Here is a 56,365-nt window from a genome sequence, read left to right as displayed (position 1 = left end):
CATCATCCGGGCCGCCCAGATGCTGTCCCGGCCGAAGAGCGTGAGGTACCACGGCACGCCGGCGCCGAGGAACGTGTCGCCGTCGTCGATCGCGGTGGTCAGGCGCAGCGCGGCCAGGTCGTCGAGGGACTGCGCGACGAGCCGCTCGAGCCGCCGGTCGCGGGCGGTGACCCCGGGCACCGCGAACGAACCGCGCGGGCCGGGGAGCATCACCGCGTCGGGGTCGTCGACCGTCGCCGACCAGTGCAGCGTCGTCGACTGGCCGGGGGCGAGCGTCACCTCCCAGGTGCGGAACGGGTCGACCCGGACGATGACGTTGCCCGGGTCCGACGACGCGGCGCGGCCGGACCGGACCGCCTCGATCGGGGCGAAGTCGCTCGCGGTCTCGACGGTGACCGTGGTGGTGACCGGGACCGTCGCGGTGGAGGCGACCTCGATCTCCTCCTCGACCGCGCCCGGCCGCACGCGGCGGGTGCGGACGACCCGGACGGTCGGGTCGGCGATCTCGTCGCCCAGCCAGCGGGCCACCGACACGAACCGGGTGGCGCCCGGGCCGGCCGGGGCCCACCCGATCGGCTCCGCCTCGCGGTCGTCGAGGCGCAGCACGGCCGCGGAGAGCACCCGTCTGTCGGCGTGGAAGACGCCCTGCACCCCGGCCGGACGGATCTGCCCGTCGGCGCCGGACAACGCCGTGGTGGGCGCCGCGATCGTGGGGACCAGGTCGTGCAGGAGGGGCTGGAGAGACCTCACGCGAACTCCTTGACAGGTCGTCCGAAGGGGTGCAATCTACGAAAACATTCCGGCAACTTGAACGATCCAATGATGCCGGATCGAAATTTGATCGTTCAACCCTAATAAAAAGGAAACCAGCGTGGAAAAGGTCACGATCGCTACGGTCGCGGTGCGGGCGGGGGTATCCCGCCAGACCGTTTCGAACGTGATCAACACCCCCGAGGTCGTACGCCCCGAGACCCGCGAACGGGTGCGCGAGGCGATCGCGTCGCTCGGCTACCGGGTCAACCAGGCCGCCCGCCAGATGCGTACCGGGCGGTCGAAGCTCCTCGCGGTGCGCATCGAGCCGGCCCGCGACGGCATCAACGGCTCGGTGCTCGACCGCTTCCTGCACGGGCTCACTGACGCCGCGACGGTGGCGGGCTATCGCGTGATGCTCTACACGGCGTCCGGCGACGACGGCGAGATCGCCACCTACGAGGAACTGCTCACCGAGTACGACCTGGACGGCTTCGTGCTGACCAGCACCCATCACGGCGACCCGCGCACCTCCTGGCTGGCCGAGCGCGACGTGCCGTTCGTGACCTTCGGCCGGCCGTGGGGCGCCCCGGACACCCACTCCTGGGTCGACGTCGACAACGCGGCCGGTACCGCGGCCGCCACCCGGCACCTGCTCGCGACCGGGCACACCCGGATCGGCTTCCTCGGCTGGCCGGCCGGCTCCGGCGTCGGCGATGCCCGGCGCGAGGGCTGGGCGTCCACCATGGCCGAGGCCGGACTGCCCACCGAAGACGTTGTCGCTGTCGACGGCGTGGACTCCGGCGCGTCGGCCGCGGAGCGCCTCACGAACGCCACCGCGGTGGTCTGCGCCAGCGACTCGCTGGCGCTGGGCGCGATGCGCGCGCTCCCCGGCCGCGCGATCGTCGGCTTCGACGACACCGCGGTCGCCCGGGCCGTCGGCCTCACCAGCGTGAGCCAGCCGCTCGCCGAGGCCGCCGGCCGCTGCATGGACCTGCTCGCCGAGCTCCTCGACGGCCGAGCCCCCACCACCCCCACCCACCTGTTGCTCCCGCCGTCCCTGGTGGTGCGCCGGACGGCCTGAAAGGAGATAGGGATGACCACGAGACTCCTCCTCGCCGCGGTCACCGCCGGCACCCTCGTCGCCGCCAGTGCCTGTGGCAGCGGCTTCGACGACAACTCCAAGACCCAGCAGAGCAGTGGCCCGGCCAGCATCCAAATCATGATCGCGTCGTCCGGCGACGCCGAGACCAAGTCCGTGCAGGACGCGGCGGCCGCCTGGGCCAAGTCCAGCGGGAACACCGCGACCGTCACCCCGGCGCAGGACATCGTGCAGCAGCTCGGGCAGGCGCTGGCCGGCAACACCCCGCCCGACGTCTTCTACGTCGACGCCGCCCGGTTCGCCGACTACGCGAGCGTCGGCGCGCTCGAGCCGTACGCGCAGGACATGGGCGGCGCGTTCCTGCCGGCGCTCAACCAGTCGTTCACCGACGGCGGCAAGCTGTACTGCGTCCCCAAGGACGTCTCCACGCTCGCCCTGGAGATCAATACGGACCTGTGGAAGAAGGCCGGGCTCACCGACGCCGACTATCCGACCACCTGGGACCAGCTGACCGCGGTCGCGCAGAAGCTCAAGATGCCCGGCGTGACGCCGCTGGCGATCGGGGACACCCGCGACCGGATCGGCGCGTTCCTCGTGCAGGCCGGCGGCTGGTGGGTGAGCAAGGACGGCAAGCAGCCGACCGCCGACACCCCGCAGAACGAGCAGGCCCTCGCCTACGTGCAGTCGCTGCTCAAGAACGGGCTCGCGAAGTACCCGAAGGCGCTGGACGCGGGCTGGGCCGGTGAGGCGTTCGGCAAGGGCAAGGCCGCCATGACCATCGAGGGCAACTGGATCAAGGGCGCGCTCACCAGCGACTTCCCGAACCTCAAGTACGTGGTGAAGGAGCTGCCGGCCGGCCCCGCGGGCAAGGGCACGCTCTCGTTCACCCAGTGCTGGGGCATCGCCGCCAAGAGCCAGCACAAGCAGCAGGCCGTCTCGTTCGTGCAGGCGGCGACCACGGCCGAGCAGCAGGCCGCGTTCACCAAGGCGTTCGGCGTGATGCCCTCGCGCACCGACGCGCAGTCCGCCTACCAGCAGCAGTACCCCGAGGACGCGCCGTTCGTGGCCGGCGCGCAGTACGCGCAGGGCCCGGTGAACGCCCCCAAGATGGACAGCGTGCTGGCCGACCTCGACGCCCAGCTCCAGGGCCTGCAGACCGGCAACCCCAAGGCGATCCTGCAGCGCTTCGACAAGAACGCCAAGACGGCCCTCGGCGGCTGAGCGTGGCGACTGGCATTCGCGGGAACGAGCGCGGCGCGGGGTGGCTGTTCATCGCCCCCGCCGCGATCGTCCTCGGCCTCTTCATGGCGCTGCCCATCCTCATGGCGCTCTGGGTGAGCCTCACCTCGTGGAACGGGCAGGGCAGCCCGTTCACGTCCGATGTGCCGTTCGCCGGGCTCGACAACTACACGAAGCTGTTCGCCGAGGACGGCCTGGCCCGCCAGGACTTCATGACCAGCGTCCGGAACAACGGCTACTACGTGCTGTTCGTGGTGCCGATCCAGACCGTGCTCGCGCTGGGGCTCGCCCTCGTGGTCAACAACCGCATGCTCAAGAACAAGGGCTTCTTCCGTACGGCGTTCTACTTCCCGTCGGTGACCAGCTCGGTCGCGATCAGCGTCGTCTTCCTGTTCATGTTCGCGAACACCGGCGCGATCAACGCGGTTCTCGGCGTCTTCGGCATCGACGGGCCGCAGTGGTTCGCCGACCCGCGCGGGGTGCTGCACCTGCTGCTGGGCTGGACCGGGCTGGTCGACGTCAACGCGCCGCCGGCCGCGCTCGCCGACCACGGCGTCCTCGGCCTGACCTGGTGGGACTGGATCTCCGGGCCGAGCGTGGCGATGTGCGCGATCATCACGCTCGTGGTGTGGACGACCTCCGGGACGTTCATGTTGATGTTCCTGGCCGCGCTGCAGAACCTGCCGGTCCAGCTGGACGAGGCCGGGCTGATCGACGGGGCGAACCGCTGGCAGCGGTTCCGGCACATCACGCTCCCGCAGCTGCGGCCCACGCTGTTCCTGGTGCTCACGCTGGGGCTGATCGCCACCTGGCAGGTCTTCGACCAGATCTACGTGATGAGCCAGGGCAATCCGGCCAAGACCACGCTGACCCCCGCGTTCCTCTCCTACCGGACGGCGTTCCGGGACTTCGACTACGGCTCGGGCGCGGCGATCTCGTTCGTGCTCTTCGTCTTGATCGTGGTGCTCACGCTGTTCCAGCGGTGGGTCATGCGGGAGCGTCGATGACCACTCGTGCGCTGGCCTCGCGTTTCGCGGGATACGCGATCCTGATCTTCTTCTCCCTCGTCTTCCTGTACCCGTTCGTGATCCAGATCTCGAACTCGTTCAAGACCGAGGCGGACGCGTCGGCGAACCCGCTGTCGCCGGTGCCGCACCCGTTCACGACCGACGCGTTCGACCGCATCTTCGGCAGCACCGCGTTCCCCACCTGGCTCGGCAACTCGGTGCTGGTCACGATCATCGTCACGCTCGGCCGTGTGCTGTTCGGCTCGATGGCCGGGTACGCCCTGGCCCGGCTGCGCTTCCCCGGCCGGCCGGTGCTGTTCGCGCTGGTCCTCGGCATGATGGCGGTGCCGCCGGTGGTGCTGCTGATCCCGAAGTTCCTGGTGCTCAACCAGCTGGGGATGTACAACAGCTATCCCGCGCTGATCGTCCCGCTGCTCGCCGACGCCACCGGGATCTTCATCATGAAGCAGTTCTTCGAGTCGGTGCCGGTCAGCGTCGAGGAGGCGGCCCGCATCGACGGCGCCGGGGTGTTCCGGATGTTCTGGTCGGTGGTCCTGCCGACGGCCAAGCCGGCCCTGATCACGCTGACGATCCTGTCCTTCCAGGGCTCGTGGAACGAGTTCCCGCACACGCTGGTCTCGGTGCAGGACCCGGGGCTGTTCACGCTGCCGCGAGGGCTGGCCGACCTGGTCAGCGGCTCGCTCGGGGCGGGCACGCAGTACCCGCTCAAGCTCGGCGCGGCCCTGCTCGCCACCATCCCGGTGGCGATCATCTTCGTCACGTTCCAGCGCTACTTCGTGCGCGATGCCAACGAGGGCGCCGAACGCGGATGATTGCGGGTTGTAGGTTGGCTCGCGATGAAAGACCTTTCTGCTCGCGGCCGGTGGATCCGGGTCGCGGCCACCGTGATCTGCGGGGTGCTGCTGCTGGGCGGCACGCTCTACGGCGGCGATGACGACTTCCCGTTCGGGCCGTTCCGGATGTACGCGACCGGGCCCGACCCGAACGGGGACGCCAAGGACACCCGGGTCGAGGGCACCGACGTCGACGGCCGGACGGTGCAGCTCACCGAGGGCAACAGCGGCATCCGCCGGGCCGAGATCGAGGGGCAGGAGGGCGCGTACGTGTCGACGCCGTCCCGCCTCGCCGAGGTCGCCGACGCCTACGCGTCGCACACGCCGGGAGCGCCGCCGCTGCGGTCGGTGCGGATCGTGGTGCGCTGGCACGGCATCGAGCACGCCCGGCCCACGGGCACCTACCACGACCAGGTCATCGCCCAGTGGACGCGGCCATGAGGTGGCTGTTCTCGCCGGTGCCGCTGGGCCGGATCGCGGCGTTCCGCACGCTCGTCTACCTGTTCGTCGTCGCCGACCTCGTGGTGTTCACGCCGTGGGTGCGGGCACACGCGAGCACGCCGGGGGAGCTCTACCAGCCGCTGCTGGCCGGCCGCCTGCTGCACCTGCCGACGCCGACCCCGCTGATCGTGCACTCGATCTTCTGGGCGCTGATCGTGCTCGGGCTCGCCGCGGCCACCGGGCGGGCGCCGCGGCTGCTGGGCTGGGCGGTGTTCGCGCTCTACTTCGAGTGGATGATCATCGCGATGAGCTACGGGAAGGTTGACCACGACCGGTTCGGCTTCCTGGTGGCGCTGGCGGTGCTGCCGACCGTCGGGCGGGCGCGGCACGGTGACCGGACGCTGTCGGCGGCCGGTGGATGGGCGCTGCGGGTCACCCAGATCGCGGTCATCTGCACGTACTTCCTGGCGGCGTGGGCGAAGCTGCGTTTCGGCGGGCTCGACTGGCCGACCAGCGCCGTGCTGGCCCAGGCGATCATCCGCCGGGGCACGTGGCTGGCCGACCACATCGCCGTCGTGCCCGGCCTGCTGATCGTGGCCCAGTTCGGCATCGTGGCGTTCGAGCTGCTGAGCCCGCTGATCTTCGTCGTGCCGCAGCGGTGGCGGTGGGCGGTGGTCGCGTACTTCTACTCGTTCCACCTGATGACGTTCGCGACCATCACGATCTCCTTCGCCCCGCACCTGGTGGCGATGACCAGCTTCCTGGCGCTGGAGAAGGTGCGCCCGATCGTGTGGGCGCGGCGCCGGCTGGGGCGCGACGTCACCGCGGAGGCGGTGCCGGAAGGCACCGCAGCCATGCAGCACAGCCCGGAAGCCGCGCGAGGAGCGTGAGTGGGCACCCAGCGACGCCTGTGACGCCGGGACTTTTCGTGACCTCGTACGTTATGAGCTTTTTCCGAAGAGTGCGTCGCGCTGAGCTTGAGGTAGCGAACAAGCCGCGGTGCCGCCAGGAAGAAGGTGGCGGTGGTCGGCGACCCAGCGGTAGGCCGGCCATGCGGCGAGCCGGACCGGGCCGAACTCGATGAAACCACCGGCGACCTGCCAGAAACGGCCGGCGTCGCGGAGCAGCAGCGCGATCGCGTCCGGGCCCGAGCCCCGCGCGGAATCGGAGACCCACTGGACGGCTTCCTCGCACTCCTCCGTCGTGAGGCCCAGCTCGTCGAGGTCGGCGAACTGCCAGGGGACGATGCGGGCCCGCGTCGGGATGCGGCGCTCGATGAACTCGGCGCAGGTGGTGCAGAAGGAGCAGTCGCCGTCATAGACGAAGGTGGGTGTCACGCTGGTCATTCTGCGCTCAGGTCGACGTGCAGCCGCAGCTGGGGGACGAGCATGTCGTCGACGTCGAGCGCGCGGCCGGCGCCGTCGGGGGACCAGCCGGCCGAGGTCAGGAATTTCTGGGTCGCGAGGTCCTGCTCGTAGGCCCAGGCCACGGCGTGCGTGAAGTCGTCCTCGCGCCACAGGTCGACGGTCGCGGAGAGCAGGCGGCTGCCGTGACCGCGGCGGCCCCAGCGCGGCTCGACCAGCAGGTCGGTGAACGCGGCCCAGCCGTCCGGCAGCGGCGGCTCCTCGGGGGCCTGGGCCTGCTCGTCGGCGGGACCGGCGGCGGCGAAACCGACCACCTCGGTCGACGACTCGCCCTGCTCGACCGCGATCAGGATGCGGTGCCGCGGCGACGGGGTCTGCTCGATCGCCTCGAGCCAGGTGCGGGCCAGGAACGCCTCGTCGAGGCTCGCGAGGACGTGTGCCGGGAACATCCGCCGGTACGCCGTGCGCCACGTGGAGAGCTGGATGCGGGCGATCTCCGGAGCATCCTCGGGACGCGCGGGACGGACGAAACCGAGTGCCATGACGCGAGCCTACAGAGCGGTGGCGTAGCGCAATTCGGGCAGCTCCACCTCGGTGCCGCGCGGGGTCCAGGTCTGGGCGGCGCCGTCGGGGGTCAGGCCCAGATGCTCGTAGAAACTGCGGGCCTCGGCGTTCCCGGTGAGCACCCAGAGGCGCATCTCGGGGAAGTTCGATGCGGCCAGCCCGTCCCGCGCGGCCGTGAGGAGGAGTCTTCCGGCGCCGCCTCCCCAGTGGCCGGGGTCCACGTAGATCGCGTAGAGCTCGCCGGCGCTGGGGTCGTCGCGGTCGGGTCCATAAGTGACAAATCCAATTATATTGGTGTCTTTTACGGCGACCAGCGTCTGCGAGCCGGGGGTCCTCGGCCTGGTGCGCCAGTCGCGGGCCCGGACGGCGGGGTCGAGGCGGCTCAGGAAATCGTCGGGGACGATTCCGGCATAGGCCGCCTGCCAGGTGCGGACGTGGACGGCGGCCACGGCGTCGATGTCGGCGTCGGTGAGCGGGCGGATCAGGGTCACGCCGGAATTTTGTCGTACCCCTGCTCTAACGTGCAGATCGATGGCACCCGAATCGCTCTCCGTCGCCCAGGCCCGCCGCGTCACGCTGGCCGCCCAGGGCTTCACCGACCGCCGCCCGGGTGGCGCGACCGACCTGCGCCACGTGCGCCGTGTGCTGCGCCGGCTGCACCTGATCCAGATGGACTCGGTAAATGTGCTGCAGCGCGCCCACTTCATGCCGCTCTACAGCCGCCTCGGCCCCTACCCGGTCGACCTGCTCGAGCGGGCCGCCTATCGCAAGCCCCGGGAACTGTTCGAGTTCTGGGGTCACGAGGCCTCGCTGATCACGACCGAGTTGCAGCCGCTGTTCCGCTGGCGCATGGCCCGCGCGGCCGACTTCGCCTGGGGCAGCGTGCGGCGCATCGTCACCGAGCAGCCCGAGCTGGTCGCCTGGGTGCTCGACGAGGTGCGCGGCCGCGGCCCGATCACCGCCGCCGAGATCGAGCACGACGCCCCCCGCCGCAAGGACAACTGGGGGTGGAACTGGTCGGTGGTGAAACAGGCGCTCGAGTGGCTGTTCTACTCCGGCCAGGTGACCGCGGCCGACCGCACGACCTCCTTCGCCCGGCGATATGACCTTCCCTCGCGCGTGCTGCCCGCCGCCGTGCTCGACGCGCCGACCCCCGCCTACCCCGACGCGATCCGGGCGCTGGTCGAGCTGTCCGCCCGGGCGCTGGGGGTGGCCGCCGAGCCGGAGATCCGCGACTACTTCCGCCTGCCGGTCGAGGGCTTCAAGCAGGCGGTCAACGAGCTGATCGACGACAAGGTGCTCATACCGGTGACGGTCGGCGGCTGGAAAAACACCGCCTACCTGCATCACGAGGCCAAGATCCCGCGGTGGGTGCGGGCCGCGACCCTGGTCAGCCCCTTCGATCCGTTGATCTGGGAGCGCGGCCGGACCGAGCGATTGTTCGATTTGTCGTATCGCATCGAGATATATGTGCCGGCGCCGCAGCGGCTCTACGGCTACTACGTGCTCCCGTTTCTGCTGGGCGACCGCTTCGCGGCCCGGGTCGATCTGAAGGCCGACCGCAAGACCGGCGTGCTGCAGATCCCGGCCGCCTGGCTCGAGCCCGCCGCCGACCAGGAGGAGACCGCCGTCGCGCTCGCGCTGGAGCTGCACCGGCTGGCCGGCTGGCTCGACCTCGACACGATCGCCGCCCCGGTCAAGGGCGACTTCGCGGGCCCGCTGGCCGCTGCGCTCGCGGGTGTACCGTGACGGCCATGACCCTGGCTGATGAGCCCGTGCAGGGTCCGGCCCTGCCCCCGGGGTGGTATGCGCCGTCCCGCCCCGACGTGGTCACCCGGTTCGTCGAGCGGGTCTGGACGAAATCGCCGGTCTGGGCCGCCCCGGCCGCGATGCTCGTCTGCATGTCCGGCGCCGTGGGCTACACGCTGGCCACCCACCCGGCCGACGCCGGCGCCGGCGACGCACCGACCTGCCTGCTGAAATACACGACCGGGTTCGTCTGCCCGGGCTGCGGCGGCACCCGCGCCGCGTGGTACCTGTTGCACGGCGACGTCCCGGCCGCCGCCCGGCACCACGCGATCTTCACGTTCGCGGTGCCTTTCCTGCTTTACATGTACGTCGCCTGGGCCGGAAAGCGCCTGTTCAACTGGAAGCTGCCGCAGCTCACCATCGGTCCGCGCACGATGATCGCATTCGTGGCGGTCTGGGGCGTCTGGAGCGTGCTGCGTAACCTGCCCTGGGCCCCGTTCACCGCTTTCTACGTCTGACCCGACCGTCCGATAGGTTGTCGGTATGACGCACGACCCGCGACCCTTCGGACGGCTGTTGACCGCCATGGTCACCCCGTTCGCCCCGGACGGCTCCCTCGACGTCGAGGGCGCGGCGAAACTGGCCTCCTACCTTGTCGACGAGCAGCGCAACGACGCGCTCGTCATCAGCGGGACCACCGGCGAGTCCCCCACCACGACCGACGCGGAAAAGGAGACGCTGCTGCGCGCGGTCATCGAGGCGGTCGGCGACCGCGCCCGGGTGGTGGCCGGCGTCGGCACCAACAACACGGCACACACGGTCCAGCTGGCCCACGCCGCGCAGAAAGCGGGCGCACACGGCCTGCTCGTCGTGACGCCGTACTACAACAAGCCCCCGCAGGCCGGCGTCGCCAAGCACTTCCTGACCGTGGCCGACTCCGTCGACGTGCCGATCATGGTCTACGACATCCCGCACCGGGCCGGCACGGCGATCGCCACCGAGACCATGTGCCGGCTGGCCGAGCACGACCGGATCGTCGCGGTGAAGGACGCCAAGGGCGATTTCACCGCCTCCTCCTGGGTGTTGAGCCGAACCGACCTCGCGTACTACTCGGGCGATGACGCGGCCACCCTGCCGCTGCTGTCGATCGGCGGGGTCGGCCTGGTCGGCACCTCCACCCATCTCACCGGCGCCATCGCCAAGGACATGATCGAGGCATACGAGCGCGGCGATGTCGCCACCGCCCTGGCCCTGCACCGGCGGCTGCTGCCGCTGTTCACGGGCATCTTCCGGTCGCCGGGCACCATGCTGGTGAAAGCCGGGCTGCACGCCCTCGGCCTGCCGGCGGGGCCGGTCCGGTCGCCGCTGGTGGATGCGGGCGACGAAGAACTGAACCAGTTGCGCGAGGACGCGGCCAAGGCCGGAATCGTCCTCTGATAAAGAAAGACGCGAATGAGTCAAGCTCACGCGGAGCTGGATCCGCCGCCGCCGCTGCCGGAGGGCGCCCTGCGCGTCACCCCGCTCGGCGGCCTCGGGGCCATCGGCCGCAACATGACCGTGCTGGAATTCGACGGCAAACTGCTGATCATCGACTGCGGGGTGCTCTTCCCCGACGTCGAGCAGCCCGGCGTCGACCTGATCCTGCCCGACTTCAACCCGATCCTCGACCGCCTCGACGACGTCCAGGCGATCGTGCTCACCCACGGCCACGAGGACCACATCGGCGCCGTGCCCTACCTGCTGGCCCACAAGGCGGACATTCCGCTGGTCGGCTCCGAATTCACGCTCGCGCTGGTCGAGGCCAAGCTGGCCGAGCGGCGCCTGGACCCGTACACGCTGACCGTGCGCGAGGGTCAGACCGAGCGGCTCGGCCCGTTCGAGTGCGAGTTCTTCGCGGTCAACCACTCCATCCCCGACGCGCTGGCGGTCGCCGTGCGCACACCGGCCGGTCTCGTGCTGCACACCGGCGACTTCAAGATGGACCAGGTGCCGCTCGACGGCCGCATCACCGACCTGGCCGGCTTCGCCCGGCTCGGCGCCGAGGGCGTCGACCTGCTGCTGTCCGACTCGACAAACGCCGAGGTGCCCGGCTTCGTGGCGCCCGAGCGGGACATCGGCCCGGTGCTCAGCGCGATCTTCAGCAAGGCCCGCGGCCGCATCATCGTGGCCAGCTTCGCCTCGCACGTGCATCGCGTCCAGCAGGTCATGGACGCCGCCTGGGAGTACGACCGCAAGGTCGCCCTGATCGGCCGCTCGATGGTGCGCAACATGGGCATCGCCCGCGACCTCGGCCTGCTGCACATCCCGGAGGGCCTGCTGGTCAGCCTGGACGAGGCGACGAACCTGCCGGGCGACGAGATCGTCTTCATGTCGACCGGCTCGCAGGGTGAGCCGATGAGCGCGCTGGGCCGCATGTCCACCGGCGACCACCGGCACATCTCGATCGCCTCCGGCGACACGGTCGTGCTGGCCAGTTCGCTGGTGCCGGGCAACGAGACCTCGGTCTACCGGGTGATCAACCAGCTGTCCCGGGCCGGCGCCACCGTCATCCACAAGGAGACGGCGAAGGTCCATGTCTCCGGCCACGCCCCGGCCGGCGAGCTGCTGTTCCTGCTCAACGTGGTGCGCCCGAGCAACCTCATGCCGGTGCACGGCGAGTGGCGGCACCTGCGCGCGCACGCCCAGCTGGGCATCGAGTCGGGGGTGGCGGCCGACCGGGTGGTCCTCTGCGAGGACGGCGACGTCGTCGACCTGGTCGAGGGGCACGCCCGGCACGTCGGCCGGGTGGAGAACCGCTACGTGTACGTGGACGGCCTCGCGGTCGGCGACGTCAGCGAGTCGCTGCTCACCGAGCGGCGGATCCTCGGCGACGGCGGCTTCATCTCGGCCACCGTCGTGATCGACTCGGTGACCGGCAAGGTGGTCGGCGAGCCGAGCGTCTCGGCCAAGGGCTTCTCCGAGGACCCCGAGGCATTCAGCCCGGTCATCCCGTTGCTCACCGCCGCGCTGCACCGCTCGGCCGAGGACGGCATCACCGACACCCATCAATTGCAGCAGGTGGTACGCCGTACGGTGGGCCGCTGGGTCAACGACGCCTATCGACGGCGGCCGATGATTGTGCCAACGGTCGTCGAAGTCTGAGGTCTTTTTAAACCTTTCGCGCAGCGACTGCGTACCTCTGGTCACGGTGCCGCCCCCACGGCACCCGTGGCGAGGGGAGTTCCTCAGATGCAGCGCAGACGGATCGCCGTGGCGGCGGCGGTCGTGGCGGCGGTCGGAGCGGCGGTGGCCTTCACGCTGCCGTCGATGGCCGGCACCACGTCGTCGGCAAGCAAGCCTGCCTCCAAGAAGTCCGGTGTGGCACCGCAGATCCTGGCGGCCATGCAGCGGGACCTCGGGCTGGACGGCGATCAGGCGACGGCCCGCCTTCAACGAGCCCGCTGGGCGAGCAGGGTCTCGTCCACGCTCGCGGCCAAGACCGGCTCGGACTTCGGCGGGGCCTGGCTCGCGACCGACGGCACCACGCTGAAGATCGCCGTGACCGACCCGGGCGCGGCCGCCGCCGTACGCGCGGCCGGCGCGGTGCCCGTGCTGGTCAAGCGCAGCGAGCAGACGCTCGACGCGGCGAAGGAGAAGCTCGACGCGGTGCGTGCCGACGCGGCCGGGGTGACCGGCTGGTACGTCGACGTGCAGACCAACAAGGTCGTCGTGGTGGCCAAGCCGGGCCGGACCACGGCCGCGAAGACGCTGGCCAAGGAGGCCGGGGTCGCCGGTGACGCGGTCGCCGTGCTGACCAGTTCGGCCACGCCGAAGCCACTGGCCGCCATCGATCTGCACGGGGCGGACCCGTACTTCATCTCGCTGGCCGACGGCACCGCGCGGTGCTCGATCGGCTTCGCGGTGCAGGGCGGCTTCGTGACCGCCGGGCACTGCGGCAGCCCCGGCGACCCGACGCTCGACCAGCAGCAGCAGCCGATGGGCGCGGTCAAGGCGTCGATCTTCCCCGGCGACAACGACGAGGGCTTCGTGCAGGTGACCAACGGCGACACGCTGCAGCCGTTCGTCAACGACTTCGACGGCAACCTGCTGCCGGTGGCCGGCAGCACCGAGGCGCCGGTCGGCGCCGCGATCTGCCGATCGGGCTCGACCACGGGCACGCACTGCGGCACGATCCTGGCCAAGAACCAGACCGTCGTGTACCCGGAGGGCGCGGTCACCGGCCTGACCCGGACCAACGTGTGCGCCGAGGGCGGCGACTCCGGCGGGCCGTGGCTCTCCGGCGACCAGGCCCAGGGCGTCACGTCGGGCGGCTCGGGCGACTGCACGGTCGGCGGCGAGACGTTCTTCCAGCCGGTCAACGAGATCCTCGCGATCAACAACCTGACCCTGCTCACGACCGGGGGCGGCGGCGCCACCACGCCGCCGTCGGAGGCGGCCACGACGCCGCCGGCCGAGTCCACGAACGCCTGCGCCGACCTTCCGGTGCAGCGTCAGGGCTCGCTGTCGCGGGCCGGGCAGGCGCAGGCCACGCCGGGCAACGGCGCCTTCCGGGCCAACGCCGGGCGGCAGGTCGCCTGCCTCGACGCCCCCGACGGCGCCGACTTCGACCTGTTCCTGCAGCGGCTCACCGGCAACGGGTTCCGCACCGTGGCCAAGGCCACCGGGGACGGTGACAAGACCCTCAGCGCGAACCTGCGCTCGGGCGTCTACCGGTACGTCGTCCTGGCCGACTCGGGCAGCGGCGCGTACACGCTGGGGTTCGCGACCCCGTAACGGCCGAAGCGGGGCGCCGCTCCACCTGCCGAGGGTGGCGCCCCGCTTTACCGTGAGAGACGTGTTCTTCGAAGCCGTCGCGTACGTCGCCGTGGGCCTACACTTCGCGTTCCTGGCCCTGGGACTGCTCGGCGGCTTCGCCGCGTGGCGGTGGCCGCGGCTGATCTGGTTCCAGGTCGCCGCGGCCACCTGGCTCGCGCTCGTCGTCGTGGCGAGCCTGCCGTGCCCGCTGACCTGGGTGGAGGACCAGGCCCGCGCCCGCGCCGGGCTGCCGCCGCATCACGGCGGTTTTCTCGACACGTGGGTGGCCGGGGTTTTCTATCCCCGGGGGCACGAGCGGGCCGCTCAGCTGGTGGCCGTGCTCGTGGTGCTCAGCTCGTGGGCCGGTCTTGCCGTAGCTCGGCGACGGCGTCGGCCAGCTGGCAGCCCGTCGCGATCCCGCAGACCATCACCTGATCCAGCTGCTCGAGGGTGACGCCCTTCTCCCAGTCGGCCAGCACCTCGCCGATCACGTTCACCACGCCGTCGTCCTGGACGTGCACGTACGCCTTCGGCCAGAGCCGGTCGTGGTTCCACGCGTTGCAGAACTCGTAGAGCCGCAGCACGTCCTCCATCCCGAACACGTGCTGCACCATGGCGCGCACCTGGAGCATCTCGCCCTGCTCGCCGATCTGGAAGAAATAGACCAGGTTGCCCTGGAAGTTCCCGAGGACGTCGCCGTCCTCGTCCACCATGTAGGTGTACTCGCGCGCCTCGAGAACCTGCTTGATCATTTCGTGGGTCAAAGCCTGCACCGGTCGAGATTAGCGCCCGTATTGATGTGGGGGCCGGAGCTGGGCCACGCCGCAGCCCGTCTCCCACATCAATACGGGCGCTGGGCCCGCGGTGCGCCTTCGCGTTCCGCGAGTGCATCGACGCTACGGTGTAGTTCATGGCGGGCCGAACTCCTCCGGCGAGCCGGGGCCGCGCCACGTCGACGCGTGGCGCCGCGACGACGCGTGCCCGAAAAGCGGCCCCCCGCAAGACCACCGCCGCGCGCCGCCGTCCGTCCGCGAGCCGTGCCCGCCCGTCCGTGGGCGCCGCCGTCGCCGGTGGCCTCGGCCGCGGCGTGGGCGCGCTGTGGATGGGCGTGGCGCACAGCGTCGGCTGGGTGGCCCGCGGCGTCGGCCGGCAAGCGGCCACGGCCAAGGAGATCGACCCCGAGCACCGCCGCGACGGCGCCGGCCTGCTCCTGCTGGGCCTCTCGATCCTGATCGGCGTCGCGGTCTGGGCGGGCAGCGCCGGCCCGGTCGGCAAGTGGCTGGCCGACACGGTCCGGCTGTTCTTCGGCGGGCTCGCGGTGCTGCTGCCGCTGCTGCTGCTCTACGGCGCGATCCGGCTGATGCGCCGGCCGGCCGACCCCGAGCACCAGGGTCGCGGCGTGGTCGGCTGGACGGCGATCATCCTGTCCGTCGCGGCGCTGCTGCACATCGCCCAGCACCCGGCCGACGACGTGGCCATGGACAAGGCCGGCGGCCTGCTCGGCTACGGCATCGGCGGGCTGCTGGAGAGCGCGGTGACCGCCTGGGTGGCGGTGCCGCTGCTGGTGCTGCTGTTCATCTTCGGCCTGCTGGTGATCACCGCCACCCCGATCAACAAGATCCCGGAGCGGGTGCTGCTGCTGGTCGACGTGCTGCTGGGCCGCGACACCGCGCGTGCCCCGCTGCCGGAACCGGACATCGACCTCGACCTTCTCGACGGCGAGGAAGGCGGCGAGGAGCACGAGGAACCGGTCAAGACCCGTCGCCCGGCCCGGCGCCGGCAGGGGTCACTGGCCGACATCGGTCTGGCCCCGCCCGAGGACGACGATCAGATTCTTCACGACGTCGTCCCCGTCCCGAAAATCCCGGCAAGCCGGAAAAAGGCGGCGCCGCCCGAGCATTCGCCGCTGCCGACCCGCGCCGAGCAGCTGGAGATCACCGCGCTCGAGGGCGACTACCACCTGCCGCCGCCGTCACTGCTGGCGACCGGCGCGCCGGCCAAGGCCCGCAGCCGCGCCAACGACGAGGTGATGGCCGCGCTCGCCACGGTCTTCGACCAGTTCAACGTCGACGCCGTGGTCACCGGCTTCACCCGCGGCCCGACGGTCACCCGCTACGAGGTCGAGGTCGGCCCCGGCGTCAAGGTCGAGCGGATCACCCAGCTCTCCCGCAACATCGCGTACGCCGTGAAGTCGGCCGACGTGCGCATCCTCAGCCCGATCCCGGGCAAGAGCGCGGTCGGCGTCGAGATCCCGAACACCGACCCCGAGATGGTCTCGCTCGGCGACGTGCTGCGCTCGCGGGCCGCCACCAGCGACCACCACCCGATGCTGGTCGCGCTGGGCAAGGACATCGAGGGCGGCTTCGTGGTGGCCAACCTCGCCAAGATGCCGCACATCCTGATCGCGGGGGCCACCGGCGCCGGCAAGAGCTCCTGCCTCAACTCGCTGCTGGTGTCGCTGCTGACCCGGGCCACCCCGGACGAGGTGCGGCTGCTGCTGGTCGACCCGAAACGGGTGGAGATGACGGCGTACGAGGGGATCCCGCACCTCGTCACGCCGATCGTCACGAACCCGAAGAAGGCCGCCGACGCGCTGGAGTGGGTCGTCGGCGAGATGGACATGCGCTACGACGACCTCGCGGCCAACGGCGTACGCCACATCGACGACTTCAACCGCAAGGTGCGCAGCGGCGAGATCACCGCGCCGCCCGGCAGCGAGCGCGAGATCAAGCCGTACCCGTACCTGCTGGTGATCGTCGACGAGCTCGCCGACCTCATGATGGTCGCGCCGCGCGACGTGGAGGACTCGGTCGTCCGGATCACCCAGCTGGCCCGGGCGGCCGGCATCCACCTCGTGCTGGCCACCCAGCGCCCGTCGGTCGACGTCGTCACCGGCCTGATCAAGGCGAACGTCCCGTCCCGCCTGGCCTTCGCGACCTCCTCGCTGGCCGACAGCCGGGTCATCCTCGACCAGCCGGGCGCCGAGAAACTGCTCGGCCGCGGCGACGGCCTCTTCCTGCCGATGGGCGCCTCCAAGCCGGTCCGCATCCAGGGCGCGTGGGTCGAGGAGAAGGAGATCGCGGCGGTCGTCAAGTTCTGCAAGGACCAGCGCGAGCCGGAGTTCCGCGAGGGCGTCGTCGACGCGCCGCCGAGCAAGAAGAAGCAGATCGACGAGGAGGTCGGCGACGACCTCGAGCTGCTGCTGCAGGCGATCGAGCTGGTGGTGACCAGTCAGTTCGGCTCGACGTCGATGCTGCAGCGCAAGCTGCGGGTGGGCTTCGCCAAGGCGGGCCGGCTGATGGACCTGATGGAGCAGCGGGAGATCGTCGGGCCGTCCGAGGGCAGCAAGGCGCGCGACGTGCTGGTCAAGCCCGACGGGCTGGAAGAGGCCCTGGCCGATCTGCGGCTGGACGACTGATCTCGGCCTCGAGCTCGGCCGGCGTGTCCGGGATCTCGAGGCTTTCCCTTTCAAAAGCATCCTTGAGTACGTGGTGAAGCAGCATCACCAGCGACGCGAGCATGAGCGTCGCCGGGATGGTCAGCGGAAGCATCGCCGGGGTGCGGCCGCCGAACAGGTAGGGCTCGTAGCAGAGCAGTGACGCCGCCTGGACCAGCAGCGGGACCGGCCAGAGCCTCGGCTTGTGGATCGCGAGGATGACCGTCGTCACGTCGGCCAGGAAGAAGTAGCGCTCGTGCATGCCCGGCAGGACGAACGGCACCAGGATCGCGAACAGCGCCGCGTAGGTGATCAGCCGGTCCCGGGTGATCCGGACGTTCCGGACGATCAGGATGTAGCAGATGCCCAGGACGAGGACGGCCGTGAAGACGTACCCGAGCGTGCGGACGGTGTCGGTGCTCGGCCCGGCCGGGACGAAGGCGTAGAGGCTCGGCGCGCGCAGGGTCAGCGCCTTGATCTGGTGGGCCTGCCGGTCCATGTCGTAGACGGTGAGCAGGTCGGCCGGGCTGCGGCCGGCCAGCAGCGCCGGCAGGTCGAGCACCACGAAGACGGCCGGGACGGCGAGCAACGTCCGCCAGGGCAGCCGGCCGCCGAGCGCGAGCAGCAGCAGGAGCGGGAAGATGAAGATGCCCTGCGGCTTGATCGCGAGTGACACGGCACACATCGTCACCGCCACCCACGGGCGGTCGCGCATCAGGAAGTAGACCCCGCCGAGGGCGAAGCTCGCCCACATCGCGTCCATCTGGCCCCACCACGACGCATTGATCACGACGGTCGGCAGCAGCACCATCGCCAGCGCGGCGGCCGCCGGGATCCGGCGCCCGGAGAACTTCAATCCCACGATCTTGTACGTGAAGAAGGCGAGCAGCACGTCGAACACGACGAAGATCGCCTTGATCTTGAGGATCAGCGGTCCGGGCAGGTAGATGACGATGGCCAACAGGTAGAGGAACGGCGCGTTGTAGTTCCCGATCGGCTTGCCGATGGCCCGCCAGCCACCCTCGGCCTGCATCTGGTGCGTCCACTGGAAGAAGATCGACATGTCGGTCGTCCGGGTCCACCAGCCGGCCCCGCGGGCGACGACGGCCAGCACGACGAGCGCGGCGACCAACAGCCACTCGGCGTGCGGGGGTGGTTTCCTGAGGTTCGACATCCTGCTGAGTATTACGGGCGAGAGCCAGCCCCCGATCAAACACCGGGCTATCCGTCCGTGCGGGGGAACGGCCGCGCCCGGCCGCCCGGTAACCTTGGCCAAGTGTCGGTAACCCCTTCCGCAAGTCCTTCCGCCCGGCGGGTCGCCCTGCTCACCCTGGGCTGTGCCCGTAACGAGGTCGACTCCGAGGAGCTCGCGGCCCGGCTCGACGCCGGCGGCTGGGAGGTCAGCACCGATGCGTCCGGCGCCGACGTGGTTCTCGTCAACACGTGTGGCTTCGTGGAAAAGGCCAAGCAGGACTCGATCGAGACCCTGCTGGCCGCGGCCGACACCGGCGCCAAGGTGGTCGCGGCCGGCTGCATGGCCGAGCGGTACGGCAAGGAGCTGGCCGAGAGCCTCCCCGAGGCGCAGGCCGTGCTCGGTTTCGACGACTACGCCGACATCGCCGCCCGCCTCGACGGGGTCCTGGCCGGTGAGCGGTTCGACGCGCACACCCCGCGCGACCGCCGCGAGCTGCTGCCGATCACGCCGGTGCAGCGCCAGGCGGCCAAGGTCGTCATCCCCGGTCACGCGACGGTCGACGAGCACACCCCGGCCCACCTGCGTACCGTGCTGCGCCGCCGGCTCGACTCCGGCCCGGTGGCCTCGCTCAAACTGGCCAGCGGGTGCGACCGGCGCTGCTCGTTCTGCGCGATCCCGGCGTTCCGCGGCGCGTTCGTGTCCCGCGACCCGCAGGAACTGCTGGCCGAGGCCGATTGGCTGGCGAAAACCGGCGTGCGCGAGCTGGTGCTGGTCAGCGAGAACAGCACGTCGTACGGCAAGGACCTCGGCGACCCGCGCCTGCTGGAGAAACTGCTGCCCCAGCTCGCCGCCGTCGACGGCATCGTGCGGGTGCGGGCGAGTTACCTGCAGCCCGCCGAGACCCGGCCCGGCCTGGTCGAGGTGATCGCCACGACACCGGGCGTGGCGGCCTACTACGACCTCTCCTTCCAGCACTCCAGCGAGCCCGTGCTGCGCCGGATGCGCCGCTTCGGGTCCACCGAGCGCTTCCTCGAGCTGCTCGACTCGGCCCGCGCGTTGTCCCCGGCCGCCGGCGCGCGCAGCAACTTCATCGTCGGCTTCCCCGGCGAGACCCGGCACGACGTCGACGAGCTGGTCCGCTTCCTCACCGACGCCCGGCTCGACGCGATCGGCGTCTTCGACTACAGCGACGAGGACGGCACCGAGGCGGCCGGCCTGCCCGGCAAGGTGCGGGAAGACACCATCAAGCGGCGGTACGACCGCCTGGTGTCGCTGGCCGACGAGTTATGCACGCAGCGCGCCGAGGAGCGGCGGGGATCGCTGGTCGAGGTGCTGGTCGACTCGGTCGCCGACGGCGAGGTCGAGGGCCGCGCCGAGCACCAGGCGCCCGAGGTCGACGGCTCCACCACGCTGGTCGCCGGGGAGCCCGGGGTCGATCTGGCGGCTCTGCGGCCGGGCGACCTCGTCCGGGCGCGGGTGACCGCGACCGAAGGCGTCGACCTCATCGCGGTGCCGGTCGAGATGATCGACGCGGCACCGGTGCAACGCTCGTGACCGACGAGCCGGCGCCGGCGGTGGCGCCACGGGTCGTGTCGCCGTACAACCCGGCGAACGTCCTCACCGTGGTGCGGATCGTGCTGGTGCCGGTCTTCGTGGCCATCGTGATCGCCTCCGGGCTGACCGGCACCGGCGCGCGCATCGCCGCCTGCCTCGTGTTCTGCCTGGCCTCGGCCACCGACTTCGTGGACGGCTGGATCGCCCGCAAGTGGTCGCTGGTCACCTCGTTCGGCAAGGTGGCCGACCCGATCGCCGACAAGGCGCTCACCGGCACGGCGCTGATCCTGCTCTCCGCGTACGACCGGCTGCCGTGGTGGGTGACGATCGTCATCCTGGCCCGCGAGTGGGGTGTGACGGCGCTGCGCTTCTGGGTCATCCGGTACGGCATCATCCCGGCGAGCCGGGGCGGCAAGCTCAAGACCGTCCTGCAGATCGCCGCGATCGCCTGGTACCTGTGGCCGGTGCCGTCCCCGTTCGACGTGGTCGGGCCGTGGCTGATGGGCGCGGCCCTGGTCGTGACGGTGGTCACCGGCGCCGACTATCTGCTCCAGGCCCTGCGGTTGCGCCGCGATAACTGAGCCGCGTCTGCCTAAGATCGTGGCGTGGATCTCACCGAGATGCGCCTCACCGCCGCCGACGCCGTCCACCGGCTGGTGGAACGCCATGAGACCTTCGCCACTGCCGAGTCGCTGACCGGTGGGCTGGTCGCGGCCACCGTCGTCGAGATCCCCGGGGTGAGTGCGGTCTTCCGCGGCGGCCTCGTCGTCTACGCCACCGACCTCAAGGCCAAGCTGGCCGGTGTCCCGATGGTGCTGCTGGACGAGCGCGGACCGGTGGATCCGCAGGTCGCGGTGGCTCTCGCGGCCGGCTGCCGGGAGCGCTGCGGCGCCGACTGGGGCCTGGCCACCACCGGCGTGGCGGGCCCCGACCCGCAGGACGGCAAGCCCGTCGGCCTCGTCTACGTGGCCGTGGCCGGCGCCGCCGGGTCGGCCGTGCGCGAGCTGAAACTGGACGGAAACCGCGAATCCATCCGCACCGAAAGTGTGACGAGCGTTCTCAGACTGCTCTCAGACACCTTGCGAGAGGCGTCAGAACTGGCCTGACCAGGGGAATGTTGCAGTGATCTCGATTGTTGGACCGAGGTCCCGCCGCCGGTGAGACCGGATTTCGGCGGGGCGGGATGTCGGCGTCGCCGGCAACGGGTACGGTTGCGGGAAGCCTCCGGCGCGTGCCGGCGGCCCGCCGCAGGAGGAGGTGCCATGGTCCTGCTACGCCGGGTGATCGGCGACGCACTTCGGGCGCGCCGGCAGGGACAGCACCGCACGCTGCGCGAGGTGTCCACCGCCGCGAATGTCAGCCTGGGGTATCTGTCCGAGATCGAGCGCGGCCAGAAGGAAGCGTCGAGCGAGCTTCTCGCCGCGATCTGTGATGCGCTGGGCGCGCGCCTGTCCGAGGTACTGGGTGAGGTCAGCAGCACGCTGTCGTTCGCCGAGGAGATGGAGGGCGTGCTCGTTCCGGTCGAGAGCGGTTCCGCCACTCAGGCGCCTGCTCGCGACAAGGAAATCTCCGTCTCCGTGCGCCAGGATTCGCCGCTCAAGGCGACCCTGCGCACCGCGCGGAAACCGAAGCGCGAAGTGGTGTACGCCGCATAGGTCGTTCGCAGTTCCACCAGGGCCGGGTCGCCGTCGGGCTGTCCGGCCCTGTCGCATGCTTATGTCTGCTACGGGATCGACCCTGACCCTTTGCCCGGCGTAGCCTCGATGCCGTGGGGGAGACCCTGAGATCCCCCCGAGGTCACGTGACGCCGGTGGCGCCGAGCTGACACGATGGTGTGCACGCGCCATCGCGGACGACTCTTCGTTTCTGCGTCGGTGGCGCCGAAGACTGAGCGACATTGAGGGGATACCGCGAGATGGCGAACCCGTTCGTCAAGGGCTGGCGTTACATGATGGCGCTCTTCGGTGCGAAGATCGACGAGTACGCCGACCCGAAGGTGCAGATCCAGCAGGCCATCGAGGACGCGCAGCGGCAGCACCAGGCGCTCGTGCAGCAGGCCGCGGCCGTCATCGGCAACCAGCGGCAGCTGGAGATGAAACTCTCCCGCCAGATGTCCGAGGTTGAGAAACTGCAGGGCATGGCCCGCCAGGCCCTGGTCCTCGCCGACAAGGCCCGTGCCGACGGCAACGAGTCCGAGGCGCAGAAATACGAGTCGACCGCGCAGACGCTCGCCACCCAGCTGGTCTCGGGCGAGCAGTCGATGGAAGACCTGAAGACCCTTCACGACCAGGCGCTCTCCGCGGCCGGCCAGGCTCGCAAGGCGGTGGAGAACAACGCGATGGTGCTCCAGCAGCGCATCGCCGAGCGCTCCCGGCTGCTCAGCCAGCTCGAGCAGGCCAAGATGCAGGAGACGGTGGCCAAGTCGCTCGAGTCGATGTCGTCGCTCGCCGCGCCGGGCAACACGCCCTCGCTCGACGAGGTCCGCGACAAGATCGAGCAGCGGTATGCGAACGCCATGGGTCGGGCCGAGCTCGCGTCGAACTCGGTCGAGGGCCGCATGCTCGAGGTGCAGAAATCCAGCCTCGACATGGCCGGCAGTTCCCGGCTCGAGCAGATCCGCGCCAGCATGGCCGGGGAGAAGCTCGGCGCCGCGCCGTCCCAGCCCGCGGTCGAGCCGGCCCCGCCGGCGTCCGACCCGGCGAGCGTCGCCCGGCTCGACGAGATCCGCGCCAGCCTCAACCAGAAGCGTGGCGACACCAGCGCGGCCGGCTGAGCCCGGCAACCGGATGTAAGCGACGGGGAGGGCCTGCGGTGGACGAGCGGACCAGGTATTTCCGGCGGCTCAGTCGCCTGCGCAACTCGGCCAGGCGATGGAGCGTGCTGGGTGGCGGCCTGGTCGCGGCCACCGCGGTCCTCACCCCGTACTCGGGCATCGGCATCGCCGACGCCATCTGGGCCGGCGCCGCCGGCTCCTCGGTCGCCCTCGCCTGGTGGCGGTGGAGCGACCATCGCGCGCTGGCCGCCGTCCCGGCCCCGCCCGCGCCCGACCCGGCCCTGGCCGGCCAGCGGCTGACCGCCGCGATCGAGCGGTTCCCGGCCGGCCGCACGGTGCTGAACGAGGTGCGCCGCCAGAAGAACCGGTACGCCCTACGCGGCTCGGCGATCACCCAGGCATGGGACCGGCTCGACCGCGCCTCGGCGACACTGGCCGCCCTGTCCGGCCGGCTGACCGGTCCGGGCGAGGCGGCCGTTCTCGAGGCGGCGGTGGCCGAGCAGTGGCTGCGCGACCTCGGGCAGCGGGTGGCGAGCGTCGAGCGGGCCCTCCCGCTGAGCCCGCCCGGCGAGCGGCGGTCCGCCCTCGAGCAGTCGCACGCGAGCCTGGCCGAGCAGTTCACCGAGGGCGTCACGGCGTACGAGCGGCTGGTCGCCGCGGCCGCGAGCTATGTCGCGGAAGACGGGCACCCGATGGCCGACAGCAAGCACCCGGCCCTGTCCAGCCTCGTCGACGCCACCGACCGGCTGCGCGGCCTGGCCGAGGGGCTGGCCGAGCTCAAGCGCCCGCCGGCTTTTCCGGCTGGCAGCGCGGGCACCAGTAGGTGACGCGCTCGGCCTGCTCGGCCATGCGGACCGCGGTGCCGCAGCGTCGGCAGGGCTGGGCCCTCCGGCCGTACACATAGGTGGTTTCGCCGCGTCGCAGCGAGCCGGTGGTGGACTGCGTCCAACGGCCCTTGTTCGAGGCGACCAGCTTCTGGGCCAGCGTCGCGACGGCGACCAGGTCGGGCACCTCGGCGACCGGGGTCCACGGCCACAGTCCCCGCAGGAACATCGTCTCGGCCTTGTAGAGGTTGCCGACGCCGGCGAGATTGCGCTGGTCGAGCAGGGCCTCGGCGATCGTCACAGCGGGCCGGGCCGCCAACCGGCGCGCTGCCTCGGCCGGGTCCCAGTCGTCGCCGAGCAGGTCGGGCCCGAGATGGCCGACCAGCGACTCCTCCTCGGCCGTGAGCACCAGCGTGACGTCGTGCAGGTGATAGCCGACCGCGACCGAGCGCGCGGTGCGGAGCACGACCCGGATCAGGTGGGCCGGCTTTCCGCCCCAGCGTTCCCCGGGTGCGAAGGACCGCCAGGCGCCGTCCATCCGCAGGTGCGAGTGCAGGGTGAGTGGCTTCTCGCCGTCCCGGGTGAGGCGCAGCAGCAGGTGCTTGCCGCGGCTGGCCGACTCGGCGACGGTCCATCCGGTGAGGTCGGCCGTGGCCAGCCTCGGCACCCGGAAGTCGCTGCCGGTCAGGACGTCGCCGACCAGCGCGCGCTCGAGCACCCGGGCCGTGTTCCAGACGGTGTCACCCTCGGGCATGTCCCCATCATCCCGCGGCGGCGGCTCATCCCGCGGCGGCGGCTCATCCCGCCGCGGCGGTCTCTTCCTCCACGGCGTCCGCGAACAGCGCGATCAGTGCCGCCTGGTCCAGATCGCCCGCGTCCGGGCGGCCCTCCCTCCCGGCCAGGGCCTCGTCCAGGGCCGCGGAGCCCAGCGGGTCGCCGGGCTCGATGGACAGACCGCGCCGGGCGACCTCGCGGCGCACACCCGCGGCCAGCGTCGCACCGTCCTCGTGGCGGCCCAGGCGGAGCAGTGTGAGCGCCCCGGTGAGCAGGCAGGTCAGGACGTTCGCGATGTCGTCCTCCTCGGAGAAGCCACGGATCGCCAGGCGTAGCACGCCGGCCGCGGCCGCCGGGTCGCCGGCGCGCAGCAGGGTGCGGGCGAGGAAGAGACGGCTCATCGCCGCGGTCCACGTCTGTTGGATGCCCTCGGCCGTCTCGGCGGCTGACGAGAGCAGGCGGCTGCCCTCGGCCAGATCGCCGGCGCTGGTCAGGGCCCAGCCGAGCGCCTCCGAGCCGGAGGCGACCAGGCGCTGATGGCCGATGCGGTGGCCGATCGCCATCACCTCCCGGCCCTGCGCGGCCGCCCGCTCGTAGTCGCCCATCACCGTGTACAGCAGCGACTCGTAGTAGTGAGCCTGGCCCCGCAGCGCCACGCCCTCACGGTCGGTCACCCCGGCCAGCGCGTCGACGCCGTTGCGCAAGGCCTCCCATACCGGCTCGGGCTCGCCGCTGAGGAAGTGCAGCGTGCCGGCGCCCAGCCAGGCGCGGGCCCGGTCGATAGGGTCGGCGTCGGGCGCCGCGGCCAGCGCGCCGCGCAGGAGCCGGAGCCCGTCGACGACGTGGACGCCGCGGTACCAGAACCAGTCGAGCAGGCCCGCCGTGCGCAGGGCCCGCTCGGGTGCGACGGCGAGGTCGTGGCTGATGCCGGTGCGCAGGTTGGCCAGCTCCCGGTTGAGCACCCGGATGGCGTGCGCCGACCGTTCCCCGGCGAGCTCCGGCGCCATCCGCTCGACCAGGCCGCGCACCCACCGGGCGTGCGCGGCGCGGCTGGCCGCCGGGTCGGGGTCGCGGCCCCGGCAGAAGGCGCGGACGATCTCCAGCAGGCGGTAGCGGCTCGGGGTGACGGTGGTGTCGGCGACCACGACCGAGCGGGCCACGAGCGACGACAGGGCGGCCAGGTCGCCGTCGACGGCCTCGAGGGTGAAGCCGCCCTCGAACGGCCACAGCCGCAGCAGCAGCTCCCGGTCGGGGGCCGACAGCAGGTCGAAGCTCCAGGCGACGGCGGCCTCGAGCGTCTCGTGCGGGGCCAGCGTGCCTCGGGGGACGGGGCCCAATGCCGGGAAGCGGTCGTCGAGCATGCCGAGTAGCTCGCCGAGGCCGAGCACCCGGCACCGAGCGGCGGCCAGCTCCAGGGCCAGCGGGATGCCGTCGAGGGCGGACGCGAGGCGGGCGAGCTGGCGCGACTCGGCCTCGTTCGGGCGCCAGCCGGGGCGTATCGCCGTGATCCGGTCGGTGAGCAGGGCGATCGCGTCGTCGGCCGGCATCGGGGCGACCGGGAGCAGGGTCTCGCCGTCGATGCCGAGCGGTTCCCGGCTGGTGGCCAGCACGCGCACCGACGGGCAGGCGGCGAGCACGGTCAGCGTCAGGTCGGCGACCGCGTCGACCAGGTGCTCGCAGTTGTCCAGCACGAGCAGCCCGGGGCGGTCGCCGAGCGCGGCGGCGAGGGCGCCCGCGGTCGGGGCGTGCACCCCGGCCGCATCGGCGACGGCGGAGGCGACCAGGGCGGGCTCGCCCACGTCGGCGAGCCGGACGAACCACGGGCGGGAGTCGGCGGCGAACTCGACGGCCAGCCGCGTCTTGCCGGCGCCGCCGGGCCCGACCAGCGTCACGAGCCGGCTCGCGGGAGTCAGGGAGGCGAGCAGGGCCAGCTCCTCGCGCCGGCCGAGGAAGTGGGAGAGCGGGCGGTTGAGGGGCGCGGCCGTGCGGGCCGTGGGTGGTGGGGCGGGCAGCAGCAGGGCCGGGTCCTGGGCCAGGAGGCGGGCCTCCAGCTCCTGCAGGGCCGGGCCGGGGTCGATGCCGAGGTCGTCGGCGAGCAGCGCGCGGACCCGGCGGGCGGCGGCGAGGGCGTCGGCCTGGCGGCCGCTGCGGTACAGCGCGACGATCAGCAGCTCCCATCGACGCTCGCGGTAGGGCTCCTCCCGTACGGACGAATCAAGCGCACCCACCGCTCCTGGAGCGTCCCCCACCGCGAGGAGCGCCGCCAGGCGTTCCTCCGTAGCGACCGCGCGCAGGTCGATCAGCGCCGCGCGGGCGGCCGCGATCGTCGGCGCGTCGGCCAGGTCGGCGTAGGCGTCGCCGCGCCACAACGCCAGCGCCGCGTCGAAGGCACGCAGCGCGTCGCCCGGCCGGTCGGCGAGCAACTGACGGCCGCGCGCCAGCTCCGAGGCGAAGCGGGCCGCGTCCGTCCCGGCGGTCCGCAGCCGGTAGCCGTCGCCGTACCGCTCGAGGGCGTCCCGGTCGGCCCCGAGGGCGCGACGCAGACGGGACGCGTACACCTGAAGGGAGCTGGAGAAGCTCGCCGGGGGTGACCCCTCCCAGATGGTCTCGGCGAGGGTCGCCTCGGCGACCGGCCGGCCCTCGGCCGCCAGCAGCGCCGTGACCAGCCGGCGCGGCAGCCGGCCGCCGAGATCGACCATCCGCCCGCCGGCGTCCACCTCGGTCGGGCCGAGCACCTTGCCGATCAACACCGGCCGAGCATAGGGCTGCAGGGCGACTGCAGGCAGTCTGCAAGCGGACGGCGCGACCTTGTCCTCATGACAACCATCACCGCCGGAGCGGACACCTGGGACATGCTGCTCGTGCACCGGGTCTTCCGCCGGGACTTCCGCATGCTGCCGGCCCTCGTTCGCGGGGTGGCCGAGGGGGACACCGCGCGCGCCGAGATCGTCGGCTTCCACCTCGAGCACCTCGGCAACGGGCTGCACCACCATCACACGGCCGAGGACGAGCTGCTGTGGCCGCTGCTGCTCGCCCGCGCGACCCCGCACACCGACCTGATCAACCGGATGGAGGCGCAGCACCACCGGCTGCACGAGCCGCTGACGCGGATCACCGAGATCAACCCGCGGTGGCGGCGGACCGCCGCGGTCCGCGACCGGGACGAGCTGGCCGACGTGATCGCGCAGGCGTCGGTGGCGCTCGACGAGCACCTCGGCGACGAGGAACAGGAGATCCTGCCCCTCGCCGCCGCACATGTCTCGCAGGCCGAGTGGGACAAGCTCGGCGAGCGGGGGCGCGAGTCGATCCCGAAGGGGAAGCTGGCGCTGGTCTTCCTCGGCTCGATCTTCGAGGAGGCGACGCCCGCCGAGAAGGCCCGTTTCCTGCACGACCTGCCGGCGCCGGCCCGGGTGGTCTGGCGCCTCTTCGGCGATCGGGCCTGGGGTAGTTACCGCGACAAGCTGCGTCAGGGCTGAGAACGCTCCGCGATGCGGATCATGTCGCCCGGGCGGACCGAGAGGACGACCACGGCCCGGCCGTTGTTCACGGCGATCGCGACGCGGCCCGCCGAGTCCTCGAACACCAGCAGTTCGCCCCGCTCGACGTCGGCGAACGTGGTGCCGCGCCGGGCCCGGACCGTGCCGTTGATGGTCAGCTCGTGGCCGAGGCCCGCCAGCACGTCGCCGCCGGCGGCCAGCTGCACGTTGCCGAAGCGGTCGACCGTGCCGACCTCGGACTCGATCCAGCCGTCGCCGACCGTGACGACCGGGTCGGGCAGCCGGATCAGGTCGGCCGGGTCGATCGCCGGGCCGGCGTCGACCGGCGAGGCGCCGAGCGCGAGGTGGGCGGCGGCCGGGGCGAAGACGTCGCGGCCGTGGAACGTGCGGGAGACGTCGCCGAGCATCCAGTCCTTGTTGGCCAGTTCGAAGGCGCGGTGCACGCCGCCGAGCGCCTCGGAGGCCCAGATCAGCACGCCGTTGTCGGGCCCGACCAGCAGGCCGGCGGGCGTCTCGAGGACCAGCCCGCGCCGGGCCGTGCCGACGCCCGGGTCGACCACCGCGACGTGCACCGAGGGCGGCAGGTGCGGCGCGGTCTGGGCGAGCACCGCGGCGCCGCGGGTCACATCGGCCGGGGGCACGTGGTGGGTCACGTCGATGACGCGTACGGCGGGGGCGACGCGCGCGATCGTCCCATGGCACGCCGCGACGAAACCGTCGAACGTCCCGTAGTCGGTGGTGAGGCTGATCCATTCATATCCGGCCATGGTGGCCAACGTTACTGCCCCGCCACGCTTCGTGTGTGACAGGCCCGACAGGGCGCGCCGAGGGACATCTGGCAGGTTTGAGGCATGCGTCTTGTGATCTTCACGGAGCCCCAGCAGGGGGCCACCCACGCCGACCTGGTCAAGGTCGCGCAGACCGCCGAGGCGAGCGGCTTCGACGGCTTCTTCCGCTCCGACCACTATGTCGCGATGGGCGTGCCGGGCGAGCCCGGCCCGACCGACGCCTGGGTGACGCTGGGCGCGCTCGCCGTGCAGACGTCCCGCATCCGGCTCGGCACCCTGGTCACCTCGGCCACGTTCCGGCTGCCCGGGCCGCTGGCGATCGCGGTGGCACAGGTCGACGAGATGAGCGGCGGCCGGGTCGAGTTCGGCCTCGGCGGCGGCTGGTTCGAGCGGGAGCACACCGCGTACGGCATCCCGTTCCCGACCCTGGGTGAGCGGTTCGATCGGCTCGAGGAGCAGCTCGAGATCGTCACCGGGCTGTGGGCGACGCCGGCCGGTCGCTCCTTCGACTTCCACGGCAAGCACTACCAGCTGATCGACTCGCCGGCGCTGCCGAAACCGGTGCAGTCGCCGCGCCCGCCGGTGATCGTCGGCGGACACGGCAAGAAGCGCACGCCGGCGCTGGCGGCCCGCTTCGCCGACGAGTTCAACGTGCCGTTCTCCAAGATCGAGGACGTGGCGCCGGCCTTCGAGCGGGTCCGGCGGGCGTCGGCCGAGATCGGCCGGGACACACCGCCGGCGTTCTCGGCGGCCGCCGTGCTCTGCGTGGGGCGCGACGACGCCGAGGCCCGGCGGCGGGCCGCGGCCATCGGCCGCGACGTCGACGAGATCCGGACCAACGGCGGCGTCGTGGGCACGCCCGGCGAGGCGGTGGAGACCATCAAGAGGTACGCGGAGGCCGGCGCGACGCGTCTCTTCCTGCAGGTCCTCGACCTCTCCGACCTCGACCACGTCGAGCTGGTCGCCTCCGCGGTGGCGCCTCAGCTCGTCGCGTAGAAGCGCGTGCGGTTCTCCTCGGCCCAGGCCCGGTAGGTGCCCGGCCTGCGGCCGAGGACCCGCTCGACGTCGTCGGTGACGATCGCGTTGCCGCCCTCGCGCACCAGCTTCGCGCCCGCGAGCGCCACCTCCGCGATCGCGGCGGGGAAGAGGTCTTTCGTCGGCGGTACGTCGACCGTGGTGAGCGTGGTGCGCAGGACCTCGCCCAGCTGGGCGACCTGCTCGGGGACGCTCAACAGCTCCGGTCCGGTCAGCGTGTAGACCCGGCCGCCGTGCTCGGTGGTGGTGAGCGCCTCGGCGGCCACCGCGGCTATGTCGGCCGGGTCGATGACACCCTGCCGGCCCGCGCCGAAGACGTTGGGGATCGGCCGGCCCGCGCGGATGTCGGCCGCCCAGGCGAGCGAGTTGGTGGCGAACGTCGTCGGGCGCAGGATCGTCCAGGCCAGGCCGCTCTCTCGGACCGCCTGCTCGCCCGGCTGGTGCCAGTTCTTGGGATCGGGCTCGTCCGGCGTGCCTATCGCGGAGAGCTTGACCACCCGCTCGGCGCCGGCCTCGACCGCCCGCCGGAGGTAGGCCCGGTCGATGTCCGGCCCGGCCGGCCCGGGCGGCGCGAGCAGGAAGACCGCGTCCGCCTTACGGATCTCGGTGGTCACCGTGAGGCCCGGTCGCGGCTCGATTGTGGACGGATCCCGGGTCAGTGCGATCACCTCGACGTCGCGGGCGAGCAGCTGGCCGACCAGGGCGGATCCGATGGTGCCGGTGGCACCGGTCACGAGAATCATGGATCCCACCGTGGCTCGCGCCGCCCGGATGGGTCTTGGAGGTTTCGGCACTGCGGGGTTCGGCCGTGGCGGGCTAGCGTGGGGCCGTGGACGTCGAGGTGTTGTCGGGGGACGATCGCGACACGTTCGTGCAGGAGCCGGAGGTGGCGACCGTGCTCGCCTTCCGCACGACGGCGGAACGGCGCAGCGATCTGGTCGTGGTCGGGCCGCGCACGCGGGGGAGCTACAACCCGGGCAAGCCGCTGCCGGTCTGCATTCGGGTGCGGCTGCGGCCGGGGCGGGCCCGGGAGCTGTTCGGGGTGCCGGTGCGGGAACTGGCCGACCGGGCGGTGCCGCTGACCGACCTGTGGGGGCGTGCGGCTCGCGATCTGACCTCGCGCCTGGTGGATGCCGGGGCGGACACCGGGCTCGCGGTGGCCCGGTTGACCGCGCTCCTGCGGTCCGTGTCTTCCGTTGATGGGCTTCTTGTCGACGGGCTTCTCGTCGACTCTGCGATGCGGCAGATGGAATTGCCCGGCGCGCGGTTGTCCGAGGTGGCCGACCGGCTCGGCGTCAGCGAGCGGCACCTGCGCAACCTCTTCGCCCGCGAGGTCGGCCTGTCGCCCAAGCATTTCGCCCGGATCAAGCGGGTGCGCACGGTGCTCGCGCTGGCCGGGAGCCGGCCGTGGGCCGAGGTCGCGTCGCGGGCCGGCTTCTTCGACCAGGCCCACATGATCGGCGACTTCCGCTCGATGATGGGGGTGTCGCCGGGGGCGTTCCTGGCGGGACGCCTCCCGGCGGTCACTCCGTGCGGTTACGTGTCGCCGGTCACCCTCCGATCATGAACTGCTCCGGGCGCAGCGCCCGGCCCACGATCCGCACGTCGCCCAGCCAGCCGTAGAGGGCCTGCTCGACGATGTCGGCGTAGTGGTAGGCGCCGACCAGCCACGGTTTGCCCGCGGTCGCCAGGCCGATCGCCGGGGTCGACGAGTTCCGCAGCACGGGGCAGCCGTCCACGTACATGACGGAGTGCCGGCCGTCGTTGACCACCGCGACGTGCCACCAGCGGCCCAGCGGCAGCAGGTGACTCCAGTTCGTGGAGATCCGGTCCTGGTTCCGGGGGAAGACCGCCCACTGCAGCTCGGCGCCGGAGGAGAGGTTGAGGCAGCCGGCCGGCTCGGACGGGTCGTCGCCGGTCTTGCCGGCGTCGCCGCCGGTGCCCATCCGGGTGAGCACCCCGCACCATGCGTGCGCGTCGCCGAAGTCGGCGGGCAGCTTCAGGAACGTCTCGATCGTGTAGCCGCGCTCGAGGGTGGCCGCGTTCAGCGGTGCGCCGTCGGCGGTGCGCAGGTAGGCGCCGCGGGCCGGCTTCTTGCCGCCGTCGAACCGCAGGCTCGCGTGCGCCGGCTGGTCGGGGTGGTGGTCGTCCGACCAGGTCAGCGTGTCGGGGCCGCCGGACAGGTCGGCCCGGGTGAGGTGGTTGCCGTTGCCGGAGAGGTCGGCGATCAGCCCGGACACCGGCCCGCTGGTCGCCTGGTCGAACCGCCAGTAGGCGAGCGTCCCCGGCACCAGCACCGACCTCGCCGGTCGCGCCGGCCGGGGCGGGGCCGCGCCGAACCGGGTCGCGAAGTCCACGTCGAAGCTGAACCGGTTGGTCGGCCCGGTCAGCTCGACCTCGAGCTCGGCGAGCTCGTTGCGCTGCTCGGCGGGCAGCCCGAGGAAGAACGGCGAGATCGTCTCGACGTCGACGCAGCCGCGCGCGAGGTCGAACCGGTACAGCCGGATCATCGCGCCGCCGCCGTAGTAGCGGTCCTGGTAGTTGGTGATGTGGACGTTGACGTCGTGTCCGGCGTCGTTCGTCAGCACCGTGCGCCCCGGCGGCCAGAAGTGCCCGTTGAGGGTCAGGAAGATCCGGTCGTTGCGGGCGATGAACCGGTCCCACAGCTGTCGGCCGAAGTCGGACAGGTGCGCCTCGCCGTCGTCGTCGGCGAACGCGATCTCGTGGGTCGTCACGATCACCGGCAGCGCCGGGTGCCGGTCGAGCACCGACTGCGCCCAGGCGAGGCCGGCCGCCGAGGGACGCCAGTCGAGCGCGAGCACCAGCCACTGCCGGCCGCCGCCGGTGAAGACGTGGTAGCTGTTGTAGCCGTCCGGGCTGGCTCCGCCGTAGCTCCTGGCCCGGGCGAACCGCTTCGGGCCGAACGTCCGCAGGTACGCGCTGTCGCCGCGGCTGTCGTCGGTGCCGGAGTTGATGTCGTGGTTGCCGGCCAGCACGCTGTACGCGGCGCCGGCCCGGTCGAGCACCTGGAACGCCTTGCCGATCGCCGCGAACTCGTCGTCCTTGCCGTTCTGGGTCAGGTCGCCCAGGTGGGAGAGGAAGACGATGTTCTCGTCGCGGGCCTGCTCCAGGATCCAGCGCAGCGACGCGTCGAGCGGCCGGGAGTCGCCCCGGTCCTCGTCGAAGAGGTACTGGGTGTCCGGCATGACCACCAGCGTGAAGCGAGGGTCGCGGGTGTCGGGCTTCCACGAGCCGGCCCTTGCCTGCTGGGCGGCGGGCGCGCCGGGCATTGCGGCGGTGGCGGGCGCGGCGGGGAGGGCGGCGGTGGCCGCGGCGCCGACTCCGAGCAGTCCGGCGGCGCGCAGCAGGCCGCGGCGGCTCGCCCGCGGGGTGGTGTCGCCGTGTTCGTGCAGGTCGGCGCAGTTCGCCGACGCTGACAGAGCGTGGGTCAGACAGGGGTCGCCATGATCGTGCATGTGGGTCACTGTGGGCAGCCGACCCGACCGCCCCCGGAACATCCGGAGAACTAGGAACAGTGATCTAAAGAATGGTCACCAGACGTCGCCGTTGCGCCAGTCGCAGGTCAGCGCCGCCGTGAGGTCCAGCTCGGCGCCGCCGGCCACGGCGCGGACCAGGACGCCGTCGTCGTCGTCCGGGGTGCGGGTGATGCCGCCGGGCGCGACCACGAACGTCGGTCCCTGCCAGGGCCGCCAGCCCCGATGCAGGTAGAGGCCGCGCCCGGCCCGCGAGGAGGAGAGCGCGCCCAGGTCGTAGCCGTGGTCGATCACACGCTCGATCTCGTCCATCACGGTCGCCGCGTAGCCCTGGCCGCGCCACCCCGGATGCACCGCGACCGCCTCGACGAAGCCGCACCGCCAGGACCGCTCGCCGTGCAGGAACTGGCGCTGCACGACGGCGGCGTGCGCGATCGTCTCGTCGCCGTCGACGACCATCGCGTGCATGCCGCCGAGGGCGTGGTCGAAGTCGTCATCCGCAAAGGTGCCGAGGAAGGCCAGGCCGAGCAGGCGGCGGATCGCGTCGCGCTCGGCCGGGCTCAGATCGGACGTGTGAACGGTGCGGGTCTGTGGCACCCGGCAAATCTACTGGGCACCCCGGCTGCCTTATTCTTCGAGATCGAGAGGGGGACTCGGTGACGCTCTACGTCGCGAAGGACCGGGACACGACGGCGGTCTCGCGCACAGCTCTCCGCGTGCCCGACGGGCGGCGGGTACGACGCTCCTGGACCGCCCTGATCGAGGACCGCATCGGCACACACCACAGCGGCAACGATGCCGGCGTCCCGATGATCGCGCTGATGACCCTGCCCGCGGTCGTGGTGGCCCTGGCGGCGGCCCGCTATCTGGGCGCGCTCGCGGCCCTGGTGGCCGGCAGCATCGTCCTGTTCATCACCGGCCCGATCGTCCCCCTGGCGACCCGCCGCCGCCGGCGCCGCTCGTGGCGCTGGCGAGGCCCCGGCGCGGAGGCCGTGGCCGACCGAGCCGCCACCGGCCAGACCCGCCTGCTGACCGCGGAATCGGAGCGAACCACCTTCGACGGCGCCATGGCCGCCGCCGACCGGGTGGCCGACACCTGGCCGGCCCTGGACGGCCTGATTGACACGGACGAGGCCGGCCCGCTGCTGGCCGAGGCCCTCTGGGAGATCGCCGGCGTGCTGACCCGCCGCCAGGAGCTGAAGGCCGTGCTGGCCGGCCTGACCCGCCCCGATTTCGCCGGCCTGCCCGCCGACGACCCGACGGCCGCCCGCCTGCAGGACCAGATCCGCGCGACCAAACAGGCCCTCTCGGCGGTGGAGATCGACCTGGCCACCAGGCAGGCCAACCTGCGCCGGGCCGAGGACACGGGCCGCAGCTTCATCCGAGAACGAGACATGCGAGAAGCCATCCAGGCCGCCGAGCGTTCCCTGCGCGCGACCCAAGACCCAGCCCTGCCCGCACCCGACCCCGCGGCCACCCCGACCCACGCCTCGACCGCGGCCCCGGCCCCCGCACCCGACCCCGCCGCCGACCTGGCCGAACACACCGAGCAGGTCCTGGCCGCCTACCGCGAACTCACCACCACCCCCCACCCGAACGACACCGAGTAGCGCTCACGGCCGCCCATGCCGCGCGTCAGCCGCGTAGGCGTAGGCCTCGCGGGGTGGTGCGGAAGCCGGCCGTGGTCAGTGCGTCGCGCAGTGGGGAGGCGTGGACCGATTCGCCGTCGGCGCGTTCGACGGACATGGCGCCCAGGGCGCCCGAGCGGACCGACTCGCCCAGGGCGCGGCCGGCGGCGATGAGCGTGTCGGGGTCGTCGGTGAAGGACAGGAGCGTGCGGCCGCCGCGCTCCACATAGAGCACCAGGTCGCCGCCCACGAGCACGACCAGCGCGCCTGCCTTGCGGCCGGGGCGGTGACCGGCGCGGGTGGTGGGCTCGCCGTCGCCGCTGTCGACCACTCGCTCGGGCCAGCCGAGCGCGGCACCGTAGGGGTTGGCCGGGTCGGTGGCGGCCAGCACCTGCGCCTGGCCGGCGCGCCGGGAGAGCTCGTCGGGATCGGCCAGCGCGCGCAGTCGGTCGACGGCCCCGGGCACCGCGAACTGGGCCGCGCCCAGGCCCTCGACGAAATAGCCCCGGCGGGCCGCGCCGCGCTCCTCGAGGGCGCCCAGCACCGGATAGACCGCGGCGAAGCCGCCCGTCACCCCCTCGGCCATCACGGCGCCGCGGGTCACCACGCCGTGCCGTTCCAGCAGCAGGTCGGCCAGGGCCGCGGCGCGCCGGGTCGGATCGAGGTCGCGTTCGGGCAGTCGCGACCAGCGCCCCGCCATGTTCGGCGGGCCGCCGCGGGCCGGCATCACGGCTCGACCGGGGCGGCCGGGACGGCGGTAGCGGGTGCGTGCGGGCGCCGCCTTGGCCCGGTGGGCGCCGCTGCCGCCGAGCAGCGCGCGCAGCGGGGCGAGCGTGTCGTTGGTCAGGTGGCCGGCCCAGACCAGGTCCCATACCGCGGCCGACAGCTCGGTGTCGTCGGTCGCGCCGAGCTTGTCGGAGAGGTTGCGGAAGAACAGCGCCTGCCCGTCGCCGAGCGCCTCGAGGATCCGCTGGTGCAGCGGAGTCAGCGCGAGCTCGTCGTCGGGCGGGGGCAGCAGCAGCGGGGCGCTGTCGGCCCAGGCCAGGGTGACCCAGCCGTCGTTGCCGCTGATCGAGCCCGACCCGGCCCACAGCACGTCGCCGCCGGCGCACAGCTCGTCGAGCTGCGGTGGCGCGTAGTCGGCGACCCGGGCCGGCAGCACCAGCCGTTCCCAGGCCGAGGCCGGCACCGCGATGCCCTGCAACTGCTCGATCGAGGCGGCCACCGCGTCGACGCCGCGAGCGTTGCCGCCGATCTGGTGCCAGCGGGGGAGGAACGCGGCCAGCACCCGCGGCGGCACCGGCTCGATCTCGCGGCGCAGCGCGGCCAGCGACCGGCGGCGCAGCATGCGCAGCACCTCGGCGTCGCACCACTCGGTGCCCGCGCCGCCCGGGGAGAACTCGCCCGACGCCACCCGGCCGGTCGCGCTGAGCCGTTTCAGCGCCTGCTCGACCACGAACACGCCGAGTCCGAAACGGGCCGCGCAGGTCGCCGCCGCGAACGGCCCGTGGGTGCGCGCGTACCGCGCGACCAGGTCGCCGAGCGGGTCGGAGACGGGCGCCAGGTATGCCTCGGGGAGGCCGACGGGTAGTGCCACGCCGAGCGCGTCCCGATAGCGGCCGGCGTCGTCGATGCCGATCCAGCGCTCCTCGCCGGCCACCCGCACCCGGATCGCCCGGCGCGACGCCTCGAGCTCGATCGCCCACGCCTCGTCGACCCCGCGCGCCGCGAGCTCGGCCGACGAGAGGTCACCGAGCAGGCGCAACAGCTCGGCCGTGTCTTCCGCGTCGCGCGGTTGCCGGCGGCTCGTCAGCCACTGCAGCTGTGTCTCGGTCTCGGCGACCACCGTGGGGTCGAGCAGCTCGCGCAGATCGACCCGGCCGAGCAGCTCGCCGAGCAGTGTCGAGTCGAGCGCGAGCGCCGCGGCCCGCCGCTCGGCCAGCGGGGCGTCGCCCTCGTAGAGGAAAGCGCCGACGTAGCCGAACAAGAGCGACCGGGCGAACGGCGAGGGGCGCGGGGTCTCCACCTCGACTAGACGCACCTTGCGCCCGGCGACCTCGCGCATGAGCCCGACCAGGCCGGGCACGTCGAAGACGTCCCGCAGGCACTCGCGGGCCGCCTCGAGCGTGACCGGGAAGTCGGCGAACTCGCGGGCCACGTCGAGCAGCTGGGCGGCCCGCTGCCGCTGCTGCCAGAGCGGCTGGCGGCGGCGCGGGTCACGGCGGGGCAGCAGCAGCGACCGGGCCGCGCACTCGCGGAACCGGGAGGCAAACAGCGCCGACGTGCCGACCGACTCCTCCACGATCTGGGAGATCTCCTCGGGGTCGAACGCCACCAGCTCGGCGCCGGGCGGTTCCTCGGCCGTGTCGGGCAGCCGCACCACGATGCCGTCGTCGGAGGGCATGACCTGACCGTCCACGCCGTACCGCTCGGAGAGGCGGCGGGCGATCGCCAGCGACCAGGGCGCGTTGACCCGGGCGCCGAGCACGCAGTGCACCGTCATCCGCCAGTCGCCCAGCTCGTCGCGGAACCGCTCGACCACCACCGTGCGGTCGTCGGGAAGATGGCGGGTCGCCTCGCGCTGCTCGCGCAGGTAGGCCACCAGGTTGCTCGCGGCCCACTCGTCGAGCCCGGCCTCGCGCAGCGTGGCGGTGGCCGGCTCGTCGCCGGCCTTGGCCAGCGTGCGCAACTGCTTGCCGATCGCCCGGCCCAGCTCGACCGGGCGGCCGAGGCTGTCGCCCTTCCAGAACGGCATGCGGGCCGGAGCGCCGGGCGCGGGGGAGACCAGCACCCGGTCGGGCGTGATGTCCTCGATCCGCCACGAGGTGGAGCCGAGCAGGAAGACGTCGCCGACGCGGGACTCGTACACCATTTCCTCGTCGAGCTCGCCGACCCGGGCCGCGCGCTCGGCGCCGGCCAGGAAGACCCCGAACATGCCCCGGTCGGGGATGGTGCCGCCGCTGGTCACCGCGAGTCGCTGGGCGCCCGGACGGCCGGTGAGCACATCGGTGCCGCGGTCCCACACCAGGCGGGGGCGCAGCTCGGCGAAGGCGGTCGACGGATAGCGGCCGGAGAGCATGTCGAGCACCGCGTGCAGCGCCGAGTCGGGCAGCTCGGCGAAGGGCGCGGCCCGCCGGACGAGCGCGGCCAGCTCGTCGACCTGCCACGCGTCGAGCGCGACCATCGCCACGACCTGCTGGGCGAGCACGTCGAGCGGGTTACGCGGGTAGCGCAGTTCCTCGATCGCACCGGCGCCCATCCGTTCGGCCACCACGGCGCAGGAGACCAGGTCGCCCCGATGCTTCGGGAAGACGACTCCCCGCGAGACCGCGCCCACCTGGTGACCGGCCCGGCCGATGCGCTGGAGGCCGGCCGCGACCGAGGGCGGCGCCTCGATCTGCACGACCAGGTCGACCGCGCCCATGTCGATACCGAGCTCGAGGCTCGACGTGGCGACCACGGCGGGCAGGCGGCCGGATTTCAGCGCTTCCTCGATCTGCTTGCGCTCCTCGCGGGAGACGCTGCCGTGGTGGGCGCGGGCCACCACGGGCGCGGCGCCGCCGGCCTGCCCGGCCTGGGCCATGACCTCGGCGGGCGGGCGGGCCGGAACCGGCAGCACCTCGCCGGCCCGCTCGGCGGCGAGCTCGTTGATGCGGGCGCAGAGCCGCTCGGCGCCACGCCGCGAGTTGGTGAAGACGATCGTCGAGCGGTGCGCCTGGATCAGGTCGAGCACTCGTTCCTCGACCGCGGGCCAGATGGACGGGGTGTGCCGGCCGGCGCCGGGGTCGTCGGGATCGACATCGGGCACCTCGTCGAGGCGGGTCATGTCCTCGACCGGCACCTCGACCGTGACCTCGATGGTCTTGGCGCTCGGCGGCTGGACGATCGTCACGTCGTGTGCGCCGCCGAGGAAGCGGGCGGTCTCGTCGATCGGGCGGACCGTCGCGGACAGGCCGATGCGCTGGGCGGGTTTCGGCAGCAGAGCGTCGAGCCGCTCGAGCGAGAGCGCCAGGTGGGCGCCGCGCTTGGTGGCGGCGACCGCGTGCACCTCGTCGACGATCACCGTCTCGACGCCGCGCAGCGACTCGCGCGCGGCCGAGGTGAGCAGCAGGAACAGCGACTCGGGCGTGGTGATCAGGATGTCGGGAGGGGTGCGGCTGAACAGGCGCCGCTCCTCGGCCGGGGTGTCGCCGGTGCGCATGGCGACGGTGATGTCGGGCGGCGGGATGCCGAGCCGGCCGGACGCCTGCCGGATGCCGGTGAGCGGGGCCCGCAGGTTTCGCTCGACGTCGACGGCGAGGGCCTTGAGCGGGCTCACGTAGAGGACGCGGCAGCGGTGCTTCGGATCTTTCGGAGCGGGCTCGTGGGCCAGCCGGTCGAGTGACCACAGGAAGGCCGCGAGCGTCTTGCCGGAGCCGGTCGGGGCCACGACCAGCGCATTACGCCCGGCGCCGATCGCCTGCCACGCGCCGCTCTGGGCCGCGGTGGGCGCGGCGAAGGCCGCCGTGAACCACTCGCGGGTGGCCCGGCCGAAACTTCCCAGCACCTCTTTCACGCGACCATCCTCCCTCGGGGGTACGACAAAATTTTCCGGAGAGACCACGGTCTATCGGTCAGACAGCGGTATTTACTGACGCGCCAGACCATGGTGAGGTCAACAAGCGAGGCATATACACATCACTACCAACAGAGCGACACAAGAGGCCCCCACCCGACAGGAGGCTCCGTGTTCATCCGCGCTCCACACGTCCGGCGCCTCACCAGCGCCACCGCGGTCCTGGCCGCGGTCGCCCTCACCACCCTCTTCGCCGCGCCCGCTCGCGCGGCCGCCGACGGATACGTCCGTCTCGCGCACCTTTCTCCCGACACCCCGGCGGTGGACGTCTACCTGCGCTCCACCACCAACGCCATCAAGCCCCAGGTGTTCAAGGCGGTCGCCTACGGCGCCATGTCCGCCTACCTGCGGCTGCCCATCGGCACCTACCAGGTCGCCATGCGCAAGGCCGGCGCCGCGGCCAGCACCAAACCGGTCATCACCACCCAGGTCGGGGTGGAGAACGGCGACGCCTACACGGTCGCCGGCGTCGGCCGCTTCGCCGACCTCGGCCTGCGCGTGCTCAACGACGACCTCAAGCTGCCCGACCCCGGCAAGTCCAAGGTCCGGATCATCCAGGCCTCGGTCAAGGCGCCGGTGCTGGACGTCGCCGGCAAGAACGGCAAGAAGATCGCCGACGGTGTCCAGTTCGCCACCACGACCAACTACCGGGAGGTAAACCCCGGCAAGTGGAGCGTGGAGGTGGTTCCGACCGGCGGCGGCAAGACCAGCGTGCTGCCCTGCACGCTCGGCGCGGGCAGCGTGTATTCGCTGGTCGTGCTGGACGACAAGGCGGGCGGGCTGAAACCCGAGTTGCATGTGGACGCCGAACGGCAGGGCGCGGTCCCGCTGGGCGGCGTGGCCACCGGCGACGGCGGCACCCAGCCCGATTCGCCGATGCCCATGGCGCTGCTGCTCGCGAGCGTGGCGGCCGTGCTCACCGGCGGTCTGGTCGTGCTGCTGCGACGCCGGCTCCGGGCCGCCTGAGCGGGCACGTCATGCCTGACCGGGTGACCGAGGTGCCCACGGCCCGCGACGAGTCGCGGGCCGTGGGCGTGGCTTCGGTGCCGGGTGCGCTGTCCGCGCCCCGGTACCGGCCACCCGCCCCGGCCGTTTTGATCGAGGTGGCCGAGCCGAGGATCGAACTGGCCGCGCCAGAGATCGAGGTGGCCGAGCCCGAGGTGCCGCCGCTGCGGACCCCGGCCCCGCAAGAGCCGCAACGCGACGCTCACTACGACCGCGATCGAGCCGATTCCCCCGTACGGAAGAAAAATCTCGGACGTCGAGCCGCGCTCCCTGCCCTGGCCGCCACCCTGGCCGCGTTTGTGGTCGGCACGACCTACGTGGCGATGGCCACGCGGGCCGAAAGCCCGCCGGATACCGACCCTGACCTGGGGCGATGGGCCGCGACGACGCAGGTGGTGGAGGGCGCCGGAAACCCGCAGCGCCCGGCGGGAGATCCATTCGGCAGTGCTGACGTCGTCGCCAGTGGGGCTCCGACCCGGGTGCACATCAAGAGCATCGGGCTGGACAGTCCGCTCGAGACGCTGCACGTGGTGAGGGGCGCACTTCAGCCACCGAAGCGGTTCGATCGCGCGGGCTGGTATGCCGACGGCACGGCGCCGGGAGACGTCGGACCGGCGGTGATCGCCGGCCATGTGGATTCCAAGGCCGGACCAGCGATCTTCTATCGCCTGCGCGAGCTCGTGCCCGGTGACAAGATCGAGGTGCAGCGCGGCGGCGAGACCGTCACGTTCACGGTCACGCGCACGGCGTGGTATCCGAAGAGTGCCTTCCCCACGGGCGAGGTCTACGGTCCCACGCCCGACCGGCAGCTCCGGCTGATCACGTGTGGCGGCGTCTTCAACCACAAGCTGCGTTCGTATCGCGACAACCTCGTGGTCTACGCGGTGGCCGGGTGATCGTCGTTCCCCTGGCCGGTGCCGCCTGACTATCCTGAAAACGAGTCGACGGTGGGAGCGGGATGGCGGTCAGACGCATGCTCATCGCCGGTCGGTATCGCCTGCTTGAGCCGGTCGGTTCCGGCGGCATGGGCCGGGTCTGGCTGGCCCGCGACGAAATGCTCGACCGTGACGTCGCGGTCAAGGAGTTCGTGCCGCCCGACTGGATGACCGACGACGAGAAGACCCGGCTGCGCGACCGCACCCTGCGCGAGGCCCGCAGCGCCGGTCGGCTCAACCATCCGCACGTGGTGCGGGTCTACGACGTGGTGCACGCCGAGGGCCTGCCCTGGATCGTGATGGAGTACGTCCCGTCCCGCTCGCTGCACCAGGTGATCAACGAGGACGGACCGTATTCGCCGGTCGCGGCCGCGCGCATCGGCCTGTCGGTGCTCGACGCGCTGAGCGCGGCGCACCGGGCGGGCGTGCTGCACCGCGACGTAAAACCGCACAATGTGCTGATCGGGACCGATGGCCGGGTGGTGCTCACCGACTTCGGGCTGGCGACGTTCGTCGACGACGGTTCGGTGACCGGGCCCGGGCTCGTCGTCGGCTCGCCGCAGTACGTCTCGCCCGAGCGAGCTCGCGATGGTGCATCCACCGTGGAATCAGACATGTGGTCGCTCGGCGCGACGCTGTACGCGGCCGTCGAGGGGCGGTCGCCCTATGCGCGCGAGACCGCGATGGCGACGCTGATGGCGCTGGCCACCGAGCCGCCCGATCCGCCCGACAAGGCGGGAATGCTCGGTCCGGTGCTGATCGGGCTGTTGCGTCACGATCCGGCCACCCGCCTGACGGCGAGCGAGGTCGAGCGCCGGTTGCGCATGGTCGTGGCGTCGGCGCCAGGTGGGGGAGGGGTTCCGGCACCGAGGCGGGCTCGGGTCGCCACATCGACGGCTTCGCCGGTTGCCGTACGCACGGTGCCGGCGCAGCGGGTTTCGTCGGCGCCAGGATCGCCGGCACCAGGATCGTCGGCACCAGGATCGTCGGCACCTGGCTCGCCGGCACCGGTGTCGCCCGCGCCGCCCGAGCCTCCCCGGGATCCGCCGCCGCGCCGCCTCCGCGTACGGAATCTGCTGCTTGTTTGTGGTTTTGCCGGGGTGCTGCTGATCGCCGCCGGCGGATACATCCTTCATCGCACCGACGTTCAGGTCGCCCGGCCCTCTCCCTCGGTCGTGGCCTCGACCGCGCCCGCCTTCGTGGTCGTCGGCTTCTCGCCCGCGTCCTGCTCCGGCCCCTCGCCCTCCAATGCCCTTCGCCTGCCCCAGAAGGGTGCCTCCACCGGCGTCAACGGCTGGTCGCTGACGCCCGGTTGGTCGTATTTCGACGACGGTTCCGGCTTCCACATGCCGGTTCCCGACAGCTGGACATTCACGAAATCTGGCACTATGTACTGCTTCAGGGACCCGGAGGGCGACCGGGTGCTGAGCCTGGATACCGGGCGGAACCCGGCCGGCGATCCGGTGACGGCCTGCCGTAACGAGGCGGCGCGCCTGGTGGCGGCGGGTGCGCTGCCGGGCTATTCGCAGATCTCCATCGAGAAGCGCCCGCTGCTCAACCGGGCCGCGGACTGGGAGTACCGCTACCTCGACCCGGCCGGCACGCTGCTGCACGCGCAGACCCGGTGGTTCGCCAGCAACGGCCACGGCTACGCGCTCAGCTGGGCCACCCGCGAGATCGACTGGACGTCCGACCTCGGCAAGATCAACATGGTGCTGAGCACGTTCTATACCGACCGGCCCAGTTAGCTCACAGCAACCGCTCAGGCGGCGTTGTTACCGTTTTCTCCATGATCGGCAGTACCCGGCCGGGCTCGGCCCGGCTCCTCGTCCCCTGCTGTTCGCGCGCGGTGGCCCCGTCATGTTGATCATCGTTGGGCTGCTTCTGGTTCTGGCCGTAACGGCCGTCACCGGATATTTCGTCGCTCAGGAATTCAGCTTCGTCGCCGCCGATCGTGGCCGCCTGCGCCGCGCGGCCCTCGAGGGCGACCGGGGCGCGGCCCGTGCACTGCGGGTCACCGAGCGGTTGTCGTTCATGCTGTCCGGCGCGCAACTGGGCATCACCGTCACCGCACTGCTTGTCGGGTATATCGCCGAGCCGTACCTGGGCTCGGGCCTGGCCTCGCTGCTCGGCCGGGCCGGCGTGCCCGTCGCGGTGAGCATGCCGATCTCGGTGACGCTCGCTCTCGTGGTGGCGACCGTCGTGCAGATGGTGCTCGGCGAGCTGGCGCCAAAAAATCTCGCCATCGCCCGGCCGGAAGTGGTGGCCGCGCGCCTCAGCCGGTCGACGCTGGTCTACCTGACCGTCTTCGGCCCGGTCGTGCGGCTCTTCGACCGGACGGCGGCGCTCCTGCTGCGTCGTCTCGGGATCTCGCCCGTGGAGGAGCTGCCCGAGGGCGTGACCTCCTCGGACCTCACCGAGATCATCGCGTCGTCGCGCGCCTCCGGGCAGCTCTCGCCCGAACTGTCCGTCCTGCTCGACCGGGGCTTGGACTTCCGCGGTCGTACGGCCGCGTCGGTGATGGTGCCCCGGGTCGACGTCCGGTTCGTCGCGTCCTCCGCCTCGGCCGCCGACGTCGTCGAACTGCTGTCCACCGGCCATTCACGCTTCCCGGTACGGGGCGCCACCTCCGACGAGATCCTCGGCATCATCGCGATCTCCGACATCATCGGCGTCCCGCCGGCGGCACGCGCGGCGGTGCCGGTCTCGTCGCTCCTCCGCGAGGCGATCATGGTGCCGTCCTCGCTGCGACTTCCCGCCGTGCTGGAACGGCTGCGCTCCGGCCGCGCCCAGATGGCCTGCGTGGTCGACGAGTTCGGCGGTTTCGCCGGCATCATCACGCTCGAGGACATCGCGGAGGAACTGGTCGGCCCGATCCGCGACGAGGACGACCTTCCCGAGCCCGCGCCGGTCCGCCAGGACGACGGCTCGTGGCTGGTGCCGGCCCGCTGGCGTCTCGACGAGGTCACCGACGCCACCGGCGTCGACCTTCCCCTCTCCGGCGACTACGACACCGTGTCCGGCCTGGTCATGGCCCGGCTCGGGCGGGTGGCCAAGGCAGGCGACTCACTCACTCTCGATTCCCTTTCCGTACGCGTCGAGAGCGTCGACCGTCATGTCCCGCAGATCGTGCGGCTCTCCCGATGAACGTCGTGTGGGCACTGCTCCTGCTCGCGGGCAACGCGTTCTTTGTGGCCGCCGAGTTCGCCCTGGTCGCCAGCAAGAGGCACCGCCTCGAGCAGGCGGCCCGGTCGGGTGGCCGAGCCGCGCGCGCCGCCCTGGCCGGCGTCTCCGAGCTGCCGCTGATGCTGGCCGGCGCCCAGCTGGGCATCACGCTCTGCTCGCTGGGCCTGGGCGCGCTGGCCGAGCCGGCCCTGGCTCATTGGCTGGAGCCGGTGCTGCACGCGTTGCACCTGCCGCCGTTCGCGACCCACGCGGTCGCGCTCGTGTTCGCCCTGATCGTTGTCACGTTCCTGCACCTGGTCATCGGCGAGATGATGCCGAAGTCCTGGGCGATCACCGATCCCGAGCGCTCGGCCACGCTGCTGGCCGTCCCGTTCCGCGCTTTCGCCCGGGTGGTGGATCCGGCGCTGCGCCTGCTGAACGCCCTGGCGAACGCGGTGCTGCGCCCGTTCGGCGTCCGGCCGCGGGCGCAGCTGGCGGTCTCGCACGGCCCGGCCGAGATGAAGATCCTGCTGGACCGCTCGCGCGAGGAGGGCCTGCTGGAGGCGGAGCAGACCGACCTGCTGACCAGCGTTCTCGACCTGGAGGTCCTGACGCTGCGGGAGGTCGCGTTGCCGCTGTCGGAACTGGTGACGGTTCCCGCGTCGGCGCCCGCTGTCGAGGTGGAGCTGGCGTCGCTGACCAGCGGTCGCTCCCGCCTGGCGGTGACCGGTGCGGACGGTTCGGTGATCGGCTTCGTGCACGTCCGCGAGGTCGTGCGCGCCACGACGGCCGGCCGCGGGGTCACGGCGGCCGACCTGATGGACGCGGTGTTCACCCTGTCCGCCGAGGACCGGGTGGTCGACGCCGTGACCGCCATGCGCGCGGGCCGCGCCCAGCTGGCGCTGGTTGGGCTGGCCGGTTTTGTGGCCCTCGAGGACCTGCTGGAGCAGGTCCTGGGCCGTTTCGACGACGAGACCGACCCGGTTCCCGTCACCCGATGATCCGCTTTTGCCACCTCGTTTGTTCAAGGAGGAATGACCCGGTGGTTTTCAAGAAGATGATGCGCGCCTTCGGCGTCGGCGGCCCGTCCGTCGACACCGTGCTGGCCAACCCGAACACCCGTCCCGGCCTGGCCTTGGACGGCCAGGTCAAGGTGCTCGGCGGCGACCACGACGTCACCGTCGAGCAGATAGTGCTCGGCCTGGTCACCCGGGTGGAGCACGAACACGGCGACGGCCTCGCCGAGTTTCACCGCGTGCCCGTCTCCGGTGCGTTCGCATTGCGCGCCGGCGAGCAGCGTGACCTGCCGTTCTCGTTCCCGGTCCCGTGGGAGACCCCGATCACCGACGTCTACGGCCGGCGCCTGCCCGGCATGACCATGGGCCTGCGCACCGAGCTGGTCGTGGCCAAGGCGGTCGACAAGGGCGACCTCGACCAGGTGGCCGTGCATCCGCTCCCCGCTCAGGAGCGCATCCTCGACGCCTTCGCCCAGCTGGGCTTCCGGTTCGCCCGGGCCGACCTGGAGCACGGCGGCATCTACGGCGTCCACCAACAGCTCCCCTTCTACCAGGAGATCGAGTTCCACCCGTCGCCCTCGTTCGCCGGCGCGATCAACGAGGTCGAGGTGACGTTCGTCGCCGACCCCTCCGGCGTGGAGGTCATCCTCGAGTTCGACAAGCGCGGCGGCTTCCTGGCCGCCGGCCACGACGCGTACGGCCGTTTCCGCGTCTCCCACGCCGACGCGGACACCACGGACTGGACCTCGGTCGTGGAGTCCTGGGTCCGCGAGGCGTCCGGCCGCTACCAGGGCCTCCGCGGGGCCGCGGGCCTGCCCGGCCACGGCGCCCACGGCGCCCACGGCGCCCACGGCGCCCACGGCGGCTACGGCGGCTACCCAGGCGCCCACTCCGGCCAGGGCGCCCACGGCGGCTACCCCGGGCACGGCTCGCACGGTTACGGCCACCACGGCCACTACCGCCGTGGTCCGGGCGCCGGGGCGATGGCGGCCGGCATCGCCGGCGGCGTCCTCGGCGGCATGGTCCTCGGCGAGGTCGCGGAGGAAGTCTTCGACGACGACGGCGGAGACTTCGACTTCGACGAGTAGCCGTCCCGGTGGCGCTCCGTCTGACGGGCGGAACGCCACCGGCCCTCCGCCGTCAGCCGATGCCGGCGGTGGCCAGTTTCAGGCCGAACTCCGCGGACCCTAGGCGTTCGCCAGGGCGGCCGACCCACCGGCCGCCAGCCGTTCCCGAAGCCGATCCGCCGCGGCCGGCCACTCCTCGCACGTCATCGCGAACAGAACGGTGTCGCGCCACGTCCCGTCCGGCCGGAGGCGGTGCCTGCGGATCATGCCGTCCCGGGTCGCGCCGAGCCGGGCGATGGCCCGCTGGGACCGCTCGTTGCGAATGTCGGTGTACCAGAACACCTTTTCCGCGCCGAGCGTCTCGAAGGCGTGCCCCAGCAGCATCAGCTTGGCCTCGGTGTTGACCCCGGTGCGCCACCAGCGGCGGCCCACCAGCGTGTGCCCGATGCCGAGCGAGCGGCCGACCGGGTCGATGTCGTGGTAGGTGGTCAGGCCGATGACCGTGCCGGTGGACGGCTCGATCTGCGTCCAGGGGAGCTGGAACCCCGTCCACTGGCGACGGTAGAGGTCGGCCACGTGCTCGGCCATCGCGTCGCGGGTGCGCGGCTGAACGATCGGCAGATAGCGCCAGACCTCCTCGTCCGACAGCGCGTCGAGCAGCCCGTCGACGTGGGCGGGGGAGAGCGGCTCCAACCGGACGTGCCGGCCCTCGAGCACCACCGGCTTGGCCCAGGGCGAGCCGCCCCCGGGCAGGTAGGCCGGCGGGGGGACGGTCACGCCGGCGTCGGCCCGCGGCGGCCCGTAGGCCCGGCTGATCGGGAGCACGCCGGCCCAGTGGGTGAGGGCGTGGTCGTCGGCGTCGTCGCTGACCCCGTGCCCCCGGGACCGCACCGACACCTCTTCCAGGGGCAGGGCGAGCACCACCGTCTGCGCGAGCTCCTGCCGGTTCGGCGGGCGGCTGTCGGCGGCCCGGCCCGAGCCCACCTTGTCGACGAGAGCGCGCATCGCCGCCAGCTTGGCGTCGGTGTCGCTGACCGGGCGCGCCACGCCGTGCACCACGACCGACCGGTAGTTGGCACTGTGGTTGTTCTGCGATCTCGCATACACGATGCCGTCGAGGAGCGTGACGCTCACGCAGACCCGGACCCCGTCGCCGCGGGCCGAGAGGCCGAGGTGACCCCCGGTGGAACCGTGCAGAAAGAGGGTGTCGCCGACCCGGACCTGCAGGGTGGGCAGCACGCGAGGCTCGCCGTCCACGACGAACGCGACGGAACAGTCATACGCCTCGTCCAGGATGGCGTGGGCGGCCGGGCGGTCGTAGGCCATCCGGTCGCGGTAGCGCGTGGCGGTCGTGCGGTCCGTCGGGGGGTAGAGGTCGGACATCCCGGCTCCTCATGCTTGCAATCGCGCCTGTACTAGTACAGACTTCCTCTTGTGCCAGCACAGTATCAGGTCAGTGGCGACAGCGCCGCCTCGATTTCCGCCAGCATCGAGTCCGGCGTTCTCCGGGGCGACTTCGTCTGGGGCTCCGCGCTGCCGCCCATCCGTGTCCTCGCCGGCGACTTGAGCGTCAGCCCCGCGACCGTGGCCAAGGCCTATCAGGAGCTGCGCCGGCGCGGTGTCGTCGAGGCCGACGGCCGGCGGGGCACGCGCGTCCGCTCCCGTCCGCCGATCGCGAGCGAGCGGTCGGCGATGCGGCTGCCCGTCCCCGACGGTGTCCTCGATCTCTCCTCCGGCGAGCCCGACGTGCGACTCCTGCCGCCGATCGGCCCGGCCCTGCGGCGTATCGCCGACGAGGGCGGCCCGCCGAAGGGCTATGCCTCCGCGATCGCGATGCCCGAGCTGATCGATATCGCGCGGCCCCGGCTCGCGGCCGACGGGGTTCCGATGGCCGATGCCGCGATCGCCGCCACCTCGGGCACGCTCGACGCGATCGAGCGCCTGCTCACCGCCCACCTGCGGCCCGGCGACGCGGTCGCGGTCGAAGACCCGGGCTGGGCCAACCTCCTCGACCTGCTGGCCGCCCTTGACCTGCGCGCGCTGCCGGTCACGATCGATGAGGAGGGTCCCGAGCCGGCCTCGCTGGCCGCTGCCGTTCACGCCGGCGCCCGAGCCGTCGTCGTCACCGTGCGAGCGCAAAATCCGACCGGCGCCGCCGTCTCCGCCGATCGCGCGGCCGCCCTGCGCGAGGTGCTGGCCGGGCATCGCGGCGTCCTGCTGATCGAGGACGATCACGCCGCCGAGCTGGCCGCCGGGCCGTTGCACTGCCTCGGCCCGGTGACCGATGCGTGGGCGTTCATCCGCTCCGCGTCCAAGCCGTTCGGCCCCGATCTGCGCATCGCCGTGGTGGCCGGTGACGAGACCACGATCGCCCGGGTGGTCGGCCGCATGCGCCTCGGCACCGGCTGGGTCTCCACCGTCCTGCAGCGCCTGCTGTTGCGGCTCTGGCTCGATGATGAGGTGACGGCCCTGGTGCGTTCCGCGGCCGCGGGCTACGCCCAGCGTCGCCGAGCTCTGCGCGACGCCCTCCAGGAGCGGGGGGTCGCGGCCGAGGGCGCCACCGGCATCAACACGTGGGTACGCGTCGCTGACGAGACCCGCACGATCGGCCTTCTCCGCGACGCGGGTTACGCGGTCGCGCCCGGTTCCCTGTTCCGCATAAACACACCCCCCGGCGTGCGCATAACCATCAGCCCGCTCGACGAGTCGACCATCCCCGCGTTCGCCGACGCGGTCGCGGCCGCCGCTCGCCCGTCCGGCCTGATGGTCCCGTCGCGATGAGCGGCCCGTCGCTGTGACTGGTCCTCCGGGAGAGTGCCGCCGTGCGTGGCTCGTACCCGTTCGGGTAAAACGGTGGGATGCCAAGGACCGAGGCGCCGGTCGGCGCGCAGCAGTGGGTGCCGCCCCGTCCGGGGAGCATCGAGGAGCTGAAGGCGGCCGCCTCCGGCTGCCAGGGCTGCGAACTGTACGAACACGCCACGCAGACCGTCTTCGGCCGAGGCGCCGAGCACGCGCGCATCGTGTTCGTCGGCGAGCAGCCGGGCGATGTGGAGGACCAGCACGGCCTGCCGTTCGTCGGCCCGGCCGGTCGCCTCCTGCGCGAGGCGGTCGACGACGCCGGCATCAACCCGGCCGACCTCTACATCACCAACGCGGTGAAGCATTTCCGCTTCGAGCTGCGCGGCAAGCGGCGCATCCACCAGACGCCCGGCCCGGCCCACATCGTCGCCTGCCGGCCCTGGGTCGTCGCCGAGTTCGCACTGCTCAAGCCCGAGCTGGTGGTGCTGCTCGGCGCGACCGCGGGCAAGGCGCTGCTCGGCCCGTCGTTCCGGGTCACCCAGCAGCGTGGCCGCCTGCTGCCGTGGCCGGCCTCGGCCCAGCACCCGGAGGACTTCCCGGTGGCCGAGATCCGGGCCCTGGCCACGATTCACCCGTCCGCGGTGCTGCGCGCCGACGACCGCGACACGGCGTACCGCGGCCTGGTCGACGATCTCAAGGTCGCCGCGGCGGCCGTCTACTGATTCCGCGCGGCTGAGTAGGCTCGTGGGGTGCGGTTGACTGATTTCTGGTCGCGCCTCGGGGAGGCGTTCGGCGACACCTATGCGCGGAGCATCGCGGCCGACCATTCTTTCGCCGATCTCGGGGGCCGGACGATCGACCAGGCCATTGCGGACGGTATTGATACGGCTACTATCTGGCGAGCCGTGGTGGCGACTTACCCCGATCGAGTGCCTTCCCGCCTGCACTGATCAGATTTTCGTACGCTTGTTCTGGCGTGTCGCTTCGATCTAGTACAGGTGTTCGGCTATTGTCCACAGCGGCCCGGTCATCCACAGCTCTCGGCAGGGCGGCGGATTTTTGTCATACCCACCGCCTACCTTGTAGCCCGTGGTGAATAGAGGCTCATCGGCGAAGACGCCTGCGAAATCGAATACAGGGGTGGCGGACATGGTGGCAGGACCTGACCGGGACAAGGCGCTCGATCTGGCGTTGGCACAAATCGACAAGCAGTTCGGCAAGGGCTCGGTCATGCGGCTCGGGGAGCGTCCGGTCATTCAGACCGCGGTCATCCCGACCGGCTCCATCGCCCTCGATGTGGCGCTCGGCGTCGGCGGCCTGCCGCGCGGCCGGGTCATCGAGGTCTACGGGCCGGAGTCCAGCGGTAAGACGACGGTCGCCCTGCACGCGGTGGCCAATGCCCAGCGCAACGGCGGCATCGCCGCGTTCATCGACGCCGAGCACGCGCTCGACCCCGACTATGCCAAGGCGCTCGGCGTCGACACCGACGCCCTGCTCGTCTCCCAGCCCGACACGGGTGAGCAGGCGCTCGAGATCGCCGACATGCTGATCCGGTCCGGCGCGCTCGACGTCATCGTCATCGACTCGGTGGCCGCGCTCGTGCCGCGGGCCGAGATCGAGGGCGAGATGGGCGACAGCCACGTCGGCCTGCAGGCCCGCCTCATGAGCCAGGCGCTGCGCAAGATCACCGGTATTCTGAACAACTCCGGCACGACCGCGATCTTCATCAACCAGCTCCGCGAGAAGATCGGCGTCATGTTCGGCTCGCCCGAGACGACGACCGGCGGCCGCGCGCTGAAGTTCTACGCGTCCGTGCGTCTCGACGTGCGCCGCATCGAAAGCCTGAAGGACGGCACCGACGTGGTCGGCAACCGCACCCGCGTCAAGGTCGTGAAGAACAAGGTGGCCGCGCCGTTCAAGCAGGCCGAGTTCGACATCATGTACGGCAAGGGCATCTCCCGCGAGGGCTCGCTCATCGATGTCGGCGTCGAGCAGAGCATCATCCGCAAGTCCGGCGCGTGGTACACGTACGACGGCGACCAGCTCGGCCAGGGCAAGGAGAAGGCGCGGGAGTTCCTCAAGGAAAACCCCGACGTCGCCGCCGAGATCGAGAAGAAGATCCTGGAGAAACTGGGCGTGGGCCAGACCACGGGCGACGCCGCCGGCGGCCCCGAGCTGCCCCCGGTCGACTTCTGATCGAGGTAACGCCAGATGGCAGGCCGGCGCGGCGCACGGTCCGGGCGGGGGTGGGACGCTCTCCCGCCCCGTCCACCGCGCCACCCACCCGATGAGCACCCGCCCGGCGGGGCCCCCGACGACGAGACGGAACGCGGCAACGTTCCCGCCCGCCGTCGCCGGCCCTCGCCGGGCGGCTACCCCGCCACGCCGGAAAGAGACGGCGCCGGCCCAGGACGGAGCGGCGGCGGGGCGGAGCAGAGTGAGTCCGAGCGGGCTCGGGAGATCTGCCTGCGGCAGTTGGCGGTGCGGCCGCGCACGCGGGCCGAGCTCGCGAAGGCGCTCGGCCGCCGGGAGATCTCCGAAGAGGTGATCGCCGAGGTTCTCGATCGGTATGACGAGGTCGGGATCATCGACGACGCCGCGTTCGCGCGGGCGTGGGTCTCCAGCCGGCATCACGGGCGTGGGCTCGCGCGCCGGGCGCTGGCGAACGAGTTGCGGCAGCGCGGGGTGGACGCCGAGGTCGCGGGCGAGGCGCTCGAAACGCTCGACGACGAGGAAGAAGCGGCCACGGCGCGGGCTCTGGTGGACCGCAAGCTCCGCACGGCCGGCGGTACGCCCGAGGCGGTGTTCCGCCGGTTGGTCGGCATGCTGGCACGGAAGGGCTATCCGGCGGGCGTGGCGATCCGCGCCGTGAAGGACGCGCTCGCGGCCCGCGATGCAGAGGCCGCCGAGTTCGCCGACCAGATCGACGCCGATGCCCTCGCCGACGAGGTCGCCGAACCGTCCTGACCAGCGTGGACTGACCTCGTTCCAGCGGTGGCGGTCGATGAGAGAGATCGACATTCGCCATTGGCTGCTAGCGTGAGGTGCCGTGACCGAGGACTCGCGGAACCAGCTGCGGGGCTACGGTTCCTTCCCGGAGGGCACCGAGTCGACCGAGGAGATCGCCGCGCCTGGCGACTCGTCGGACGGCCAGCCCACGTCAAGGTTGTCCGCCCGCCCCAGCATCCCCATCGCACAGCGCCCCATGCCGCCCGCCGCCCGAGCCTCCCGCCCGTGGAGCGCCCCGCCGGCGTCGGCCCTCAACCACCATTCGGAATTCCCCCACACCGAACCGACCGACGACGACCCCCAAGACCCGTGGCCCGACTTCCCTACCGTGCCCCCCGAGGTCGCCGAGTCGTCCGGCAGCACCTACGCCGCCGCTGACCGCGCCGTCGCTGACCCCGACCTTGATCTGGCGCCGACGCCGACGGCGTCGGGAACGCCGACGGCGGCAGCGACACCGATGGGGGCAGCGGCGGCAATGTCGGCGCTCCCGCCGGAGACGCGCAGCAAGGTCACCCCGCCGGGAGGCGGCGACTACCCGGTCTGGCCGGCCACGGTGGAACAACCCGACCCCGACCTGACCTGGTGGAGGCCCTCGCCCCCACCGCCACCAGGCGCACCGGCGGCGGCCACGGAAACGCCGGCAACCACCCGCCCGGAGGCGACCCACGAAGAGCCGCCACCACCCACGAGCGCCCCGCCCGGCCCCTACTTCGCGCCGACGAGGCCCGATCCCGCCCTGCCCGACGACCCATGGGCCCCGGACCCGGCGGATCCCTGGCCGGCCGCCGATCCGAGCGCTGCCTACGGACCCAGCACGGCCCCTGGACCCAGCGACGCTTACGGGCCCAGCGACGCTTACGGGCCCAGCGACGCTTACGGGCCCAGCGACGCTTACGGGCCCAGCGACGCTCACGGGCCCAGCGACGCTCACGGGCCTAGCGCCACCTACGAGCCGAGAGCCACATACGAGCCGAGAGCCCCTCACCAGGCGGGCATCGCCCAAGCCCCTTGGGAAGCGGCCCCCGCCCCCCTCGCGGCCCCAACAGGCGGCCCGCAGGCCCACACCCCACCCGGCATCCCCGCCCCACCCCCCAGGCGAATCGACCCCACTCTTCCGGGGCCCCCGCGCTCCCGGCTCCTCACCGGCCTCCTGATCGGCCTGGCGATAGGCCTCCTGATCTTCGGCGCCGCCGGCTGGTACGTCGGCCGCGCCAATGGCCCCAAGTCCGCACCTCAAGCCCAAACCAAGACCCAGGCCCAGACCCAAGCCCAGGCCCAGGCCCAAGCCCAAGCCCAAGCCCCGACGCTCGGGCTCTTCGAGCAGACCCAGGCCACCATCAACAAGGCCCATTTCGAGGGCACGCAGCTCCCCAAGCTCTCCCAGACCTGGCTCCCCTACCTCTCCACCTGCGCCAAATCCACCGCGAACGCCGATGAGGGTGAGAAGGCCCGGGTCCGCTGCACGATCAGCGGCATGAGCGCGTTCTTCGTCGAGTACAAAACCATCCCCGACCGGGACAAAGCCCGCGGAAAGCTGCAGAAGCAGAGCCAGGACGCCCGGACCCTCGCCCCGGGCGCCACGGCCCCGGCCGAGAAAAACGGTCGCCACTACGTTGAGTACGCATACCCGTTGACCGAGGGTGGTGTGACGAGGACCGTGGCCGGGATCTGGTGGGATGACGCGCAAACGCCCATCGCCGCCTATCTCCTGGCGTACTGGAAGGATGGGTTGGGTGAACGCTGGGAACCGATGCGCGATCTCTGGTCCCGGTACGCCTGAAATGCCCATCAACTTCGTGAGCTGCGCGTAAGCGGGTCTGTGCCCTAAGTCCCATCCGGGGGGAAATCATGGATCCTTGACCGGAGTGGCACTCGCGACCTAGCCTCGCGTTACACAAGGTGTGTTCGACCATCGCATGCAACACGCACAACATAGATCCGATTACATTACGGCATCACTTGCGACCTCTACCGTCACCGGACGGGACACCCCCGGACGGCAGCGGAGAGTCACCGTAGAGAACTGATAACCAGGCGTGCCGAACGACCGGCACGTCGCGGTTCGGCGTTGCCTGCGTTCTTCCAGCCTTGGTCGGGCATCCCGCAGGTAGCCCGCGCGCGCACAATGCGCCGGGCGGCGAAGGGAGACGCGGCGAGATGACCGCCCTGGACTGGGTGCTGGTGGTGGCGATCGTCGTCCTCGGTGCCCTGGTGGTGGCCGGGCTGCTGCTCGGTGCCCGGGCGCTGCGCCAGATGCAGAGCGAGCGCGCCGTCGCCCAGGAGCGCGAGGACCAGGCCGTCGGCGCCGCCCAGGCCAAGGTCGCCGACGCGAACGCCAAGGCCGCCTCCGTACGCGCCGAGACCGCCGCCGCCAAGGCGGAGGCCTCCTCCGCCCGCGCCGAGGCCCGCCGGGTTCTCGAGGACGCCCACAGCGAGGCCGACACGATCCTCGAGCGCGCCCACCGCCAGGCCGAGGCCGACGCCGAGCAGGTCCGCTCGGCCGCCCGCCGCTCCGGCGAGCGCGAGGTCGCCCTCCTCAACGCCACGGCCAAGGAGCAGGCCGCCGAGGTCGAGCGCCGCGCGGCCCGGATAGACGAGCGGGAGCGCCTGCACGCCGACGAGGTCGAGCGCCTGGTCGAGCGCGAGCGCCGTCTGGGCGCCCAGGACGCCGATCTCGCCATCCGTGAGAACGCTCTCGCGACCCGGGAGGCCGGGCTGGCCGGCGCCGAGGAGCAGAAGCGCCGCGAGCTCGAGCGGATCGCCAGCATGACCGCCGACGCGGCCCGCGCCGAGCTCGTGGAGAGCATCGAGGCGCAGGCCAAGCGCGAGGCCGCGATCATGGTGAGGGACATCGAGAACGAGGCGAAGGGCACCGCCGACAACCGCGCCCGCCGCATCGTGGTCGACGCGATTCAGCGGATCGCCAGCGAGCAGACCGCGGAGAGCGTGGTCAGCGTGCTGCACCTGCCCAGCGACGAGATGAAGGGCCGGATCATCGGCCGCGAGGGCCGCAACATCCGCGCCTTCGAGTCGGTCACCGGCGTCAACCTGATCATCGACGACACCCCGGAGGCGGTGCTTCTCTCCTGTTTCGATCCGGTCCGCCGCGAGGTGGGCCGGCTCACGCTGGAGAAACTGGTCCTCGACGGCCGCATCCACCCGCACCGCATCGAGGAGGTCTTCGACAGCGCCAAGAACGAGGTGGACGTGCTCTGCGACCGGGCCGCCGAGGAGGCGCTGGTCGACGTCGGCATCACGAACATCCACCCGGAACTGGCCAAGCTGCTCGGGCGGCTGCGGTACCGCACCAGCTACGGGCAGAACGTGCTGAAGCACCTCGTCGAGACCGCGCACATCGCCGGGATCATGGCCGCCGAGCTCGGCCTCGACATCCCGTCGATCAAGCGGGCCGCGTTCCTGCACGACATCGGCAAGGCGCTGACCCACGAGGTGGAGGGCAGCCACGCGCTGATCGGCGCCGACCTGGCCCGCAAGTACGGCGAGTCGGAGGACGTCGTCCACGCGATCGAGGCGCACCACAACGAGGTGCCGCCGCAGACCATCGAGGCCGTGCTCACCCAGGCCGCCGACGCCTGCTCCGGCGGGCGTCCGGGTGCGCGCCGGGAGAGCCTCGAGGCGTACGTCAAACGCCTGGAGCGCATCGAGGAGATCGCGGCCGGCAAGGTCGGCGTCGAGAAGGTCTTCGCCATGCAGGCCGGGCGCGAGATCCGGGTCATGGTCCGCCCCGAGGACATCGACGACATCGGCGCCGCCGTCCTGGCCCGCGACGTGGCCAAGCAGATCGAGGAAGAGCTCACCTACCCCGGCCAGATCCGCGTCACCGTAGTGCGAGAGTCGCGCGTGACGGAACTAGCACGCTGACGACCGGCAC

51 protein-coding genes (2 of these 51 only partly in view) are annotated in these 56,365 nt (G+C 72.0%); 36 read left to right on the top strand and 15 right to left on the bottom strand.

The genetic code is table 11. From position 1 onward, the window contains the following. Positions 1-750: the start of a glycogen debranching N-terminal domain-containing protein gene (locus A3CQ_RS0146755; protein ID WP_020517885.1), read on the bottom strand. Its footprint begins 1,179 nt before the window's first position; only the first 750 of its 1,929 coding nucleotides appear in the window; the start codon lies at positions 748-750; its stop codon lies beyond the left edge, outside the window. A 121-nt stretch (positions 751-871) separates the two neighbouring features. Here A3CQ_RS0146755 and A3CQ_RS0146750 point away from each other — a divergent pair, with 121 nt between their 5' ends. From A3CQ_RS0146750 to A3CQ_RS0146725, 6 genes are read left to right on the top strand one after another with little or no spacing between them, the layout of a single operon-like run. Further along, the gene (locus A3CQ_RS0146750; protein WP_020517884.1) at positions 872-1,834 is read left to right on the top strand and encodes a LacI family DNA-binding transcriptional regulator; all 963 of its coding nucleotides are present in this window, start codon (positions 872-874) and stop codon (positions 1,832-1,834) included. A 12-nt stretch (positions 1,835-1,846) separates the two neighbouring features. After that, on the top strand, positions 1,847-3,073 hold the full coding sequence (locus A3CQ_RS0146745) for a sugar ABC transporter substrate-binding protein (RefSeq protein WP_020517883.1): 1,227 nt from the start codon (positions 1,847-1,849) through the stop codon (positions 3,071-3,073). A gap of 2 nt (positions 3,074-3,075) precedes the next feature. Continuing rightward, positions 3,076-4,098, top strand: a complete 1,023-nt coding sequence (locus A3CQ_RS0146740; RefSeq protein WP_020517882.1) for a carbohydrate ABC transporter permease — start codon at positions 3,076-3,078, stop codon at positions 4,096-4,098. After that, positions 4,095-4,931 carry a carbohydrate ABC transporter permease gene (locus A3CQ_RS0146735; protein ID WP_020517881.1) on the top strand — a complete coding sequence of 279 codons (837 nt, stop codon included), beginning with the start codon at positions 4,095-4,097 and terminating at the stop codon, positions 4,929-4,931. Before A3CQ_RS0146740 ends, A3CQ_RS0146735 begins: the two co-directional genes overlap by 4 nt. Before the next feature lie 24 nt (positions 4,932-4,955). Then, on the top strand, positions 4,956-5,393 hold the full coding sequence (locus A3CQ_RS0146730) for a hypothetical protein (RefSeq protein WP_020517880.1): 438 nt from the start codon (positions 4,956-4,958) through the stop codon (positions 5,391-5,393). Next, complete coding sequence (locus A3CQ_RS0146725; protein WP_051115560.1) at positions 5,390-6,283, top strand: hypothetical protein; 894 nt, start codon at positions 5,390-5,392, stop codon at positions 6,281-6,283. Before A3CQ_RS0146730 ends, A3CQ_RS0146725 begins: the two co-directional genes overlap by 4 nt. 51 nt (positions 6,284-6,334) lie before the next feature. Here A3CQ_RS0146725 and A3CQ_RS0146720 read toward each other — a convergent pair whose 3' ends face one another. From A3CQ_RS0146720 to A3CQ_RS0146710, 3 genes are read right to left on the bottom strand one after another with little or no spacing between them, the layout of a single operon-like run. Beyond that, on the bottom strand, positions 6,335-6,739 hold the full coding sequence (locus A3CQ_RS0146720; protein ID WP_020517878.1) for a thiol-disulfide oxidoreductase DCC family protein: 405 nt from the start codon (positions 6,737-6,739) through the stop codon (positions 6,335-6,337). Further along, positions 6,736-7,299 (bottom strand): GNAT family N-acetyltransferase, encoded by a 564-nt coding sequence (locus tag A3CQ_RS0146715; protein ID WP_020517877.1) that lies wholly within the window; start codon positions 7,297-7,299, stop codon positions 6,736-6,738. The genes A3CQ_RS0146720 and A3CQ_RS0146715 overlap by 4 nt, the downstream gene beginning before the upstream one ends. A gap of 9 nt (positions 7,300-7,308) precedes the next feature. Then, complete coding sequence (locus A3CQ_RS0146710; RefSeq protein ID WP_020517876.1) at positions 7,309-7,812, bottom strand: GNAT family N-acetyltransferase; 504 nt, start codon at positions 7,810-7,812, stop codon at positions 7,309-7,311. Positions 7,813-7,852: 40 nt separating this feature from the next. On the opposite strand from A3CQ_RS0146710, the gene A3CQ_RS0146705 reads away from it, so the two are divergent. The 6 genes from A3CQ_RS0146705 (at position 7,853) to A3CQ_RS64160 (ending at position 14,318) form a co-directional block, all read left to right on the top strand. Next, positions 7,853-9,070, top strand: coding sequence for a winged helix-turn-helix domain-containing protein (locus tag A3CQ_RS0146705; protein ID WP_020517875.1), 1,218 nt, complete (start codon positions 7,853-7,855; stop codon positions 9,068-9,070). A 5-nt stretch (positions 9,071-9,075) separates the two neighbouring features. After that, on the top strand, positions 9,076-9,588 hold the full coding sequence (locus A3CQ_RS0146700) for a DUF2752 domain-containing protein (protein WP_051115551.1): 513 nt from the start codon (positions 9,076-9,078) through the stop codon (positions 9,586-9,588). 25 nt (positions 9,589-9,613) lie between these two features. Further along, positions 9,614-10,507 (top strand): 4-hydroxy-tetrahydrodipicolinate synthase, encoded by an 894-nt coding sequence (dapA, locus tag A3CQ_RS0146695; RefSeq protein WP_020517873.1) that lies wholly within the window; start codon positions 9,614-9,616, stop codon positions 10,505-10,507. A 15-nt stretch (positions 10,508-10,522) separates the two neighbouring features. Continuing rightward, complete coding sequence (locus A3CQ_RS0146690) at positions 10,523-12,211, top strand: ribonuclease J (RefSeq protein ID WP_020517872.1); 1,689 nt, start codon at positions 10,523-10,525, stop codon at positions 12,209-12,211. A gap of 87 nt (positions 12,212-12,298) precedes the next feature. Next, positions 12,299-13,843, top strand: a complete 1,545-nt coding sequence (locus A3CQ_RS0146685) for a S1 family peptidase (protein WP_026206969.1) — start codon at positions 12,299-12,301, stop codon at positions 13,841-13,843. Next, positions 13,740-14,318, top strand: a complete 579-nt coding sequence (locus A3CQ_RS64160) for a DUF2784 domain-containing protein (protein WP_369076498.1) — start codon at positions 13,740-13,742, stop codon at positions 14,316-14,318. Before A3CQ_RS0146685 ends, A3CQ_RS64160 begins: the two co-directional genes overlap by 104 nt. Here A3CQ_RS64160 and A3CQ_RS56475 read toward each other — a convergent pair. Next, positions 14,215-14,616, bottom strand: coding sequence for a type III secretion system chaperone family protein (locus A3CQ_RS56475; protein ID WP_020517869.1), 402 nt, complete (start codon positions 14,614-14,616; stop codon positions 14,215-14,217). The genes A3CQ_RS64160 and A3CQ_RS56475 overlap by 104 nt on opposite strands. Before the next feature lie 158 nt (positions 14,617-14,774). Between A3CQ_RS56475 and A3CQ_RS0146675 the strand changes: the two genes are divergently transcribed. Then, positions 14,775-17,282 (top strand): DNA translocase FtsK, encoded by a 2,508-nt coding sequence (locus A3CQ_RS0146675; protein WP_026206968.1) that lies wholly within the window; start codon positions 14,775-14,777, stop codon positions 17,280-17,282. Here the strand turns inward: A3CQ_RS0146675 and A3CQ_RS56470 are convergent. Next, positions 17,230-18,474 carry a putative hexosyltransferase gene (locus A3CQ_RS56470; protein WP_051115549.1) on the bottom strand — a complete coding sequence of 415 codons (1,245 nt, stop codon included), beginning with the start codon at positions 18,472-18,474 and terminating at the stop codon, positions 17,230-17,232. The two genes, A3CQ_RS0146675 and A3CQ_RS56470, sit on opposite strands and share 53 nt — an antisense overlap. 102 nt (positions 18,475-18,576) lie before the next feature. Between A3CQ_RS56470 and rimO the strand changes: the two genes are divergently transcribed. The 6 genes from rimO (at position 18,577) to pspM (ending at position 23,649) form a co-directional block, all read left to right on the top strand. Continuing rightward, the gene (gene rimO / locus A3CQ_RS0146665; RefSeq protein ID WP_020517867.1) at positions 18,577-20,049 is read left to right on the top strand and encodes a 30S ribosomal protein S12 methylthiotransferase RimO; all 1,473 of its coding nucleotides are present in this window, start codon (positions 18,577-18,579) and stop codon (positions 20,047-20,049) included. Beyond that, positions 20,046-20,630 carry a CDP-diacylglycerol--glycerol-3-phosphate 3-phosphatidyltransferase gene (gene pgsA, locus A3CQ_RS0146660; protein ID WP_020517866.1) on the top strand — a complete coding sequence of 195 codons (585 nt, stop codon included), beginning with the start codon at positions 20,046-20,048 and terminating at the stop codon, positions 20,628-20,630. The genes rimO and pgsA overlap by 4 nt, the downstream gene beginning before the upstream one ends. 39 nt (positions 20,631-20,669) lie before the next feature. Next, positions 20,670-21,155, top strand: coding sequence for a CinA family protein (locus A3CQ_RS0146655; RefSeq protein ID WP_040434221.1), 486 nt, complete (start codon positions 20,670-20,672; stop codon positions 21,153-21,155). Between the two features lie 156 nt (positions 21,156-21,311). Next, on the top strand, positions 21,312-21,704 hold the full coding sequence (locus tag A3CQ_RS0146650) for a helix-turn-helix domain-containing protein (RefSeq protein WP_020517864.1): 393 nt from the start codon (positions 21,312-21,314) through the stop codon (positions 21,702-21,704). Positions 21,705-21,964: 260 nt separating this feature from the next. After that, positions 21,965-22,822 (top strand): PspA/IM30 family protein, encoded by an 858-nt coding sequence (locus tag A3CQ_RS0146645; protein ID WP_020517863.1) that lies wholly within the window; start codon positions 21,965-21,967, stop codon positions 22,820-22,822. 38 nt (positions 22,823-22,860) lie between these two features. Then, positions 22,861-23,649: a phage shock envelope stress response protein PspM gene (pspM, locus tag A3CQ_RS0146640; RefSeq protein ID WP_026206967.1), complete on the top strand. Its 789-nt coding sequence runs from the start codon at positions 22,861-22,863 to the stop codon at positions 23,647-23,649. Here the strand turns inward: pspM and A3CQ_RS0146635 are convergent. Continuing rightward, positions 23,600-24,400 (bottom strand): DNA-formamidopyrimidine glycosylase family protein, encoded by an 801-nt coding sequence (locus A3CQ_RS0146635; protein ID WP_020517861.1) that lies wholly within the window; start codon positions 24,398-24,400, stop codon positions 23,600-23,602. The genes pspM and A3CQ_RS0146635 overlap by 50 nt on opposite strands. A 43-nt stretch (positions 24,401-24,443) precedes the next feature. Continuing rightward, a complete protein-coding gene (locus tag A3CQ_RS56465; RefSeq protein ID WP_020517860.1) occupies positions 24,444-27,170 on the bottom strand; it encodes an AfsR/SARP family transcriptional regulator in 2,727 nt (908 codons plus the stop codon). A 66-nt stretch (positions 27,171-27,236) separates the two neighbouring features. Here A3CQ_RS56465 and A3CQ_RS0146625 point away from each other — a divergent pair, with 66 nt between their 5' ends. Then, positions 27,237-27,896 carry a hemerythrin domain-containing protein gene (locus A3CQ_RS0146625; RefSeq protein ID WP_020517859.1) on the top strand — a complete coding sequence of 220 codons (660 nt, stop codon included), beginning with the start codon at positions 27,237-27,239 and terminating at the stop codon, positions 27,894-27,896. Here the strand turns inward: A3CQ_RS0146625 and A3CQ_RS0146620 are convergent. Beyond that, on the bottom strand, positions 27,887-28,684 hold the full coding sequence (locus tag A3CQ_RS0146620) for an SAM hydrolase/SAM-dependent halogenase family protein (protein ID WP_020517858.1): 798 nt from the start codon (positions 28,682-28,684) through the stop codon (positions 27,887-27,889). The genes A3CQ_RS0146625 and A3CQ_RS0146620 overlap by 10 nt on opposite strands. Positions 28,685-28,768: 84 nt before the next feature. Here A3CQ_RS0146620 and A3CQ_RS0146615 point away from each other — a divergent pair, with 84 nt between their 5' ends. Next, positions 28,769-29,701 carry an LLM class F420-dependent oxidoreductase gene (locus A3CQ_RS0146615; protein WP_026206966.1) on the top strand — a complete coding sequence of 311 codons (933 nt, stop codon included), beginning with the start codon at positions 28,769-28,771 and terminating at the stop codon, positions 29,699-29,701. Here the strand turns inward: A3CQ_RS0146615 and A3CQ_RS0146610 are convergent. Beyond that, complete coding sequence (locus tag A3CQ_RS0146610; protein WP_020517856.1) at positions 29,686-30,483, bottom strand: NAD(P)H-binding protein; 798 nt, start codon at positions 30,481-30,483, stop codon at positions 29,686-29,688. The genes A3CQ_RS0146615 and A3CQ_RS0146610 overlap by 16 nt on opposite strands. A gap of 86 nt (positions 30,484-30,569) precedes the next feature. On the opposite strand from A3CQ_RS0146610, the gene A3CQ_RS56460 reads away from it, so the two are divergent. After that, positions 30,570-31,307 (top strand): helix-turn-helix domain-containing protein, encoded by a 738-nt coding sequence (locus tag A3CQ_RS56460; RefSeq protein ID WP_020517855.1) that lies wholly within the window; start codon positions 30,570-30,572, stop codon positions 31,305-31,307. Here the strand turns inward: A3CQ_RS56460 and A3CQ_RS0146600 are convergent. Both A3CQ_RS0146600 and A3CQ_RS0146595 read right to left on the bottom strand, forming a co-directional pair. Then, on the bottom strand, positions 31,291-33,216 hold the full coding sequence (locus A3CQ_RS0146600) for a LamG-like jellyroll fold domain-containing protein (RefSeq protein WP_020517854.1): 1,926 nt from the start codon (positions 33,214-33,216) through the stop codon (positions 31,291-31,293). The genes A3CQ_RS56460 and A3CQ_RS0146600 overlap by 17 nt on opposite strands. A gap of 75 nt (positions 33,217-33,291) precedes the next feature. Beyond that, positions 33,292-33,840, bottom strand: a complete 549-nt coding sequence (locus tag A3CQ_RS0146595; RefSeq protein ID WP_026206963.1) for a GNAT family N-acetyltransferase — start codon at positions 33,838-33,840, stop codon at positions 33,292-33,294. Between the two features lie 50 nt (positions 33,841-33,890). Here A3CQ_RS0146595 and A3CQ_RS58325 point away from each other — a divergent pair, with 50 nt between their 5' ends. After that, positions 33,891-34,844 (top strand): hypothetical protein, encoded by a 954-nt coding sequence (locus A3CQ_RS58325; RefSeq protein WP_020517852.1) that lies wholly within the window; start codon positions 33,891-33,893, stop codon positions 34,842-34,844. 25 nt (positions 34,845-34,869) lie between these two features. On the opposite strand, the gene A3CQ_RS0146585 is transcribed toward A3CQ_RS58325, so the two are convergent. Next, positions 34,870-39,417 (bottom strand): ATP-dependent helicase, encoded by a 4,548-nt coding sequence (locus A3CQ_RS0146585; RefSeq protein WP_020517851.1) that lies wholly within the window; start codon positions 39,415-39,417, stop codon positions 34,870-34,872. 171 nt (positions 39,418-39,588) lie between these two features. On the opposite strand from A3CQ_RS0146585, the gene A3CQ_RS0146580 reads away from it, so the two are divergent. The 6 genes from A3CQ_RS0146580 to A3CQ_RS0146555 all read left to right on the top strand — a co-directional run bounded on the left by A3CQ_RS0146580 (position 39,589) and on the right by A3CQ_RS0146555 (position 46,686). After that, a complete protein-coding gene (locus A3CQ_RS0146580; protein WP_020517850.1) occupies positions 39,589-40,443 on the top strand; it encodes a DUF4397 domain-containing protein in 855 nt (284 codons plus the stop codon). 137 nt (positions 40,444-40,580) lie between these two features. Then, positions 40,581-41,378 carry a class F sortase gene (locus A3CQ_RS56450; RefSeq protein ID WP_245577673.1) on the top strand — a complete coding sequence of 266 codons (798 nt, stop codon included), beginning with the start codon at positions 40,581-40,583 and terminating at the stop codon, positions 41,376-41,378. 62 nt (positions 41,379-41,440) lie between these two features. Next, positions 41,441-43,165, top strand: coding sequence for a serine/threonine-protein kinase (locus tag A3CQ_RS56445; protein WP_040434201.1), 1,725 nt, complete (start codon positions 41,441-41,443; stop codon positions 43,163-43,165). 112 nt (positions 43,166-43,277) lie between these two features. Further along, positions 43,278-44,564: a hemolysin family protein gene (locus A3CQ_RS0146565; protein WP_020517847.1), complete on the top strand. Its 1,287-nt coding sequence runs from the start codon at positions 43,278-43,280 to the stop codon at positions 44,562-44,564. After that, positions 44,561-45,583, top strand: coding sequence for a hemolysin family protein (locus A3CQ_RS0146560; RefSeq protein ID WP_020517846.1), 1,023 nt, complete (start codon positions 44,561-44,563; stop codon positions 45,581-45,583). The genes A3CQ_RS0146565 and A3CQ_RS0146560 overlap by 4 nt, the downstream gene beginning before the upstream one ends. Before the next feature lie 41 nt (positions 45,584-45,624). Then, complete coding sequence (locus A3CQ_RS0146555; protein ID WP_020517845.1) at positions 45,625-46,686, top strand: sporulation protein; 1,062 nt, start codon at positions 45,625-45,627, stop codon at positions 46,684-46,686. Between the two features lie 99 nt (positions 46,687-46,785). Here the strand turns inward: A3CQ_RS0146555 and A3CQ_RS0146550 are convergent, their stop codons facing one another. Beyond that, positions 46,786-48,048: a bifunctional pyridoxamine 5'-phosphate oxidase family protein/GNAT family N-acetyltransferase gene (locus A3CQ_RS0146550; protein WP_020517844.1), complete on the bottom strand. Its 1,263-nt coding sequence runs from the start codon at positions 48,046-48,048 to the stop codon at positions 46,786-46,788. A gap of 51 nt (positions 48,049-48,099) precedes the next feature. Between A3CQ_RS0146550 and A3CQ_RS0146545 the strand changes: the two genes are divergently transcribed. From A3CQ_RS0146545 to rny, 7 genes are all read left to right on the top strand, one after another. Continuing rightward, positions 48,100-49,446: an aminotransferase class I/II-fold pyridoxal phosphate-dependent enzyme gene (locus A3CQ_RS0146545; protein WP_020517843.1), complete on the top strand. Its 1,347-nt coding sequence runs from the start codon at positions 48,100-48,102 to the stop codon at positions 49,444-49,446. A gap of 77 nt (positions 49,447-49,523) precedes the next feature. Beyond that, positions 49,524-50,186: a UdgX family uracil-DNA binding protein gene (locus tag A3CQ_RS0146540; RefSeq protein WP_020517842.1), complete on the top strand. Its 663-nt coding sequence runs from the start codon at positions 49,524-49,526 to the stop codon at positions 50,184-50,186. Between the two features lie 27 nt (positions 50,187-50,213). Beyond that, the gene (locus A3CQ_RS0146535; RefSeq protein WP_020517841.1) at positions 50,214-50,414 is read left to right on the top strand and encodes a DUF3046 domain-containing protein; all 201 of its coding nucleotides are present in this window, start codon (positions 50,214-50,216) and stop codon (positions 50,412-50,414) included. A gap of 199 nt (positions 50,415-50,613) precedes the next feature. Then, entirely contained in the window at positions 50,614-51,660 is a 1,047-nt protein-coding gene (gene recA, locus A3CQ_RS0146530; protein ID WP_026206961.1) for a recombinase RecA, read from the top strand. 15 nt (positions 51,661-51,675) lie between these two features. Continuing rightward, positions 51,676-52,431: a regulatory protein RecX gene (locus A3CQ_RS0146525; RefSeq protein WP_026206960.1), complete on the top strand. Its 756-nt coding sequence runs from the start codon at positions 51,676-51,678 to the stop codon at positions 52,429-52,431. Positions 52,432-53,947: 1,516 nt separating this feature from the next. Then, positions 53,948-54,253: a hypothetical protein gene (locus tag A3CQ_RS61540; protein ID WP_157297164.1), complete on the top strand. Its 306-nt coding sequence runs from the start codon at positions 53,948-53,950 to the stop codon at positions 54,251-54,253. A 377-nt stretch (positions 54,254-54,630) separates the two neighbouring features. After that, positions 54,631-56,355 carry a ribonuclease Y gene (gene rny / locus A3CQ_RS0146515; RefSeq protein WP_020517838.1) on the top strand — a complete coding sequence of 575 codons (1,725 nt, stop codon included), beginning with the start codon at positions 54,631-54,633 and terminating at the stop codon, positions 56,353-56,355. On the opposite strand, the gene A3CQ_RS0146510 is transcribed toward rny, so the two are convergent. Beyond that, on the bottom strand, positions 56,312-56,365 hold the end of the coding sequence (locus tag A3CQ_RS0146510) for an MFS transporter (protein ID WP_020517837.1). It continues 1,113 nt past the right edge of the window; only the last 54 of its 1,167 coding nucleotides appear in the window; its start codon lies off the right edge, out of view; it ends in the stop codon at positions 56,312-56,314. The two genes, rny and A3CQ_RS0146510, sit on opposite strands and share 44 nt — an antisense overlap.

It is taken from the genome of Paractinoplanes globisporus DSM 43857 (assembly GCF_000379645.1).
In the GTDB taxonomy this organism is placed as follows: domain Bacteria; phylum Actinomycetota; class Actinomycetes; order Mycobacteriales; family Micromonosporaceae; genus Actinoplanes; species Actinoplanes globisporus.
Note: the sequence above shows the minus strand (reverse complement) of the source record. Positions and strands in the feature narration are given on the sequence as shown.

Bases quoted from the DNA above. Each gene is read 5' to 3' on its own strand.
- A3CQ_RS0146745 (WP_020517883.1), top strand. From the start codon at position 1,847: ATGACCACGAGACTCCTCCTCGCCGCGGTCACCGCCGGCACCCTCGTC.
- A3CQ_RS0146735 (WP_020517881.1), top strand. From the start codon at position 4,095: ATGACCACTCGTGCGCTGGCCTCGCGTTTCGCGGGATACGCGATCCTG.
- A3CQ_RS0146730 (WP_020517880.1), top strand. From the start codon at position 4,956: ATGAAAGACCTTTCTGCTCGCGGCCGGTGGATCCGGGTCGCGGCCACC.
- A3CQ_RS0146725 (WP_051115560.1), top strand. From the start codon at position 5,390: ATGAGGTGGCTGTTCTCGCCGGTGCCGCTGGGCCGGATCGCGGCGTTC.
- A3CQ_RS0146720 (WP_020517878.1), bottom strand. From the start codon at position 6,739: ATGACCAGCGTGACACCCACCTTCGTCTATGACGGCGACTGCTCCTTC.
- A3CQ_RS0146715 (WP_020517877.1), bottom strand. From the start codon at position 7,299: ATGGCACTCGGTTTCGTCCGTCCCGCGCGTCCCGAGGATGCTCCGGAG.
- A3CQ_RS0146705 (WP_020517875.1), top strand. From the start codon at position 7,853: ATGGCACCCGAATCGCTCTCCGTCGCCCAGGCCCGCCGCGTCACGCTG.
- A3CQ_RS0146700 (WP_051115551.1), top strand. From the start codon at position 9,076: ATGACCCTGGCTGATGAGCCCGTGCAGGGTCCGGCCCTGCCCCCGGGG.
- dapA (WP_020517873.1), top strand. From the start codon at position 9,614: ATGACGCACGACCCGCGACCCTTCGGACGGCTGTTGACCGCCATGGTC.
- A3CQ_RS0146690 (WP_020517872.1), top strand. From the start codon at position 10,523: ATGAGTCAAGCTCACGCGGAGCTGGATCCGCCGCCGCCGCTGCCGGAG.
- A3CQ_RS0146685 (WP_026206969.1), top strand. From the start codon at position 12,299: ATGCAGCGCAGACGGATCGCCGTGGCGGCGGCGGTCGTGGCGGCGGTC.
- A3CQ_RS56475 (WP_020517869.1), bottom strand. From the start codon at position 14,616: ATGATCAAGCAGGTTCTCGAGGCGCGCGAGTACACCTACATGGTGGAC.
- A3CQ_RS0146675 (WP_026206968.1), top strand. From the start codon at position 14,775: ATGGCGGGCCGAACTCCTCCGGCGAGCCGGGGCCGCGCCACGTCGACG.
- A3CQ_RS56470 (WP_051115549.1), bottom strand. From the start codon at position 18,474: ATGTCGAACCTCAGGAAACCACCCCCGCACGCCGAGTGGCTGTTGGTC.
- A3CQ_RS0146655 (WP_040434221.1), top strand. From the start codon at position 20,670: ATGCGCCTCACCGCCGCCGACGCCGTCCACCGGCTGGTGGAACGCCAT.
- A3CQ_RS0146650 (WP_020517864.1), top strand. From the start codon at position 21,312: ATGGTCCTGCTACGCCGGGTGATCGGCGACGCACTTCGGGCGCGCCGG.
- A3CQ_RS0146645 (WP_020517863.1), top strand. From the start codon at position 21,965: ATGGCGAACCCGTTCGTCAAGGGCTGGCGTTACATGATGGCGCTCTTC.
- A3CQ_RS0146635 (WP_020517861.1), bottom strand. From the start codon at position 24,400: ATGCCCGAGGGTGACACCGTCTGGAACACGGCCCGGGTGCTCGAGCGC.
- A3CQ_RS0146625 (WP_020517859.1), top strand. From the start codon at position 27,237: ATGACAACCATCACCGCCGGAGCGGACACCTGGGACATGCTGCTCGTG.
- A3CQ_RS0146620 (WP_020517858.1), bottom strand. From the start codon at position 28,684: ATGGCCGGATATGAATGGATCAGCCTCACCACCGACTACGGGACGTTC.
- A3CQ_RS0146615 (WP_026206966.1), top strand. From the start codon at position 28,769: ATGCGTCTTGTGATCTTCACGGAGCCCCAGCAGGGGGCCACCCACGCC.
- A3CQ_RS0146610 (WP_020517856.1), bottom strand. From the start codon at position 30,483: ATGATTCTCGTGACCGGTGCCACCGGCACCATCGGATCCGCCCTGGTC.
- A3CQ_RS0146600 (WP_020517854.1), bottom strand. From the start codon at position 33,216: ATGCACGATCATGGCGACCCCTGTCTGACCCACGCTCTGTCAGCGTCG.
- A3CQ_RS56445 (WP_040434201.1), top strand. From the start codon at position 41,441: ATGGCGGTCAGACGCATGCTCATCGCCGGTCGGTATCGCCTGCTTGAG.
- A3CQ_RS0146565 (WP_020517847.1), top strand. From the start codon at position 43,278: ATGTTGATCATCGTTGGGCTGCTTCTGGTTCTGGCCGTAACGGCCGTC.
- A3CQ_RS0146560 (WP_020517846.1), top strand. From the start codon at position 44,561: ATGAACGTCGTGTGGGCACTGCTCCTGCTCGCGGGCAACGCGTTCTTT.
- A3CQ_RS0146550 (WP_020517844.1), bottom strand. From the start codon at position 48,048: ATGTCCGACCTCTACCCCCCGACGGACCGCACGACCGCCACGCGCTAC.
- A3CQ_RS0146540 (WP_020517842.1), top strand. From the start codon at position 49,524: ATGCCAAGGACCGAGGCGCCGGTCGGCGCGCAGCAGTGGGTGCCGCCC.
- recA (WP_026206961.1), top strand. From the start codon at position 50,614: ATGGTGGCAGGACCTGACCGGGACAAGGCGCTCGATCTGGCGTTGGCA.
- A3CQ_RS0146525 (WP_026206960.1), top strand. From the start codon at position 51,676: ATGGCAGGCCGGCGCGGCGCACGGTCCGGGCGGGGGTGGGACGCTCTC.
- A3CQ_RS61540 (WP_157297164.1), top strand. From the start codon at position 53,948: ATGAGCGCGTTCTTCGTCGAGTACAAAACCATCCCCGACCGGGACAAA.
- rny (WP_020517838.1), top strand. From the start codon at position 54,631: ATGACCGCCCTGGACTGGGTGCTGGTGGTGGCGATCGTCGTCCTCGGT.